Origin of the sequence: Stenotrophomonas sp. WED208, from assembly GCF_040984485.1 — a bacterium.
In the GTDB taxonomy this organism is placed as follows: Bacteria; Pseudomonadota; Gammaproteobacteria; order Xanthomonadales; family Xanthomonadaceae; genus Stenotrophomonas; species Stenotrophomonas riyadhensis.
In genome coordinates this window covers 3445245-3500536 of the sequence record NZ_JAZARB010000001.1, presented here as the reverse complement: position 1 = coordinate 3500536, position 55292 = coordinate 3445245, and the positions used below count along the sequence as shown (strand labels likewise).

The window sequence follows — 55292 nt, the reverse complement described above, 5'->3', positions numbered from 1 at the left end:
CTGGATGTACTGCGTCGCGTGCCGGGTGGCTATGGCGTGGTGATCAACCCGGGTACTTCGCTGGGCTTTGAGATCTCGCCCAGCGGCATCGGCGAGATCCTGAAGGACTTCGCCCAACGCTGAGCGGCCACCGCGCTATATTTGTAGTGTCGAGCCACGCTCGACTGCCTTTCGCGCAGTGCCAGATCAGTCGAGCATGGCTCGACTCTACAGAACGCTTCCCCATCGAGGCATTGCCATGGAATTCAGGGTACTACCCGCCGATGCACCGGAACGGCAGCAGTTGGCCCGGTGGTACCACGCCGAATGGGGCCGCGACGCTGGCCTGTCGCTGGAACAGGAACTTCAGCGGCTGAACCCGCCACAGGATGCCGAAGGCTTTCCGCACCTGATCGCTGCCTTCGATGACGGTCAGGTGGTCGGTGCGGTGCAGCTCAAGCGCCGGGAGATGCAGGCCTTCCCGCAGTACGAGCACTGGCTGGGCAGCGTGTTCGTGGCCGATAGTCATCGCGGGCGTGGGCTGGCTGGCGGCCTGGTCGAGCAGGCAGCGGCGCAGGCGGTGCGGATGGGTGTGTCCGACCTGTATCTGCAGACCGAGGCCCTGGATGGTGGGCTGTACGCGCGGCTGGGCTGGAAGCCGCTGCAGGAAGCCGACAACCGCAGCTATCGCGTGCTGGTGATGGTGCGCAGGCTGGCCGCATGAACACGCTCGCACCGCGCCATTCCCGCTCTGCGCTGATCTTCCTGATCGCGGCCATCGTCGTCGCGCTGGTGTCCATGCCCGTGCTGCGCGCGATAGGCATGGTGCTGTGGCCGGTGTTCGCCATTGCCTGGCTGATCAACCTGGGCGCGGCCTGGCATCTGGCGCAGTGGGCACGTCAGCAGGGCCGTGCAGCGTGGGTATACGGATTGCCGGCAGCGCTCGGTACCGTCGCCTCGATCGTGGTCTATGTGCTGCTGGCGTTGCTGGGACCGAAAGCCCCGGTGCACTGAATCTTCGCGGCTGTCGTGGACAATGTGCCGAGCATGGCTCGGCACTACAGTAAGGCCAAGCCAAACAGCAAGGCCGAGCCAAGCCCGCAGGTGTTGCGTGGAGCGCCGACGGACAGGCCGGCGCCCCGTTGCCTCACATCGTCACCTTGCGCCGGTTGTCATCGCTCACCCGGTCGATCAGCTTGTTGTACGGGTCGAAGCCCGCTTCATCCGGCTTTTCATCCACGGTTACCGTGATCTTCGGCGCGGCGCTGGTGATGTGGTGGCGCTGCAGGTACAGCGCCTTCTGGTCGCGCTCCTTGCCCGACGGCCCGTTGGCGAACACGCCGATCTCGACCCAGTCATCCATCGTGCCGTCGCTCTCCTTGCCCTTGCCGTCGGCGTACTGCTTGGCGGCGTGCAGGTCCAGGGTCACCTCGTAGCGGCCGTCATCACGCTTGCGGGCGCTGGCGGCCATCACCCGGTTGTCGTAGAAGCTGATTTTCTCGAACAGGTCGGTGACCAACTGCTGGCGGTCGGCCGGGGTCTCCGCCCGGATGTAGTCCAGCAGTTCGCGTGAGGTGGTGTACGGCGGTTGCTGATAGCCCTTGTCCTGCAGGAAGCGCTTCAACGCGCGGTTCAGCGCCTGCTCGCCGATTTCCTCGCGCAGCCGGTAGAACACCAGCGAACCCTTCTGGTAGTGGATGTACTGCTGGTTCTCCACGCGCTCCAGCGGCTGCTCCTCGATGGCCTCGCCACCGCGTCCAGACAGGTAGCCATCCAGCTCGCGCTTGAGGAACTGGCGCATGTGCTGGCGGCCGTACTCCTGCTCCATCACCATCAGCGCAGAGTACTGCGACAACGATTCGGACAGCACCGTCGCGCCCTGCACGTTGGCACCGATCACCTGGTGCGCCCACCACTGGTGCGCGATCTCGTGCGCGGTCACGTAGAACACGTAGTCCACCTTGTCCGGATCGCGCAGGTCGGCGATGAAGCCGATGGCCTCGGAGTAGGGGATGGTGTTGGCGAACGACTGCGCGAAACGCGCATAGCCCGGGAACTCGATGATGCGTACCTGGCGGTGCTGGTAAGGCGTGAAGTTGGCTTCATAGTAGGCCAGCGACTTCTGCACCGCTTCGATCATCCGGTCCACGTTGTAGCCGTGCGCCGGGTCGAAGTAGACCTCCACAGGGATGTCCTTGTACTTCGCCCTGCGCACCTCCCAGCGTGCCGACAGGTAGGCGTAGAAGTTCAGCATCGGCCGGTCCATGGCGTAGCTGAAGCAGCGGCGGCCATTCACCGTGGTCTCCTTCTGCAGGTAGCCCGGCGCCAACGCCACCTGGTCCGGTGCGGTGCAGACCGTGGTGCGGAAATCGAGCCAGTCGGCGTCGTTGGAAATGTAGGTGTTGGCGCGCGCGGCTTCGTCTTCCAGCTTGGGCATGCGCCGCGGCTCGCCGAGGCCGCGCTTGCGGCGTTCGTTGCGGTCGCTGATCTCGGCACCCTCGTTGTAGCCGAAGGAGGGCAGCACGCGGCTGTTGAAGAAGGTGCCGTTGTCGACGATGTTGCTTGGTGCCTGGCCGGCGGTGATGCCGTTGGGTTTCTGCACCACCCGGAAGTGGACGTTGCGGCTTTCACCCGGTTGCAGTGGCGTGGCCAGGCGGTAGATGCGGTAGCCAAGGTCGGCGTCGTGCATCGACAAGGTCTGCCCACCCAGGTCAACCGCGACCAGCTGCTTGTCGTCGCCCATCGAGACATGCACGTCCTGGATCGGCACGGCATGCGTGTTGCGCACCGTCCAGTTCGCATCGATCACCATCGACTGCGATTCGGGGAACAGGTCCACGCGGTTGTCCACCGCCACGATGCGAGGCTGCGGCAGAGTGCGGTACTTCGACAGTTCACGCTCGTAGCGCGCCTTCAGGTCCAGCTGTTGGTCGGGCGAGATGAACTCGTTGCGGATGTTGGTGCTCCAGTACAGCCAGCCGCCCACGCCGATGAAGGCCAAGGCCGCTACGCCAGCGAAGACGCCGGTCGGACCGCGCAGGCGGCGGCCGGCCAGGGCCAGGCGCTGGCGCAGCCCTTGGCTGACGCCGCGCACCCAGAATGCCGACGCCAGGCACATCAACGTCAGCAGGAACAACGCCCAGTAGCCCTGGAACGCCAGCTGACCGGTCAGGAAGTGGCCGTAGCCGTTCATGTCCGAATAGGGCGCGTTGGGCCAGCTGCCGAAGTTGTACAGGTTCTGCGTGTAGTCGAGCAGGCCGAGCACACCCTGGCCGATCATCACCACGATCAGCAGCGCGTAGCCGACGAACTTGTTGTTGGTGAGTACCTGCAGCACAAGCGCCAGGCCGCCCATCAGGATGTAGACCACTGAATCCAGCGCCAGGCTGCGCAGGTACAGCAGCGGCTCAAGATGCGTGTAGCCCTTGGCCAGCTGCACGCCCATCGCCGCCATCGCACCGGCGGTCTGGAAGCAGACGATCACCGCCAGCAGCGCGGTGAACTTGGCCAGCAGCGGTACCCAGTTCGGCACCGGCATGGCGTCCGTCACTTCGTTGATGCGCGCGCTGCGTTCCTTCCAGACCAGCTCGCCGGCGAAGAACAGCACGATGATCACCAGCAGCCAGCTGAAGGCGCCCTGCAGGCCCATGATCATCTGCGAGGTGACCGGCCAGATCGAGGTGCCGTACAGCGTCTGCCGGAACAGCGCGCTGGGCAGGAAGTTGGCCAGGCCCAGTACCAGCAGCACGATGAACGGCACGCTGCGCAGAACGCCGCGTGTATCGAAGCGGACCTGGCGCAGGAACTGCTGCCACGCCGTGGTGGCAGTGAACGCCGGCACCACGCGCGGCAGCTGTGCGCGGGTGGGGCGGACTGCCACCGCATCAGCAACCGGAAGCACCTGCCTGCGGCCCCAGCGGCGGCGGCCACTGCCGCTGCGCTCGGTACGGAACAGCGCGAAGGTGGCGGCGAACAGCACCGCCGCTACGCCGAGCCACAGGGTGCGGTTGGCCAGCAGATAGCCGGCCAGCTCAGGAATTCCACTGTTGCGCTCAGCGGTGGACCAGTAGCGGATCGTGCGGCTGAGTGCGCGCATGCCCAGCGGCTCGCTCAGCACTGCGATCCACGTGTTGTCGATGTCGCGCAGCAGGGCTGCACTGACGCCATACAGCACGAGGTAGGCCACCAGGCCGATGTAGACCCACAGGATCGAACGGGTCAGCGCCGCCAGCAGTGACAGCAGTGCCGTGGTGAACAACAGATTGGGAATGACGATGACCGCGAACGTCCAGGCATAGCCCTGCCAGCTGATCGGGCCCATGCGTTCGGGGTCGACCCACGGCATGAACGGCGCCAGCCACAGGCCGAACGCAATCACGACGTAGACCAGCACGCCGGCCGCCAGGGCGGCGGCGATGCGTCCGGCCAGGTAGTCGCGGCGCTTCACCGGGCTGGCGAAGATCAGTTCGGCGGTGCCGAGCTCGAAGTCACGCAGCAGCGCATTGCTGACAAACAGCGCAGTGACCAGCATGCCGAGCAGGGTGAAGATGCCCAGCATCTGCGCGATCACGGTGGGCGCGTTGCCGTGCACGTTGCCGCTGCCGCCACCGATCTGCACGGCGTCGCTGGAGGCGGCGGCGAAGGCGAGCAGGGCGAACAGCCCGGCCAGCAGCCACAGCAGCGGGGAACGCAGCTGCTCGCGCAGCTCGAATCGGAAGAAGTCGAGGATCATGGCGTGCTCCGCTCAGGCTGCCGCGCGGGCACGGGCCTGCAGGCGCAGGCGCTGGAAGTACACGTCTTCGAGGTCGGGCGCCACGGCCGCAAAGCCGTCACCGGGGTCGTTGGCGCTGTGCACGTGGATCACCGGGCGGCCACCGACCAGGCGGGTCGACAGCACCACGTAGCGCGCTTCGTGGTCGGCCAGTTCCGAAGGATCGACCTGCTTGCGCCAGACCTGGTGCTGCAGGGCGTCGATGGCCTCGGCAGGGCGGCCGGTCAGCAGTACCTGGCCCTTGTTCATGATTGCCATCGTCGGGCACAGGTCGGTCACGTCCTCGACGATATGGGTGGACAGGATCACTGCCACGTTCTCGCCGATCGCCGCCAGCAGGTTGAGGAAACGGTTGCGCTCTTCCGGGTCGAGGCCGGCGGTGGGTTCATCGACGATCACCAGCCGCGGGTCCCCCAGCAGCGCCTGGGCGATGCCGAAGCGCTGGCGCATGCCGCCGGAGTACGTGCCCAGCTTGCGCTTGCGCGCGTCCCACAGATTCACCTGCTGCAGCAGCCCATCGACCACCTCGCGGCGCTGGGCGCGCTGGGTCAGGCCCTTGAGCACCGCGAAATGTTCCAGCAGGTCCAGCGCGCTGACTTTCGGGTACACGCCGAAATCCTGCGGCAGGTAGCCCAGCCGGCGGCGCACCGCGTCCTTGTCGCGCAGCACGTCGATCGACGCTTCGCCCGGAATGCTGAGCGTGGCCGTGCCGCTGTCGGCTTCCTGCAGGGTGGACAGCGTGCGCATCAGCGACGACTTGCCGGCGCCGTTCGGGCCGAGCAGGCCGAACATGCCGCGCGGGATGTCCAGGGTGACGTTGTTGAGGGCATGCACGCCGTTGGCGTACGTCTTGGACAGCGAATCGATCTTCAGCATGCGACGTACACCTTTCCATGGGCGATGTCTGCGCGTTATCCGCGCATCAGCGTCCGTGCGCATCCGCCGTTGGTCATGGGGGGAGAATCCGGCCGTCGTGCGTTGGCAGGGGCGCCGGCCCTGCGGTGCCTACCCGCGCAGCGACGATTCCCGCACCACCAGCTTCACCGGGATGCTCTGGCTCTCCACCGGCTGCCGGCCGATCAGTGCCAGCAGGCGCTCCACCAGCAGCTGGCCGGCCTGCTTGGTGTCCTGCTGCACCGTTGTCAGCGCCGGGGACACAGAGGCTGCCAGTGGAATGTCGTCGAACCCGGTCACCGCGACGTCCTGTGGCACCTGCAGGCCGGCCTCGCGCAGGGCCCGCATCGCGCCGATGGCGATCAGGTCGCTGGCCGCGCAGATGGCGTCGATCGGCGCGTTGCGAGCCAGCAGGGCCTGGCAGGCTTCCTGGCCCGACGCCTCGGTAGTGATCGCATCGTGCTGCAGCGCCGGCTCCGCAGCCAGGCCGTGTTCCTGCAGGGCCGCGACATGGCCGCGGTAGCGCTCCTGGAACTCGGGGTAGTGGCTGGAGGCATGACCGAGGAAGGCAATGCGGCGGCAGCCCTGCTGCAGCAGGTGGGTGGTGATGTCGTGCCCGCCCTGGAAGTTGTCACTGCCGATCGACACGCCGGGCTGGCCGGGCAGGGCGGCGCCCCAGCGCACGAAGTGCGTGCCCTGTTCGACCAGCCGCTGCAGGCGGTCGCGCGATTCGTGGTAGTCGCCGTAGCCGAGCAGGATGATGCCATCGGCCTTGTTGCTGTCCTCGTAATCGGCCTGCCAGTCGGTGGACAGCTGCTGGAACGAGACCAGCAGGTCCTGCCCGTGCAGCGCGCAGGCGCGGGTGATCGAGCCCAGCATCGAATGGAAGAATGGGTTGATCAGCGAGTCGTCGTTGGTCGGGTCCTCGAAGAACAGCAGGGCCAGCGTGCCGGCATTGCGCAGGCGCAGGCTGGAGGCGTTCTTGTCGACCTTGTAGTTCAGCTCGCGGGCGATGCGCAGGATGCGCTCACGGGTCTCGGCGTTGACCATCGGGCTGCCCCGCAGGGCCCGCGACACGGTCGGCTGGGAGACCCCGGCCAGGTGGGCGATGTCCAGGGAGGTGGCTTTGCCTTTGATGGTCATGGGCACGCGGGAGGGGGCAGGGTGGAAGGTGCCTGGGCATGATGCCATGCGGTGGCTGCTGGCCGTCCTGGCCGTCACTGCTTGTGGCCACGGTCGCGGTCGTGCGACGGTCAACACCATAGCCTGATGGAGCCAAGCGGTGACCTTTCGCCTGTACCCGGGTGTCCCCGACGATTTCGAGGCGCGGATCCGCATCCTTGCGCCAGAGGAGGGTGGGCGTCGCAGCCCGGCCCGGAACGGTATCCGCTGGGACTTCGCCTACGCCGATGACGCCGGGACACCCGAGCTGTTCATGATCTGGCCCGACTTCCGGCACGCTGAGGGCGACAGCTGGGCGACCGAGCTGCCGCTGCCGGTGGGAGAGTCCCTGTTGGCCGGCCTGACCGTGGTCAATGAGGTGCTGAGGGCGGGGCTGCACCGGGAGCGTATCCGGCCGGGCGTGCGCTTCCACTGCCATGAAGGGCCCAAGGTGGTGGCGGTGGGGGAGGTTACGCGGGTCACCGGCCTGCTGCTGGATCGCCCCCTGCTTCGTTGAGGCCGGTTCCGACCCGTATCGGCCGGATTCCCGACGGGCCGGGGGCGAAGGGAATGGTAAGATGCCTCGTTCCGATATCCCCCATTCGCAACCGTGGGAGGTCCAGCGTATCGGCACCCCGTCGGGTGTGCTATCACTGGTCCAGCCCCGGACAACGGAAGAATCCATCTATGGCGCGCGGCATCAACAAAGTCATCCTGGTCGGCAACCTCGGCAACGACCCGGACGTGAAGTACACCCAGAGCGGCATGGCGATCACCCGCATCAGCCTGGCCACCACCAGCGTCCGCAAGGACAAGGATGGCAACCAGCAGGAACGTACCGAATGGCACCGCGTGGTGTTCTTCGGCAAGCTCGGCGAGATCGCCGGCGAGTACCTGCGCAAGGGCAGCTCGGTCTACGTCGAAGGCAGCCTGCGCTACGACAAGTACACCGGCCAAGACGGCGTGGAGAAGTACTCCACCGACATCGTTGCCGATGAAATGCAGATGCTGGGCGGCCGTGGTGAAGGCGGCGGTGGCGGCAACTACGGCGGCGATCGCCCGCAGCGCCAGCAGGCGCCGCGCCAGGAGTACGGCGGCGGTGGCGGTGGCCAGCGCGGCGGCCAGGGCGGTGGCTATGGCAACCAGGGCGGCAACCAGGGCGGCGGTTACGGCAACCAGGGGGGCAACCAGCGCCCGCAGCCGCAGCAGGCGCCGCCGATGGACGACTTCGCTGACGACGATATTCCGTTCTAAGACATACGTAAGTAAAAACAGTTGAAATAAACTAAGGAGGAGCCCTGTCTATGGGGCTCCTCTTTTTTATGCTCTAGAAGTGGCAACAAAAGCGCGTAACGACCCACTGAGTTCCTGCTTTGGTGTTGCTTCCCGCGAAGAAGACACTGATGAGTGAAGTGATTGGAAGGTAGATCAAGCGTTGGACGGACTGGCGCAATCCGGCGCTGGGCCTTGAGGCGCATTGTTTGCACAACGGCTGAGTGTTCTGCCACAGTGACTACACACGAGCTGCGCGCAGCGATGCCCTGAAGTAAGAGCGCATCACCTCGCATTGCCCACAGCAGAACGGGATGGCTGAACCGTTGATACCGTCGCTGAAAGGGCAGTGCGTGCAGGCGGCACCTGTTAGAGAGCCCCGTACTTGCCTTGTGCGTGATTGCTGGATGGATCGTCTTCCACTGCCTGCAGCGCCCACGTCAGGCGCTGTAGGTAATGAGCCCGGATGCGATCTATTCCCCTACACTAATCGCAGGACCTGAGCACAAACTGGTTGGACCTTAGATATGCTCCGGCGGATTTGGTAGCTCGAATCCGGCGACTTGGCTGTCAGATTGAGGCCACTCAAGCATGGTCCTAACCTGAACTACTTCCGAGGTACCGTAGCGCGCCAATTGGGCAGGCAAGTTTTCGAGCAAATATTGATGCACGCGACGCAGAATTTGTGCATCAAACGTAAGCACCCCCAACGGGATAGGGAACCCACGGTCCTCCGTTACGGGTGCGTGTACGACCACCGCGGCAACCTTCCCCGGAATCAGTAAAATCTCAAGCGAACCTGGAATCGCTCCTGTATTTGGCCTGCTGTACAGTGGTAGTGAAGTCTTTGTCAGCCGCCATTGAGGCTTTCCTTCTTCGATCAATATGGCGGTGCGCTCATGTTTTCGGCCGGTTCCATCGACTTCCACGTCTTCTTTGGAAAGAACTTCCAATAGATCAGTTAGCGACCGCGCCGAACCCCAGGTGGCTTGCTTTGGGACAACCCAGAGGAAGGATTCAATTTCGCTCGCAGCGTGACCTTTGGAGTACCCAATAGCAGCCCTAATTCTTTCGATGTTCTCGGTCTGGTAAATCGCCCCCACCATGCCCACGGTCGGCCTGTCGCTGCGCAACTCGCCAGCCCGGCCTGCCAGTTCCTTGAAGTAGCGAAGCGAGGAAAATCCGGAACGATTTGAATAGTCCTTGAGATAGTCGGGAGCAATCCTTGTTAGGATCTCAAGAGCGTTGCTGTCTTCTGGAGTTTTGTGTGTCCGAAGACTCTCTAGATACTCTGCCACACCATGTACGACGCGATCTCGATCGGCCAATTCATGTCCGGTTCTCCACCCTTCGAGAAAAGCTTCAGGCTCCCCAGGGCGGCGTAGGGATGCCATCGCCACGAATGGAACCAGTGCAGAAAATCGATCGCCAGCAACCACATCATCTACGGAGTAAAGGGAACGCTTTAGCTGATCTGCTGCATCCCTGTCTCTACGGCTGGAAATTTCTCCGAAGAATCGGCGAAAAGACTCGGGAACATGCTTGGATGCATTGGCCACAAGGCTAGGGTCTCGAATCGCAAGCTCAGGCAAAGCCCTCTCGAACTCAGACTGAGATTCGCGCTCACAGGGGGCGAGTGCAAGTAAATCAAAACCTACTCTCTCCGACTTCTTGAGTACGTCGTAAATCTGCGGCTTTTCGCTCTCTTTAAACAGTCCTAGGCCAGCATCTGTCAACCAAATGCGTCCCTCTGACCGAGAGATGTAGGCTCTAGTCTCAGCATCTCGAACTACATAGGCCATTTCGTCGCTATCGAAGCCGAAGAACGTCGCTGCCGTCTCCTCTGGCATGCCGTCAGCTGAGTGGAGGAGTCGAAGAAGAAACTCGGTTGTGAGAGAGACGTCGCCAACCTCCGCTACCTTGTGTTGCACAAGAAACTGCCTAGCTGGTAGCTGTAGGTCAAAAATTCCTACCGGAACTCTGACATCTGCTGGCTCAGTATCTTCGCCGCCAGCTCTGTTGCGGAGCGAAAGAACGCGTCGAGATCCGCTCATGCATCACCTTCCTTTCGTGTGTCGTTGCCAGCGGCTCTAGAATTCGTCTTCTGCGATGACTTTGGCGCGGTCAAGAGCTCTGCTGCATCAAGAAGCTTCGCGTCCCCCCCCTTGACCTCTTCGTCAAAGCCTGCAGATACGACGCCGAGAGGTGATCCTTCTCGCCAAGCAGCTTTAGCGCCGACGATGACGAGTCGATCCATAGCTCTGCTCAGGGCCACATTAATTCGATTCTTTTTGGCCATGAATCCGGGCTTGATCGTTGGCGCCCCGCGATCCTTTACTCCATCTGCGTTGTTTCGCACAAGAGAAACCAAAACTATCAAATTTTCCTTCCCCTGATAGCTGTCAATTGTGTCTACTTTGACAGTGCGACGGAAGGCTTCAGGCAGGCTCTCCAATTGCAGCTTCTTCCGAACCAGCTCTAGTTGGGCAGCATACGCGCATATCACACCGATTGCCTGTAGCTCCGACGGCTGCGTATTGATCCAATTCAAGAACGGCTCGTGCTCCGACCATCGCTTCAGAAGCGAAACGATCAGATCTGCCTCAGCCGCATTCTGTAAACTGCCGCGCTTGCTACCGCCCCTCTGGTGGGCGCTTTCTCCCATCGCGTCAGTGCACACCCATACGAGCGGAAGAGCCAGCTCAGCCGGAAGAGCATCAAGGGGAATCTTCGATTGCATCCGCTCGTGCTGGAGGGCTCGGTCGTAGAAGGCGTTGGAGACAAGCCTGCCGATAGGAGGAAGCATTCGATACTGCTTTCTAAGTGTATGCCCTGCTCGCTTGCCGTACGGGGACTCGAATGCACGCTCAAAGTCGCTCTTGACGATCTCGGACGAGCCTACGCTCAACTCCCGCGCAACTGCATCTACAACGTCTGGATTATGCTGAGGCTGGAGCTGCGCGTGGTCTCCCACAAGTACAATCCATTTTCCTGACTGTATTGGAACAGCAAGTTCGCTCGGTGTGCAGCGAGCTGCTTCATCGACCACGACTAGGTCAAACGCAGTCTTGGTCAGCCCCAATGAAGAGCGGCCCAATCCGACGCAGGTCCCAGATACAACTTGCCGGGTGCCGGCCAGGAAAGTCTCATAGCTTCGCTGCCAAGTAGAGACTGTTCCGACGATGTCCCTTCCAAGTTCAGCCACGTGCCTAAGTCGCTCGACTTTGTGTGCATGAGAGCTTGGAAGGGTTGAGAAGAACAGTGACGTCACAACTTCAGAAATTTCAGAAGGGCTTGTTTCCGTAAGGTTGCAATCGATATTTCGATCGAGAAGGCACTGCTGCACGGTATCCTTAAGGGAATTTATTCTCAAGGCGTCACCATTCGAATCAGCTAGTTCGGAAATTCGCTCCAGAATAGGTCGAATTGTGTCCTCAAAGAAGAGTATCGAATCGGAATCTGTCTGGCTTAGGCCAAGAAATGACGCAACCGCGCCAATTCGCCGTTCCCTTGTGGCAATAAATTCGTCTTTGTAGGAACGTTCGACCGCTGCTGCGTGATACACCCGCAAAGGCTCGGAGACTTGGCCTTCAGCGCCAACTCTAATCATGCTCAGTGCGTCTCGATCCTTTCCGAAGAGGTTAAGAACCGCTTCTGCAGCATTGTTAACCGCCTCGTGTGACTGGCTTGCGACAAGCACGTTCTTTGCCAAGCCGTGAGTTAGGGCGTAGTGCACGAGCGCGCCGATGAATCGCGTTTTTCCGGTTCCTGGCGGGCCCTGCAGCAGGCCGAGTGGGCGATGTGCAACAATTCCCCTAAATGCACTCACCTGTGTGGAGTTTAGTTTATATCGCTCAATCAGTAGTTTTTCGTCTATCTCAATCGGAGTGTCATTCGGTAGCTTTCCCGTAGCTGGGTAGAAGGCATCTGCCAGTTGTGGAGCGACAGCGTTTTTCGAAAGAATCCGAGTTGTGGCTTCCTCGCGGCGCTGCCAGCTAGTGTTTTCCATGCGGCTTTGGAACCGGAGGCGGTCGCCGTCTCTAACGATAGGACCTCGAGAGCCATCGACGTAGCCGTGAATCGCCAAGGCATCCGGGGACGTCTTTTGGACGTCAACGGTGCCAATTTTTCTCCACCCACCCTTGCTGTCGAGTCGCTCAACTGCGACGACGTCTTTTCGGTCAAAATCAAGATCGCCTATCGAGAGTTGGATAGGGACTACATGAAGACCGACTTGCGTGCGATAGGTGCTGTCGCCTAGCGCAAGAACCTCGGATTTTAGTTCTCCCTCGATATGAATGGATCGCTCCCACAGAAGCGGTACATCGACGCGATCCTCTCTGTCAGTATCCTCAGCCTGTTCGCGTTCAACAAGCTCGTCTTCCTTTGCCTCTATACTTGCGACTTGTGACAGCTCCGACTCGCCTTCATCTACCTTCGGGTCGGGAACTGCCAGTGCGACTGCTACCTCAGGTAACTGTAGAATCGCAGTAATTGCCTCAAATTGCGGAGGCCCACCCTCAACGACTATGTTTGCTTTAAGAGAGCAGATCCTTTGGCGACTCAGTCGAGATGCCTGGGCCTGCTCCAGCTGGTTACGGAATACCTTTACTGGGGCTCCATTTAGGCCAAGCTCAACTGAAAGCTCTTCGACTGCTCCGATAATTCGTAGCCGCTTTTCGTTCTTTACAATAAAAAACTGTCCTTCGTCGGAGAGCATCGGACCCGGTTCGGTACGTGGAATTGAAATTACGAAAGTGGGAGCGGGACTGTCAGTTGGCGATCTCAGAGAGAGCTCGAGAGCTTCACGGAGGGGCAGCAGTGTCCCGTTGGCGGGTGGGCCAATGCGGCACTCATTGATAGCAGTTTCGATTCGAACAGCAGCGTCGGGGTGAATGCCCGCTTTGGCGATAAGTTCCTCGGTAATCTTCGTGACCGCGTATCGATCCCGCTCAAATCGCCCGCCTGAGGCGGGTGAATAGGCGCGAGATACACGAGAGCCGTCCTGACCGGACGAATAATCGACAACGTCAATGAGGACCGGCACCAAGCCGCCTTCTTGCTCGGTGACGACAATGTTGTCCGGCTTGATGTCGCCATGAGCAATCGTTCGTCCATGCAGATTCTCGACGACGTCCACAAGCTTGATACTTAGGTCGATAACGTTCGTGGCTTCGTGCTCGGCGTTCTCTAGCGTAGTTTCCGATAAGGTTGTTCCTGGCACGTACTCTTGAATCACGACGATGGAGTCGCCAGTCCAGTGAACGTTCAGAAGTCGCGCACAACCCTGCGGGGGGGCCTCAACCAACTGCTGCGCATGCTCTAAGAACGCCAAGATTCGAGTGCGCTCGCTCTGAATATTTCCGAGTGCCGACGAGTGCCACATCTTAACCAGTCGTGGACCTTCTTCGGTGTCCGCCCGCCAGATGGTTGCTCGCTCGTCATCCCTGACCTCCTCGGTTTCAGGATAGGCCTTGAAGACATCTCTTTGCGATCTTAAAGTCCGGAATCGCTCCAGTCCTTCGATGACAGATCTATCATTCGTAGTCGCAATGAACGCCGCGTTGAACTCAGCCAGCATCTCTCCCGCGTCGGAAAATCTACGGGACTGATCTATGTCGAGACATTTCTCGAACCAAGGATGTAAGTTCGGGAACTCAACGTTGACGTCAAGTTCATCACTCCATTCAGGTGGCTCGCCCCGTGGAGGCTGTCCAAACAGAAGTGTGTGGACTACACATCCTAGAAGGAAGCAATCTTTTCGGAGAGAATCAACGCTTCCACCCAGAATGTCTTCCGGTGCTTTTGTTGTCGAAAGGAACTGAAAACGCGACTCGCCGAGGGTCTGGACCTCGGGCAGGGAGGCGGCCATCAGATGGGAAAGCTTAACTGTACTAGGGGGCTCTACCCAGACGCTGTGCATTCCCAAGTCTAGGTGTGCAGCGTTCAGTGCATGCATCGGAGTGACGGACGAGAGTACCTGTCGAGCCAGAATTATGCGTTCGCCTGGAGTTGCGTTGGATAGTTCCCCTTGGAGTTCGCTCACGCGTTTCATGCGCCTTCGGCGCTCGAAGACTTCCCAGTACGAGACGCCTCGCTCGGGATCTTCAGTCTTTGGTTTGAATACTGACTCCCCACACTGAGGACTTCGGTCATCAAGCCAAGCGATGACCTTTCTTTCGCGTCCGGCGATCTCTGACCGACCAGCTTCTGTCTGGAATCTGATGTCTGCTTTCGTGAAGTCCCAGCGCCGCAAAAGTCCGAACGAATTGTCAATGCCGGACTCTTCTACGTCGAATTCCGCGTAGACCTCGTCGTGATGCTTAAAGGTCGGCGCGTCTCTTCGTGCTACGAAACCGCCATAGTTTCTCTTCCCCAGTTGGAAGATCCCGTTGCCCACATTGAAGAAACGCCGAAAGCGCTGTAGCCATGTCTCGCTCGTGAAGTCTTCAAAGTATACCCGTCCGAAAGCTTTGACCCGATCATCCTTGTTTCTAATTATTTTAATGAAGTCGTCGATGTAAAATACGGATGCCGATTCGCTTTCTGCGATTTGGGAGCGATCCTTCGTGCTGGTCAGTACGATGGCCGAATTAATCATTGGTGTCGGGAGTGTCTCCGTTAGACCTTCCTTCTTTGCCTGCTCCGCCAGTGACTTCTTCAGGATGGGATAGAGTTCCCGGGTGATCTCCGCGATCTTCCCTACTGGAGATCTGCCGTTGTTGCGCTTTCCATTAAACCAGTCCCCGTCGTTGCTGATGATCGGACCTTTCCAGTCCTTGAGATCGACGAGAATTATTCGGTCCTCAACAATTAGGACTACGTCAATTTCCCGAATGCCCTTGCTGGGTAGCGAGATGTCAAGATTGGTAAATATGTGCCAATCATCTGGAAGGGCCTTAAATTTGTCTAGCCCAGGCACCTCGCGAACGTGAATTCCGCGCCCATTGTTAACAATTTTCATTCGTCATCCCCTGTTTCTGTTCCATCAGTCCACGCTCTGGAGCGCAAAAGGCGATTTGAAAGTCCCCTGCCCAGATCATCGTCCATACCGATCGTCTGGCGGGTCGGGAGGGGCGGGAGGACTTCTCCCATTGATCATACGCGAGGTGTTACTTCTGGACAGCGCCTGCAACAGCTGCAATCAGATAGCTTTCGTACATGCCTCAGCGTCCGGTGCGTCTGGAAGCGCGTAGGCTGTGAGGCGCTTGTTGCTCTACAGTGCAGCGGCCGAGGTGCCTGCGGCTCGACTTCGTCCTGGTGCCCCAACGCATGCCCGCTGGAGTCATTCGGAAGTTGGCAAGATGTGCTGCGAAGAGACGCCGGTATCTATTGGTCCCTGCGGCTATTTTTCTGCAAGTACCGTCAAGCCCGTGAATCAAAGTAACAGATCGATGCCAAGATAATTTCCGAGGTTTCGAATCGTTACGGCGCAGTCTGGAGTCTTTTGTCGCAAATCTATGCGCTCATCACCGTTCTGACGCATGACTGACGACATCTGCAGATGTCAATCCAGAAGGTGCCCACCTTCGTGGGGACTCTATTGCTCGTGCCTCTGGCCAAGAGAGTTGTGCCCCGCAGCATCAGTTTTCGTGCACCGCGACTTGCAAACAGACAATTTCCTCCCCTATGGTGCAATCGATTGCATTGATGTGAATCGTTGCGTTTGATACCGGTTGGGAGGCCGGCAGGTGGATGTCCATCCATTCGATCAGACCGGCTCCGGCGACGGGCCTCACGCGGCGCGATGCGTTGCGCATGGCGGTTGCTGGAGGCGTAGCTCTGGGTACTGCGGGAGCGTTGCCTGCATTCGCCGCCACCGCAGCGCTCAAGGGCAACCTGAAGCACTCCGTGGCCCGTTGGACCTTCCCGCAACTGTCGGTCGCCCAGCTCTGCGCGACGGTGAAGGACATTGGTTTTGCCGCGATCGACCTGGTCGGTCCGGAGGACTGGCCGACGCTGAAAGTCCATGGCGTGTACAGCTCGATGTGCAACGGCGCAGAGCTGGGCCTGACCAAGGGCTTTGCCGGCCGCGAATTCCACGACCAGCTGGTGGAGCGCTACACGCAGCACATCGACCTGGTGGCTGACGCCGGCTACCGCAACCTGATCTGCTTCTCCGGTAATCGCAACGGCATGGACCCCGCCGAAGGGATGGCCAATGCCGAGGCCGGCCTCAAGCGCATCCTCGGGCATGCCGAGAAGCGCGGCGTCGTACTGGTGATGGAGCTGCTGAACTCCAAGGTCGACCATCGCGACTACCTGTGCGACCACTCCGCATGGGGTGTGGAGCTGTGCCAGCGGCTCGGCTCGGACAACTTCGGTCTGCTCTACGACATCTACCACATGCAGATCATGGAGGGCGACATCATCGCCACCATCGGCAAGCATCACGCCTGCTTCAAGCATTACCACACCGCAGGCGTGCCTGGCCGGAACGAGATTGGAGACCAGCAGGAGCTCCACTATCCGGCCATCTGTCGCGCGATCCGCGACACCGGTTTCAAGGGGTATCTGGCGCAGGAGTTCACGCCTGCAGCGCCCGATCCCGTTGCCTCATTGCGCGAGGCGATCCGCCTCTGCGACGTCTGAAACGATATCCACCCAGGTGAGAAACCCATGGCAGATAATCACTACGACGCCATTGTTGTTGGCTCGGGAATCAGTGGCGGTTGGGCGGCGAAGGAGCTGACCGAAAAGGGCCTTAAGGTCCTGATGCTGGAGCGCGGGCGCAACATCGAGCACGTCAAGGACTACGTCAATGCGATGAAGGAAGCGTGGGACTTCCCGCACCGCAACCGGCCAACGCAGGCGATGAAGGCCGAGTTCCCGGTGCTGATGCGCGACTACGGACTGGCCGAGAACCTGGAAGGGATGTGGGCCAACGAACAGGACTCGCCCTACATCGAGACCAAACGTTTCGACTGGTTCCGTGGCTACCACGTGGGCGGCCGCTCGCTGCTGTGGGGACGGCAGAGCTATCGCTTCTCCGACCTGGACTTCGAGGCGAACCTCAAGGACGGCATCGCTGCTGACTGGCCGATCCGCTACGCCGACATCGCGCCGTGGTACGACCATGTAGAGAAGTTCGCCGGCATCGCCGGCACGCGCGAAGGACTGGACGTGTTGCCGGATGGTGAGTTCCTGCCGCCGATCCCGTTGAACATCGTCGAGAAGGACGTAGCTGCACGGATAAAAAAGGCGTTCGGCGGTACCCGGCACATGATCCACTCGCGCACCGCCAACATCACCAAGCCGATGCCCGAGCAGGGGCGCGTCAACTGCCAGTACCGCAACAAGTGCATCCTTGGCTGCCCCTTCGGTGCCTACTTCTCGACCCAGGCGGCGACGCTGCCGGCGGCGATGAAGACCGGCAACCTGACCTTGCGGCCGTTCTCGATCGTCAAGGAAGTGCTCTACGACAAGGACCGCAAGCGTGCCCGCGGCGTGGAGGTCATCGACGCCGAGACCGGCCAGACCTACCAGTACACCGCCAAGGTGATCTTCCTCAACGCGTCGTCCTTCAACTCGACCTGGCTGCTGATGAACTCGGCCACCGATGTGTGGGAGGGCGGGCTGGGGTCATCGTCGGGCGAGCTCGGGCACAACGTGATGGACCATCATTTCGGAGCGGGCGCCTCCGGCCGGGTCGAGGGCTATGAAGACAAGTACTACTTCGGCCGTCGTCCCTGCGGCTTCTACATTCCGCGTTTCCGCAACGTCGCGGCCGACAAGCGCGGCTACCTGCGCGGGTTCGGCTACCAGGGCGGCGCCAGCCGCACCGGCTGGTCGCGCGAGATCGCCGAGCTGAACATCGGTGCCGACCTGAAGGAGGCGCTGACCGTGCCCGGTGACTGGCGCATCGGCATGACCGGGTTCGGTGAAATGCTGCCGCACCACGACAACACGATCCGCCTGGACCGCGACCGCAAGGACAAGTGGGGGCTGCCGGTGCTGGCGATGGACGTTGCCATGCGCGCCAACGAACTGGCGATGCGCAAGGACATGGCCGCCGATGCCGCCGAGATGCTGGAGGCGGCCGGCGTCAAGGACGTGAAGATGCACGACAACGACTACGCCCCGGGCAAGGGCATCCACGAAATGGGGACCGCGCGCATGGGACGTGATCGGAAGAGCTCGGTGCTGAACCAGCACAACCAGGTCTGGGATGCACCCAACGTCTATGTGACCGACGGGGCCTGCATGACCTCCAGCGCCTGCGTGAATCCTTCGTTGACCTACATGGCGCTGACCGCGCGCGCGGCCGACCATGCGGTGCGCGAACTGAAAGCGGGGAACCTGTGATGGATCGCCGCGAGCTGTTGAGGATGATCGTCGCCGCCACCGGTGCGGCCATGGTTGGGTTGCCTGCGCTTGTGCAGGGGCAGGCACCGGCGGGCGCCACCAAGATTCATTTCTCCGATGCCGACGTCGCCACGCTGGACGAGATCGCCGAGACCATCCTGCCGCGGACCCGGACGCCAGGGGCGAAGGATGCTGGCGCCGGCCTGTTCATGGCGACGTTCGTCAGTGACTGCTATACCGCCCGGCAGCAGGCGACGTTCCGCGCAGGGCTGGCCGACATCGACAAACGCGCCGGCGGCCGCTTCGCGTCGCTCACGCCGGAAGCCCGAACCGAATTGCTGCGCACGCTGGACGCCGAAGCCAAGGCACGCCATGCCGATGTGACCGAAACCGGTACGCCTGAAGAGGGCGAGGCGATGCCGCATTACTTCACGATGCTCAAGCAGCTGGCCATCTTCGGCTTCTTCACCTCCAAGGTCGGCGCCACCGGAGTGCTGCAGTACGTTGCGGTACCGGGGCGCTACGACGGCGATCTCGCCTATGTTCCCGGCACGCCCGCCTGGGGGACCAGCTGATGGAGCGCAACAGAATGATCAAGCCGCTGCTGATCGCGGCCACCGTGCTGGCCGCCGCACCCGTGTTCGCGCAGAACGGTGCCGACGCCGCGCGCGACCCGAAGAAGACCGAGGTGTGGACGCCGGTGCCTGCGACCGTGGCTACGCCGCCAGGCAAGGCCCCGTCCGATGCAATCGTGCTGTTCGATGGCAAGGATGTCTCCGCGTGGGAGTCGGAGCAGGGCGGACGCGTGCCCTGGAAGGTTGCCGATGGCGCCATGACCGTCGTGCCCGGCAGCAAGGGCATCCGCACCAGGCAACGCTTCTGCGACGTCCAGCTGCATGTCGAGTGGCGCACGCCCACCGACACGAAGGGCTTCGACGGACAGAACCGCGGCAACAGCGGCATCTTCCTGCAGGAGCTGTACGAGCTGCAGGTGCTCGACAGCTACAACAACCCGACCTATGCCAATGGCCAGGCGGGCTCGATCTACAAGCAGGCCATGCCGTTGGTGAACGCCTCGCGCGCACCGGGACAGTGGCAGGCCTACGACATCCTCTGGAAGGCGCCACGTTTCTCGCAGGGCGGCGGGCTTGTCTCGCCCGCGCGCATCACGGTGCTGCACAACGGCGTGCTGGTGCAGGACGACACCGTGCTGGCAGGCAGGACCGAGTACATCGGCGCGCCTTCGTACGCGCCGCATGCGTGTGCGCCGCTCTATCTGCAGGAACATGACGCCAGGGTCAGCTACCGCAACATCTGGGTGCGCGAGCTGTAGTGGCACGTGGCCGGCGTGGTCGCCGGCCGCTCACTTCGCCAGGTAGCTGGCGATGTCATCGATTTCCTGTTGCGACAGCTGGGAGAAGGGCGGCATCAATCCGCCGCCCTTGCTGATCTTCTCCTTGATCTGCGCGGGTGCCATGCGCTTGCCGATATCGGTGAGTGCCGGGAACGCGCCCGGCATGCCCGCACGATCAGCACCGTGGCAGGCCACGCAGTTCGCGGTGTAGAGCTTTGCACCCGCAGCCGGGTCGTCCTTGCACCAAGCGGCTGTCGCAACGCTCATGCCGCCCAGGGCCACCGCCATTGCCAGGATCATTTTCATGTGGGGCTCCTTGATGCGTCAGCGCCGCGCACGGGCGGGCACGCGGGTGGTCAGGTGTTCACGCAGGTAGTCCGCACCGGTCTGGATGACCTTGGCCGGATCGCGCGGCTGGTCGTGCTCGATGATGTACCAGTGCACGCCGGCGGCTGCCGCAGCAGGCAGGATCGCGTTCCAGTCCAGCACGCCCTGGCCCACCGCAGCGAATCCGCCTTCGTCTTCGGCCTGGCCCTTGGGCGCATTGTCCTTGGCGTGCACCGCGAATACGTGGCCGCGGAACTTTGCCAGCATCACCGCCGGGTCCAGGCCCGCACGCGCGACCCAGGCCAGGTCCAGCTCGGTCTGCAGGTCGGGACCGGCGGCGGCGAACAGCAGCTCCAGTCCGGTCCTGCCGTCGAAGTCGGCCAGTTCGAAGTCGTGATTGTGATAGGCCAGGCGCATGCCCTTGCCACGCACCTGTTTTGCGATGCGGCCCAGTTCCTGGCCCAGGGCGGTCCAGCCGGCGGCATCGCTCGGGCGATCCTTCTTGTCCAGGTACGGCACCACCAGCATCGTGTTGCCGATCGACCGGTTGAAGGTCACCACCCCGTCCAGATTGCTGCGCAGCTCGGCCAGCGGCACATGCGATGAAACCGCCCTGATCGAATACCGGTCCAGCAGCTGCTTGAGTTCGGCCGCGCTGGTGTTCTGCGTGCCGACCGTTTCCACCGCATGGACGCCTGCGTCGTGGACGATCTTCAGCTGCTGCTCGAGCGAGCCGGCATCGCGCAGGGTGTACATCTGCACCGCGATCGGTTGCTGCGTGCTGGCGGCTTCGACTGCGAAAGCGGGCAGGGCAGCGAGCAGCAGGACGAGGCTTGCAGTTCCATGGACAAGGGCTTTCATCAACAGATCCTCCCGGGTTTCAACCGATGGCAGTCCAGGCACGCGACCTGGCCGATGCAATGACACGATCGACGATCTGCGCCGAGCGCACGCCGTCCTCGAAGGTGGGCAGGCCCTGCGGCCGCTCGCCCTCGATGGCGCGATAGCTGTCGGCGACGAATGCTTCGAAGCACTGGGCGTAGCCCTGCGCGTGGCCGGCCGGCAACACCGACAGCCGGCGCTGTTCGGCACTGCCGGCGCCCGGCCCGCGCACGAAGACCTCCTCGCGCTGGTCGGGCAGGCCGATCCACAGCCGCTCGGCATCCTCCTGGTTGAAGGCCACGCTGGCCTTTGCGCCATCGATCTCGAACCAGAGGCGATTGTGGCGTCCGGCCGAGACCTGGCTGACCGTCAGAGATGCCAGCGTACCGGCACCGGTCCTGAACATCGCCGCAGCCACGTCCTCGCTCGTTACCTCCTGCATTGCGCTGGCTGCGGTTGGCGTGCTGAAGCTCTGTCCGCTGACGGCGCCGCGCTCGGCGATGACCGTAGAGAACGCCGCGCTGACCTCGACGAAGCGTTCGCCGCTGACCCATTCCACCAGGTCGCACCAGTGCGAGCCGATGTCGGCGAACACGCGCGACGTGCCGCCCAATGCCGGGTCCACGCGCCAGTTGTTGCTGGCCGGGTCCAGCAGCCAGTCCTGCAGGTAGCTGCCGTGGATCAGGTGCAGCGGCCCCAGATCGCCGTGGGCGATGCGTGCGCGCGCTTCGCGGATCACCGGGTGGTAGCGGTAGACGAAGGGTACCGTGGCGACGAGTCCGTTCGACGTGGCCAGCGCCGCCAGCGCTTGCGCATCGTCCAGCGTGGTCGCCAGCGGCTTCTCGCAGATCACGTGCTTGCCGGCTTCCAGCGCGGCCTGCGCCATCGCGCGGTGCAGATGGTTGGGCGTGCACACGTGCACGACCTGCACCTGCGGATCGGCGATCACCGCCTCGATATCCCGGTAGGCGCGCGGGACATTCCACAGCTGCGCCATCTCACGCGCGCGCTGCGCTGACGAAGCGGCGACGCCGCGTACCTCGGCACCGGCGAGCAAGGCCGCGCGGCGGTGCACGGCGCCGATCATGCCGGTGCCGACGATGGCGATTCCAAGCGTTGGCATCGGCTCGAATCCTCAGGGTGTGGAAGATGCGGCGGCCACGGCGGGCCGGTCGCGGAACAGCAGCAGGAAGGCGATCAGCACGACCAGCGCGACAGCGGCCGGGAACAGCCAGATCTGCTGCCAGTCGCGTCCGGCGGCCGTGGTGAAGTGCTCCACCACCGCGCCGGACAGGAAGGTGCCGATCAGCATGCCCACGCCGTACGTGGCCAGGGTGATGAAGCCCTGCGCGCTGCTGCGCACGGCGGGGCCGGCATGGGCATCGGTGTAGATCTGGCCGGTGACGAAGAAGAAGTCGTAGCAGATGCCGTGCAGCACGATGCCGATCACCAGCAGCGAGAAGCCGCTGCCCGCATCGCCGAAGGCGAACAGGACGTAGCGCACCACCCAGGCCGCCATGCCGACCGCCAGCATGGTCTTCACCCCCAGCCGCACGAACAGGAACGGCATGGCCAGCATCAGCAGCACCTCGGAAACCTGGCCCAGCGACTGCAGGCCCGCGGCGCCGCGCACGCCCAGGTCGTTGAGATACGGATTGGTGAAGTTGTAGTAGAACGACAGCGGGATACAGATGGCGATGGAGGCCAGGAAGAACACCAGGTAAGCGCGCGACTTCAGCAGCCGCAGCGAGTCCAGCCCGAGGATCTGTCCCAGCCCAGCATCGCGCTGCTGTGCCAGTGGCGGCGTGTGCGGCAGGGTGAACGCATACAGGCCGAGCACCAGCGATGCCAGCGCGGCCATGCGGAAGGTCAGTTCAAGCCGATGGGCCTGCTCCCACCCCAGCCAGCCGATCAGCACGCCTGCGACGATCCAGCCGATGCTGCCGGCCACGCGTACCAGCGGGAACTGTTTCTCGGGCGACTGCATGTGCCGCATCGCTACGCTGTTGGCCAGTGCCAGCGTCGGCATGAACAGCAGCATGTAGCCCATCACGCAGGCCGAGAACACGCTGATGCTGGTGGCGGTGGAAGCCAGCCACATCAGTACCGCGCCGGCCAGGTGCAGCACCGCGAGGATGCGCTGCGCGGCGAAGTAGCGATCGGCGATCAGGCCGACCAGGAACGGCGCCACGATCGCGCCGATCGACTGGCTGAGGAAAGCGGTGGCGACCTGGCTGGCGCTGGCCTGCAGCGGGCCCTGTACCAGGTACGTCCCGAGGGTCACGAACCACGCTCCCCAGATGAAGAACTGCAGAAACATCATCGCGCCCAAGCGCGACATGGCGTGCGACATGGCTTGCCCTCCCGGGGCGGTAATGGCTCAGATTCCCAGCATGCGGTGCAGTGATGCGGCGTCCGTGCCGCTGTCGGCGAAGTCATCGAAGGCGCGCTCGGTCACCCGGATGATGTGGTCGCGGATGAAGGCGGCACCTTCGCGTGCGCCGTCCTCCGGGTGCTTCAGGCAGCACTCCCATTCCAGTACCGCCCATCCGGGGAAGTCGTACTGGGCGAACTTGGAGAAGATCGCCTTGAAGTCGATCTGGCCGTCACCGGGCGAACGGAACCGGCCCGGACGATCGATCCAGTCCTGGTAGCCGCCATACACGCCGCTGCTCGCGCTGGCGCGATACTCCGCGTCCTTGACGTGGAAGATGCCGATGCGCGCGTGGTAGCGGTCGATGAACCCCAGGTAGTCCATCTGCTGCAGCAGCAGGTGGCTGGGGTCGTACAGGATCTTGGCGCGGGGGTGATGGTCCACCACGTCGAGGAAGCGCTCGAAGGTCGCGCCGTCGTGCAGGTCCTCGCCGGGGTGGATTTCAAAGCACAGGTCCACGCCGCAGGCATCGAAGGCATCGAGGATCGGACGCCAGCGACGGCCGAGTTCGGCGAAGGCTGCCTCCACCAGCCCCGGTGGGCGCTGCGGCCAGGGATAGAAATAGGGCCAGGCCAATGCGCCGGAGAACGTGGCATGCGCGGTCAGCCCCAGGCGCTGGCTGGCTTTGGCGGCCAACAGAAGCTGCTCGACTGCCCAAGCCTGGCGGGCGGCCGGGTCGCCGCGCTTGTCCGCCGGCGCGAAACCGTCGAACAGGCTGTCGTAGGCCGGATGGACCGCCACCAGCTGCCCCTGCAGATGGGTGGACAGCTCGGTGATCTGCAGGCCATGACCGGCCAGCATGCCGGCGATGTCGTCGCAGTACGCCTGGCTGCGCGCGGCCTCGGCCAGATCGAACAGGTGGGGCGCGCTGGTGGGGACTTGTACGCCAGAATAGCCCAGGCCCGCGGCCCACCCGGCCAGCGTGTCCAGCCGATCAAAAGGAGTCGTGTCGCCGATGAACTGCGCCAGGAACAGCGCTGGACCCTTGAGCGTCTTCAACGTGATTCGCCCTCGATGCAATCGATTGCATTATCCTAGCAGGGGCTCACGCAGGACCTGTTGTGCACTGCACAGCAGACAGGAGAACTAACGCCATGGCCACCATCTACGACATCGCAAAGCACGTCGGCGTCTCCGCAGGCACCGTGTCGCGGGCGCTTTCGCGACCGGACAAAGTGCTGCCCGCCACCCGCGCGCGCATCGAGCAGGCCGCTGCCGCGCTGGGGTATGTGCCCAACACGGTGGCCCGCACGCTGAAGACCCAGCGCAGCGGCAAGATCCTGGTCACCGTCCCGGACATCGCCAATCCGTTCTTCGCGCAGATCCTGCAGGGTGCGGAGGACGCCGCACAGGCGGTCGGCTACGCAGTGCTGCTGGGCGATACCCAGCATCAACCCGATCGCGAGGAGCGCTATGCGCAGATGCTCCGGCGCAACGAGGCCGACGGCATGATCGTGCTGGGGCACCGGCTGCCGCCGACGGCGCGCGAGATCGTCGAGCAGCGCGGTGCCGCCGCGCCGGTGATCAACGGCTGCGAGTTCGACCCCGCGCTGGGCATTCCCAGCGTCCATATCGATAACGCCGCGGCCGCGCGCGTGGTCATGGAACATCTGTATGCGCTGGGACACGAGCGGATCGCCGTGGTCGGCGGACCGCCGGACAATCCGCTGCACCAGCAACGGCTGGAAGGGGCACGGGCGGCCGGCAAGGTGCGTGGCCGCCTGCGCCAGCTGAGCATCGTGCCGGGGGATTTTTCCGTGGAATCCGGCCATGCGGCTGCCATGGCGCTGCTGGACGGCAGGTCCGCACCAACGGCGATCTTCTGCTTCAGCGACCAGATGGCGCTGGGTGCGCTGGCGGCCTGCCGCGATCTGGGCATCCGCGTGCCGGAGGACCTGTCCATCGTCGGCTTCGATGATCTGGCATCTTCCCGCTACCTCACGCCGCCATTGACCACCATCCGGCAACCGATGCGGGAGATCGGTGAGCGGGCGGTCCATCTGCTGCTCGCCATCATCGAACATGTCGACATGCCGCTGCAGCAGACGCTGGATTTCAGCCTGATGCTGCGGGGTTCAACGGCGCCACCCAGACGTGGGTGAGGCAGGGTCGCCGCCGTGAATCCTTGATCCCGAATTGACGCAGAGCTGTCAGACTCACCACAGGCCGCCCGGCAAGGGCGTGCGATCGCGCAAGGGGGTCGGCAATGCCGTTCTTGACGGACTCGGCGGAAGTCGCGGTCGAAGGCATCGGCGCGGCACGTCGCATCGGCTGGATGCGCTTCGTCGGCAATGGCCTGGGCGCGATTTCCATCGCCTCGATCATTCTCGAACGCCAGGACGGTGTGTTGGCCTGGGCGTTGCTGCTGCTCAATGCGTTGGCATGGCCGGCGCTCGCGTTGGTGCTGACCCAGCGCGCCCGCCAGCCCGCACAGGCACAGTTCCGCTGCATGGTCGCCGACTCCTTCTTCGGCGGCGGCTGGATCGCCTTCATGGCGCTGAGCGCGGTTCCCAGTGCGCTGTTCGCCGCATTGCTGGTCGCCGACAAGATCGCTGCCGGCGGCGTGCGCCTGGCGATGCGGGCCACGTTGGCACTGCTGCTGGGTTTCGCGATCACCTGGTGGGCGCTCGGCTTCCCTTACCAACCCGTTTCCTCGCAGCGCACGATCGTGCTCAGCGTGCCGTTCCTGTTCGTCTACGGCATCGGGCTGAGCATCCTCAGCTGGCAGCTGGCGCGCCGGGTCAAATCGCAGAACCGGCAGCTGCAGCGGCTGAGCCGGATGGATCCGCTGGTGGAGCTGGCCAACCGCGGCTTCCTGATCCTTCGCGCGCAGCAGGTGCTGGACAGGGCGCAGGGGCAGGGGGGCCTGGCCTGCCTGCTGATGCTTGATGTGGATGATTTCAAGCACATCAATGATTCACACGGCCACCGCGCCGGGGATGAGGTGTTGCGCCAGATCGCTGCCACATTGCGCGAATTCGCGCGCCCCGGCGATACGCCTGCGAGGCTGGGCGGCGATGAGTTCGTCGTGCTGCTGCGCGACTGTGCGCCCAGTGACGCGATGCATGTGGCCGAACGGGTCCGCCTGCACCTGCTGGAAGCCGCGCGACAGGCGACGCCGGGTATCGAGTTCAGCGTCAGCATCGGCATTGCGGCAACGCCGGGCCAGGGCAGTGTGGAAGACTGGCTGGCCACGGCAGACAAGGCTCTCTATCACGCCAAGCGGCAAGGCAAGAACACCGCCAGCTGGGGGGACTGACGCGCAGCCGTGCGTGGCATGCGCACGTGGCGGCTGTCAGAGCGCCCGTTCCCAGACCTGGCCGAGCAGGTCATGGCCAAAGCTGTGGTGGGGGGCTTCCTGTACAAGCTGGAAACCGGCACGTTCGTACAGGCGCCGGGCATCGGCCAGCACGCTGTTGGTCCAGAGCGTCATCCGCGTGTAGCCGGCGGACACCGCAAACGCGATGCACTCCTCGACCAGGCGGGCACCGATGCCCATGCCGCGTGCGGTGGCATCCACATAGAGCAGGCGCAGCTTGGCGGTGGTGTCGTCCTGCCGGACCACGAACACCGAGCCGACCATGTCGCCGTCCTTCTCGGCAATCCAGCAGCGTTCGCGCGCCGGGTCCAGCTCGCGCAGGTACTTGGCGACGATTTCCGATACCAGTGCTTCGTACTCCGCGTTCCAGCCGAATTCGCGGGCGTACAGCGCGGCCTGCCGCGAGACCACCAGCCCCATGTCGCCCGGCCGCGGGTCACGCAGCAGGTACGAGGGCGAGCTGTCGCCCAGCACGCTTTCGATCTGGCCCATGGCCGCAAGCAGTTTCACCTGCGCCATGTCGGGCAGCGCCGCCAGCAGATCGATCATCTCCTGCCGCGAGGTCTCTTCCAGCGGCGCGAACACGCTCTGCCCCAGCGCCGTCAGGGTCAGAACGACCACGCGCGCGTCCTCGGCCGAGCGCTCCTTTCGGAGGTAGCCCTGCCGCTCGAACCTGGCGGTTACCCGGCTCACGTAGCCAGCGTCCAGGCCCAGCTCGCGGCACAGGTCCGAGGGCGACAGCGGTGCATGGTGGGCCAGTTCGTACAGGATGCGGACTTCGGTGAGGGACAGGCCGCTGCGCAGCAGTGATTCCTGCAGCACGCCGATCTGCCGCGTGTAGAAGCGGTTGAAGCGCCGCACCGCGTCGGCGCGTTCGGAAAGGGTGCCCGTCGACATGGCAGGTCCATATATTTGACTTGGGCAAATAATTGCTTGCCAAAGTCAAATAATCAAGCGCCGGGCCGATCTTTGCTGGCGGGGTCGTCAGGACATGGCTGCGCTTGCCCGGTGCCACCTGCGCAGCGAAGGAGCGCGGCTGCCAGTGCGGGATGCTGGCTGCGCACGGCCAGCTGCAGCGTTGTGGTCGGCATCCCCAGCTGCAGCGCCACGAAGGCGAGGCCGGGCCGGTGCAGGTTCTGCATCGAGGCCGGCACGATGGCGATGCCCAATCCGGCGGCGGCGAGATTGATGGCGGAGGCGACCTGCGGCGCTTCCTGCTGGATGGTGGGCGTGAAGCCCTGGCTGCGGCAGGCCGCGACCACGTCTGCACTCAGGCCATAGCCTGATTTCCGCGAGAAAAGAATGAAGCGCTCGTCGCGCAGCTCGGCCAACGCGATGCTCCCGCGGCCGGCCAACGGGTGGTCGGCGGGGAGTACCGCCACCAGGGGCTCGGCACTGAGCTGCTGGATCACCAGTTCGCCAGGATGCGAGTACGGTGGACGCATGATCGCCGCGTCCAGTTCGCCGTCATCCAACCGCCGGACCAGCGATTCACTGCCATCTTCGACCAGCTGCAGCTGCACGGCGGGATGCGCCTGCTTGAACCTGCGCAGCAGTGTGGTCACTGCTTCATTGAACGAGGCCGATTCGGTCAGGCCCAAGGTCAGGATGCCGGCCTCACCATGCGCGGCGCGCAACGCATCCTCCTTGGCGCGGTCGACACGGGCGAGGATGTCGACTGCCGCTGACCAGAACACGCGGCCCGCATCGCTGAGCACGACGCCGCGCCCCTGGCGATGGAACAGCGGCGTACCGATCTCCTCCTCCAATGCACGGATCTGCTGCCCCAGCGGCGGCTGGGCAATGTGCAGCGCCTCGGCTGCCCGGGTGAAGCTCTGCAGCTGGGCAGTCATGACGAAGTAGCGCAGGTGCCGCAGTTCCATTGGAACCTCAAACGTTCTGGTGCTGTACGAACACGGTATTGGACGGTCGCCGGTGGCGGCAACATCATCGGTATCCCACGACAGAAGTCCAACGACAAGGGAGACCCCATGAAAAAGACACGTCGGCTGCGCGATCTGCTCCGCCAGGGCAGCGTGATTGCGCCGGGCGCATTCGATGGATTGTCAGCACGCCTGGTGGAGCTGGCCGGCTTCGATGCGGTCTATGCCAGCGGCGGGGCCATCGCGCGTTCGGCCGGTGTGCCGGACATCGGCCTGCTCGGCCTCAGCGAAGTGCTGGCACAGGTTGAGCGGATCGTCGATGCCTGCGACCTGCCGGTGATCGCCGACGCTGACACCGGCTTCGGCGGCACGGCGAATGTTGAACGCACGGTGCGCGCATTTGAAAGAGCAGGCGTCGCCGCCCTGCATATCGAGGACCAGGCCTTCCCCAAGCGCTGTGGTCACCTGGATGACAAGATGCTGATCGACGCGGGTGAGATGTGCACCAAGATCCGCGTCGCCTGCCAGTCGCGGATCGATCCGGAACTGATGATCGTCGCGCGTACCGACGCCATCGCCTGCGAGGGCCTGGGGGCGGCGATCGCCCGCGCTCGGGCGTATGTCGAGGCGGGCGCGGACATGATCTTCGTCGAGGCACCGGAAACACTGGAGCAGATCGAGGTGATCTCGCAGCAGGTTCCCGGCCCGAAGCTGATCAACATGTTCCACAGCGGGAAGACACCGCTGGTGCCGGCGCAACGGCTTGCCGAACTCGACTACCGGCTGGTGATCATCCCCTCGGACCTGCAGCGGGCCGCGATCCGGGCCATGCAGCGCACGCTGCAGGAGATTGCCGCGACCGGCGACAGTGGGCGCATTGCCGGCGAGCTGGCCAGCTTCGGCGAACGTGAAACGATCGTGCGCACGGCGCGGTACCTGGCGCTGGACCGGGCCTGATCCGGGCAGTGAACCCGTTGCGGCCGGTGCCGTAGCGTAATGGCCATTCAGGCTGCACGCGGAATCGTCCTGGCAATCCTCTACCATGGGCCACCCTGCCCGGACGTGCCGCCCATGCAAGACGCCCTCGTTGCCCAGCCCAAGCCCCCTGTTCCGAGGATCGCGGCCTGGCTGATGATGCTGCTGGGCATGTGGCTGGCGCTGAAACTGGGCCTGGTGGTGACCCTGCTGTCCGGCCTGCTGGTGTTCCAGCTGACCCACCTGCTGGCCTCCACCGTGGAAGGCAGGTTGCCGCCGGGCAGAGCACGGGCCATCGCGGTGATCGTGCTGTCGGCGGTGATCATCAGCGCGCTGGTGCTGGCCGGGATCGGCGTGGCCTCGTTCTTCCGCAACGAGACCGGCGGCCCGGACGCGTTGCTGGCGCGGCTGATGGACATCCTCAATTCGTCCCGGCACCAGGTGCCCGCGCTGCTGCAGCCCTACATTCCCGAGGACATGCCGGCACTGCGCACGGCGCTGAACGACTGGGCCGCCGAGCATCAGCGCCAGCTGGGCGTGGCCGGTACCTCGGTGGTGCAGGTGGGTGTACGCGTACTGATCGGTATGGTGCTGGGCGCGATGATCGCGCTGTATGACGAACTGCCGCTGCCGAAGATGGGGCCACTGGCGCAGGAGCTGATCGGGCGTACCAGCCGCCTGGCCACCGCGTTCCGCCAGGTGGTGTTCGCGCAGGTGAAGATCTCGCTGCTCAACACCGTGTTCACCGCCATCTTCCTGCTGGGCGTGCTGCCGTTGTTCGGCGTGCACCTGCCGCTGTCCAAGACCCTGGTGCTGATCACCTTCATCGCCGGCCTGCTGCCGGTGGTGGGCAACATCATTTCCAACACCATCATCACCATCGTTGCGCTGTCGGTCTCGTTCTACGTAGCCGTTGCGGCGCTGCTGTACCTGATCGTGATCCACAAGCTGGAGTACTTCCTCAACGCGCGCATTGTCGGTGGCGAGATCCAGGCGCGTGCCTGGGAGCTGCTGCTGGCGATGCTGGTGATGGAGGCGGCGTTCGGCCTGCCGGGCCTGGTTGCCGCGCCGGTGTTCTACGCCTACGTGAAGCGCGAGCTGGTGGACCAGCGCTGGATCTGACGCGGCGCGATGTGACGCAATTGCCACGGTGAGGTCGCCGCGTCCATCTTGTCGGCGCGTTCGCAATGGTTGGGGTATATGCAGGGGCGGGGTGCACGTGGCGCTGGCTTGGCACTGCCGGAACCGCTCAGTACAGTTGTCCGCACGTCAGGGGAAATTTGAATGGCCGGCAAGGCATCACCCATCGGGTTGCGGACCTGGGTCTGGATCCTGGCGGGGCTGTTCGTGGTCTGTACGCTGCCGTTGATGGCCATCGCCCTGATCCAGGGCACGCTGCGCTATTCCGCCGCCGAGGACAACCTGGTCAGCCTGCGTCAGCTGCGGCAGACCTTCGATCTCGCCAACCTGGTCTCTGCCGAGCGCGGCCCGGCCAACAGCCTGCTCGGTGCCGACCCGGCCGATGCCGGCGAGCATGCACGGCTTGGCATGCAGCTGGCCGTGGCGCGCAGGCGTGTGGACACCGCGCTGCAGCAGCTGGACACCGTGTTCAAGGCCGATCCGGGCGTGGTGGATGAGCATGGAATGCTGGCCGATGCACAACGTCGCCTGCAATCGGCACGTGCAGGCGTGGACCGGGTGGCGGCGCAGCCGCGTGACGCGCGGCGCGTCGAAGACGTTGAACGCGCGATCAGCAGCATGTTCGCCGTGGTCGATCGCCTGCACCTGCTGACCTCGGCGCAGATCAACGTACTGGTCCGAGCGGACCGCGAAGCGGCGATTCCAGCCATGCAGGGCCAGGTGCTGATCGACCTGCGCGAGCACGGGGGGCGTCTGGCATCCAACGTGATGGCACCGGTGGCGGTACCGGGGGCCTGGCGCAACGAGCAGGTGCGCGCGGCGCTGCAGACCGAGGGTCGCCTGCTGGAGCTGTGGCGGTTGGCCGGCAGCCACGAGTCGGTGTTCCGCAGTGATCCGACGCTGTCCTGGCATTGGGACATGGCGCGACGGCAGTTCTTCGGTGAGTCGCTGCCGATGATCGAACAACTGATCGAAGACGGACGGCGTGGCCTGCCGCCGCCGTGGACCGCTGCCGAGTTCACCCGGCGCTACGTGCCGACCCTGCAGTCGCTGGAAGCGCTTCGCGACGGTTACCTGAGTGTGTCCATCGCCCGGTTCGAACGCACCCGCAACCGCGAGGCGACACGGCTGGCGGTGCTGGTGGCGACGGCACTGGGGACTCTGGTGGTGCTGGGCGTGGCGCTGCGCATCGCGCACCTGCAGATCCTGCGGCCTCTGCTGCAGGCACAACGGCAGGTGATCCAGATCGCCTCTGAAGCGCCGGGACCGGAGCAGCACGTCACCCATCCGCTGGCCGAGATGCAGCGCCTGTTCGATGCCATCGAGGTGCTGCGCGAGAAGTCGCGCGAGCGTTCGGCGCTGACCAGCGAGCTGCGCCAGCTGGCCGGTACCGACGAGCTGACCGGTCTTCTGAACCGGCGTGCGCTGGACGAGGTGGTACAGCAGCGGCATGCCGAGGGCGGCGCCAGTGCGGTGGTGATCCTGTTGGACGTTGACCGTTTCAAATCGATCAATGATGGCCATGGCCATGATGCCGGCGACGAAGTGCTGGTGCAGGTGGCACAGCTGCTGCAGCGCCACCTCCGTCGCAGCGACAGCATTGCCCGCTACGGTGGCGAGGAGTTCCTGGTGCTGTTGGCCGACGGCGACCTGGCGGGTGGCCGCCAGCTGGCCGAATCGCTGCGGCTTGCATTGCAGCAGCTGGATATCGTGGTGGCCGGCGGCACCGCGTTGCGGGTGACCGCCAGCTTCGGCGTGGCCGAGGGTGGCACCGATGCGCTGGGCTGGCGGACCTTGATGCGTGCTGCCGACACTGCCATGTACCAGGCCAAGGCACAGGGCCGCGACCGCGTGCGGGTGGCAGGCGGAGGCCGCATCACGCGCTGACCCGCGATGTTCATCACCGGCGCACGTGGCGCCCCCTAGACTGGGTGTCCGACCGCTGCTGGAGTCCGCCATGACCGTGCGTCCCATTGCCACCGCCGTGCTGCTCGTTGGGCTGCTTGCCGGCTGCGCTACCCCCGCATCAAAGACCGTCGCCGACCCGCCGCGTCATCCTTCCGTTGCGGCCGGCATGAGTCCGGTGCCTGCCTTCACCGGTGGCGGGGCGGGTTGGAGCATCGAGATCGCTTCCACCGGCCAGGGCAACCACGATGCCAGCCTCAGCGCTGACGGCCGCACCCACAAGGGCAGTCTGCGCTATCTCGGCCAGCCGGCCGATGCGCCGAGTTCGCTGATCGTGCTCAACGGCGAGCTTGGCAGGCAGCCGGCCATTGTCGAGATCAAGCGCGAGTCGTGCCGCAATGCCGAGGGTGTGGACACCATGGCCAGTGTGCAGGTGACGATGGAAGGACAACCGCAGCGTCGTGGCTGCGGCCACCTGGCCGTGTACTGAGTCGCTGCCCAACATGCTCGAGATTCCTACCCTGCACACCGCACGCTTGCGGCTGCGCCCGCAGCAGCTGGATGACTTCAGCGTCTACGCGGCGTTCCTGGCGTCGCCGCGCGCGCTGGGCATGGGCGGACCGTTTGGCGAGGTGGCCGCATGGGGCCAGTTCTGCCACGACCTCGCCAGCTGGCATCTGTTCGGCCATGGCGCATTGATCATCGAGCGCGCCGACACGGGGGCCTGTATCGGCCAGGTCGGGATCAACCATGGCCCACTGTTTCCGGAGAAGGAACTGGGCTGGCTGCTGTATGACGGCCACGAAGGGCAGGGCTTCGCCACCGAAGCGGCCGGTGCATTGCGCGACTGGGCCTTCGTGGTGGCGCAGCTGCCGACCCTGGTCAGTTACATGGCGCCGGACAACCAGGCGTCGCAGGCAGTTGCACAGCGGCTGGGCGGCGTGCTCGATGCACAGGCGGTTCGCAGTGACGCGGAGGATCTGGTGTACCGCTACCAGGCATGACGCCTAGCGGCGGGTGGCCGGGGCCTGCACTGCGCGGCCAAGTGCCTTGGCGACGCCTTCGCGCTTCTCGATCAGGAATTCCATCAGGGCGCGCACCCGCGGTGGCATCTGCTCGCGCGAAGGCACGTACAGGTAGAAGCCGGGGAACGGTGCCGACCACTCCGGCATCAGGCGGACCAGACGCCCGTCCGCCAGCATTGGCTGCAATGACAGATCGATGTGCTGCATCACGCCGAGTCCCTGCAGCGCGGCGCGGATCATCCCTTCATCGTCGTTGGTGACATAGCGTCCGCGCGGTTCCACTTCAAAGTCATGGCCGGGCTGGCCCGGCGTGCTGAATTCCCAGGCATAGACCCCGCCGCTGCCGGTCTGCCGGTAGCCCAGGCACTCATGGGCGGCCAGTTCAGCGGGCGTGGTGGGCGTGCCATGCTGGGCCAGGTAGGCCGGCGAGGCGACGACGACCATTTCCAGCATCGGCGTGACCGGCATGGCGATCATGCCTTCGGCCAACCGCTCGCCAAGGCGGATGCCGGCGTCGCAGCCGTCGGCAATGATGCTGGACAGGCCGTCGTCCATCACCAGCTCGATGCGCAGCTCGGGGTAGCGCGCGAAGAACTCCGGCAGATGCGGTTCGATCAGCGTCTTGGCGGTCAGGCGCGCGGTGTTGATGCGCAGCAGGCCTGAAGGTACATCGTGGCTGGCGCGCAGGTTGTGCACGGCTGCCTCGATGGTGCCCAGTGACGGCCGCAGTGCGTCGAACAGGCGCTGGCCTTCTTCGGTCAGCGACATCTCACGGGTGGTCCGGTGCAGCAGGCGCACGCCCAGTTGCCTTTCCAGGGTCTTCAGGTTCTGCGACAGCGCTGGACGCGAGATACCCAGCTCTTCGGCGGCCCGGGTGAAGCTGCGGTGGTGGGCAATGTGGGCGAAGCCAGCCAGGTGCGGCAGCAGGGCGGGGCTGAATGGGGTGGCTGGATTCATCGGGAAAGCCCCTGCTGACTGGTAATTCCAGCTTACTACTGTGGTCAGCATTGTCGGCTTTTTCCGGTCCAATGCCAGGCCTATCGTGTTGGCAACGGCGACACCCGGTCGCCCCTTCGCCGCGCAGAGGAAACGCTCATGGAAACCGTCAGCATCCAGAATCCGGACATGGCCTGGCAGATTGCCGCCGACCTGTATTTCCCGCCGGGCTTCGATCGCCAGCGCAGCTATCCGGCCATCATCAGCATGCACCCGATCGGCAGCTGCAAGGAGCAGACCTCGGGCAACATCTATGGTGAGGCCCTGGCTCGCGAGGGCTACGTGGTGATCGCCTATGACGCCAGCTTCCAGGGCGCCAGCGGCGGCGAGCCGCGGCGGATCGAAGACCCGACCCAGCGCGTGGAGGATGTACGCCGGGTGGTCGACTATCTGGTCACCCTGCCGTACGTGGACGCCGAACGCATCGGCGTACTGGGCATCTGTGGCGGTGGTGGCTACGCGATCAACGCCACCATGACCGAGCGCCGCATCAAGGCGGTCACCAGCATCACCGGAGTCAACTTCGGCCGGCTCAGTCGTGAGGGCTTTGGCGGTTTCGATCCGATCGGCACGCTGGAGGCCATCGCTGCCCAGCGCACCGCCGAGATGCGCGGCGGTGAGGCCCGTGTGGACCTGTTCCTGCCGGCTTCGGTGGAACAGGGGCGCGCTGCCGGCATCACCGATATCGACGTGCTGGAGGCCACGGACTATTACCGCACGCGCGGGCCGCAGCCCAATGGCGTGGTCAGTGCGTTGTTTTCGCATCGCGGTGCAGCGGTGGGCTGGGATGCCTTCCATCTGGCCGAAGTCCTGCTGACCCAGCCGCTGCTGGTGGTGATCGGCGACAAGCCGGGCGGCTTCGGCGCCTACCGCGATGGTCTGGAGATCCATGGCCGTGCGGCGTCGAAGCACAAGCAGTTGAAGGTCGTGGAAGGCTGGTCGCACTACGATCTGTATGACAAGCCGGAGCCGGTGCATCAGGCGCTGTCGGCCATCATTCCCTTCTTTAGGCAGCACATCTGACGTCCTTCGAGGAGATTCTCCATGAGCACGATCACTTTCAGCAGCCGTAACGGCCAGGACATCACGCTGGCAGCGGTGCTTGAGCTGCCGCCGGGCTTTGACGAGCACCAGCAATACCCCGCGGTGGTTGTTGCGCATCCGGGAGGCGGCGTGAAGGAACAGACGGCCGGCCTGTATGCACGCAAGCTTGCCGCGCAGGGACTCGTGGCCATCGCCTTCGATGCCTCCTACCAGGGCGAAAGCACCGGCATGCCGCGGCAGCTGGAGAACCCGTACATCCGCACCGAGGACATTAGCGCGGTGATCGATTACCTGACCACGCTGCCATATGTCGACAACGCGCGTATCGGAGGCATGGGCATCTGCGCGGGCGGAGGCTACACCGCCAACGCTGCGATCAATGATCGTCGCCTGAAAGCGATCGCCACGGTCAGCGCGGTCAACATTGGTTCGATGTTCCGCAATGGGTGGGACAACTCGCTGACTGATGCAGCAGCGATTCCCGCATTGCAGGGTGGCTCTGATGCACGAACGGCAGAGGCCGGCGGTGCCGATACCGTGAGGATTCCGTTGGCCCCGATGCGCCGCGAGGATGCGCCCAACCAGGAGCTGGAAGAGGCGTGGGAGTACTATCACACGTCGCGTTGCGCGCACCCCAATGCTCCGGGTTTCGCCACCGCACGCAGCCTCAACCAGATCATCACCTACGACGCCTACAACAAGGCCGAGGCCTTCCTGACCCAGCCGCTGCTGTGCATCGCCGGCAGCATGGCCGGCAGCAAGTGGATGAGTGACGATCTGTTCGCGCGTGCGGCCAGCCAGGACAAGCGCTTCCACATCGTGGAGGGGGCCAATCACATGTCGTTGTATGACGTGCCACAGTTCGTGGACGAAGCGGTGGCGCAGCTGGTGCCGTTCTTCAACGACGTACTGTAAGTCCCGATGGTGCCGGCCACCGGCCGGTGTCATCCATGTGTACGCTGCACGGCCCAGTCATCGAGATCGGCCAGTTCCGGCGCCAGCGCATGTTCCACCGCCCGGCGCAGCAGCGCCGGTGCAACGTAGTGCCGGTGCGTGGCATCGATCAGCGCCATGTAGATGCGGCCGAACGCGTTGCGGGTCTGCACGCGCGAACCGAGGCTGATCTCGACACCTCCATCCGCACGCAGCTGCACGCGCACGCTGCTGCGGAAACGCAGGTGGCGATCGTCGGCGCCGAGCAGCACTTCGGCGCAGTTGTCCTCGGCATCGATGTGCGCATCCAGCACCGGATAGCGGCCGGCGAACAACCGGCTGCGATCGGTGGACAGCAGCGACGATACCGGGCAGCCCAACGGTGAGGTGCGCAGCCGCAGCGGCGCCACCAGACGGTTGCGCAGCGCCATCAGGTGGCCCACGCCGATGGGCGGATTGCGCAGGAAGCCTTCCAGTACATCGGCCAGCAGTATCGACGCGGAACGATGGGTGACCTGGGTGTTGTCCAGGCGCAGGGTGGTCAGATCCCGGTAGTGGCTGTGCGGCAGGGCCGCCGGCAGCAGGCCGTCGTTGGTGGCGGCCTGCGAGTGGACGGGATAGGCCGGCGTTGCGCGTTCGACGAAGCCGCGCAAGCGCCGCAATGAAATCCTGCGCAGCGGCCCCAACAGGGCGCGGGTACGTGCACACAGGTGGGCGCACAGGCTGGGAGGTGCTGCCTGCAGCGACAGCTGCAGCAGGGGCGCGGCCGCGAGGCTTGCGGCCGTGGGCCAGTGTGGTTCGGGCAGTACGTCGGTCAGGCTGGGAATATCGGCGGCATTGCGTTGCACCTGCGCGCGGGCCTGCGCGCTCATCGCACCGGCCAGTTCATTGCTGTGGCAGGACAACGCGAACAGCGCCGGATGTGCGCGATGGTTCGATGCGAACTGGTGCCACGTCCCGCCACCGAAGCGCACCGTGAACAGGCAATCCGGTGGGATACGGATGCGCCGCAGGGTGCGGGCGAAGGCGCCGGGATCGTTCGCCAGCTGCGCATCGGACGCGGTGGCGAAGCGCAGTTCGGCGCCCGCACTGCCGGCGATGGCAGTGAACATGCGCGGCCCGGCATGGCGATGGAAGGGATGGCCGCCGGCGCCGACAGTGAAGCTGTACAGCGACGAGGCGTCGCCGTGCTGCAGGTGCATGCCGCCGAGCCGTGCCGAAGGCTCGTCCAGCGCGTCGATGAAGGCCGGGTGGTGGCGCTGGCGCTGGCTGGCGTCGGCAACCAGCGCATCGCCGGCGCCAATGCCGAGCTGTGCGATCAGCGTGACTTCGGTCGGACTGCCACCCCGCTGTGCGGGAAGCTGTACGCCTGGAAACGAACGGCGGTCGCGGGTCGAACCAGGCATCGTCATGCTCCTTGGCAGGAAGGATCAGCGGGCAGGGGACTTGCGGCGGGCACGGGCTTCGCGCTTGAGCGGGCCACCGACTGGACAGACTTCGGCTGCCCAGGAAAACAGCGTGTTGGCCAGGCGGTCAGGCACCTGCCGGAAGTACACGAACTGGCCGCGCTTTTCGCGCTCGATCAGCCCGGCTTCCTCAAGGATGCGCAGGTGGCTGGACAGCGCGGGCTTGCTGAAGTCGAAGCGCTCGGCCAGCTCACCCGCACTGAGTTCACCGGCGCTGAGATAGGCCAGGATCTGGCGGCGGGCAGTGGAGGCGAGGGCTTCGAAGATGCGGTCCATGGCGAGGCAATTAGCTAATTCGTTAATTAATGGTCTTCCTGTGCAGGGCGGCTGTCAAGCGCCCGTTGCCTGCCGTGCTCGCGATTCAGCCTTTCACGCCGCATGTGGTATATCGTTTATCGATAAATCCACCCCGGGGCGGCGATGCTGCCTCAATGCCGGAGGCCGCTTGACCGCTCGTCCCGCCCGCGCCAGACCCGCGCGAGGCTTGTTCACCCTGGCCCAGGCCGCCGTACAGGCCGTCCGGGCGATGTGCTGGCTGGGCATCCTGGCCGCACTGCTGGCCGTGCCACTGGTCGCCCACGACCGCCGCTGGCTGCTCGACAGCGTGCACGACACCGCTGCCGCCGCCGCACATGGCAATGATCTGTTCCTGCATTTCTGCCTGGGCCTGGGCGCGATCGTCGCGTTGCTGGTGCTGTGCCTGCTGTTCCTGCGCCACCTGCTGCGGCTGCTGAGGTCGGCGGCGCGCGAGCGGCCGTTCACCCACGCCAATGCACAGCGGCTGCAACGCATGGCGTGGCTGATGCTGGCAATGGAGCTGCTGTCGATCCTGATCGGCGCCTACGCGGCCTGGATGGGCCCGGACTTCACCTGGATGGAGGTGGGCGGCGGCATGTCGATCACCGGCCTGGTCGCGGTGCTGATGCTGTTCGTACTGGCCCGCGTGTTCGCGGTGGGTGCAGCGATGCGCGATGATCTTGATGGTGTCATCTGATGGCGATCGTCATCACCCTGGACCGCATGCTGCAGGAGCGGGGCATGACCCTGTCCGAGCTGGCCGGGCGTATCGACATCACCCTGGCCAATCTCTCGATCCTGAAGACCGGCAAGGCGCGCGCCATCCGCTTTTCCACGCTTGATGCAATCTGCCGCGAGCTGCAATGCACACCGGGTGACCTGCTGGGGCATGACCCGACACAGGCGCAGGACGCTGACTGAGTGTTTCCCCTTCTCCCTTACCTACTGACGAAACGGACCTGAAATGGAATGGTTGGCTGACCCCTCGATATGGATGGGCCTTGCAACCCTGGTCGTGCTGGAGATCGTTCTCGGCATCGACAACCTGGTGTTCATCGCGATCCTGGCTGACAAACTGCCGCCGCACCAGCGCGACCGCGCGCGGGTGATCGGCCTGGCGCTGGCACTGCTGATGCGGCTGGTGCTGCTGGCGGCGCTGGCCTGGATCATGAAGTTGACCGAGCCGCTGGTCACCTTGTTCGACCACAGCTTCTCCGGGCGTGACCTGATCCTGCTGGGTGGTGGCCTGTTCCTGCTGTTCAAGGGCACCATGGAGCTGCACGAGCGTCTGGAAGGCCGCGAGCACCACGAAGATGGCAAGAAGGTCTACGCCAGCTTCGCGATGGTGGTGGCACAGATCGTGGTGCTCGACGCGGTGTTCTCGCTGGACTCGGTGATCACCGCAGTCGGTATGGTCGACAACCTGGGCGTGATGTACGCCGCGGTGACCATCGCGATGGCGCTGATGCTGGTGGCCAGCAAGCCGCTGACCCGCTTCGTCAACAAGCATCCCACGGTGGTGGTGCTGTGCCTGGGCTTCCTGCTGATGATCGGCTTCAGCCTGGTGGCCGAAGGCCTGGGCTACAAGATTCCGAAGGGCTATCTGTACGCGGCCATTGCCTTCTCGATCCTGGTTGAAGCCTTCAACCAGTGGGTGCGCTTCAATCGTGAGCGCAACGAGCGCCGCCAGCCGTTCCGCCAGCGCACCGCCGATGCCGTGCTGAGGATGCTCGGCGCGCGGCCGGCCAACGGCCATCACGACGAAGAGGCCAGCGAGCAGGTGGATGCTGAAGAGCGGTTGCAACCGGCCGAGCACGAGATGATCCGCAGCGTACTGGGCCTGGCTGATCGCCCGGTGTCGAGCGTGATGACCGTGCGTGCCGACGTGCAGTGGATCGACCTGGCACGTGGGCAGGAGGACGTGGTGGCGCGCCTGGTGGCATCGCCGCATACCCGCCTGCTGGTCGGCGACGGTGATCTGGACAGCCTGCGTGGCGTGGTGCAGAGCCGGGACGTGTTGGCTGACCTGCTGCAGGGCAAGCCGCTGCAGCTGGAAGGCAACCTGCGCGAACCGCAATACGTCCTGTCCAGTGCCAGTGCGCTGCAGGCGCTGGAGCTGATCCGCCAGCATCCGGTGCCGCTGGCGGTGGCGGTGGACGAATACGGCAGCGTGGAGGGCCTGGTGACTGCCAACGATCTGCTGGCGGCCATTGCCGGTGACCTGGTCGATACCCAGGACGAGCGCTATGGCGTGGTCGCACAGGGCGAGGATCAGTGGGAGGCCGATGGTGCGCTGACGCTGGATGACCTGCAGCGATTGGCGGGTGTGTCGCTGCCACGCAGTGCCGACTACATGACCATCTCCGGGCTGGTGCTGGAGCAGCTGGGCCGTCTGCCGGACATCGGCGATGCGGTGGAAATTGCCGACGTGCGCATTACGGTACTGGCGATGGAGAAGCGCCGCATCGCCCGCCTGCGGGTGGAACGCCTGGGCCACCCGTAGAGTCAGCCTGCTCGACTGCTTCCTGAGCAGCCGAGCGCAGGCTCGGCTCTACACAACACTGCCGGCAACCGTCACCATGGCAGGCCCGTTTTCTTTCCAGGATGGTTGCAGTGCTGAGTACGATCGGTTTGTTGATGGGCCTGTACGTGGCCTGGCGCCTGTTCTGGCCGCTGCGCATGCCCGCCGCATTGAAGGTCGTGCTGTCGCTGCTGCTGGTGGGCGTTGCCGTGCAGCTGCGCATCGTCGCCACGTTCTGGGGCACGACGGCGTCGCCCGAGATACCGAAGCTGGCCATCGCCACGCTGGCCACCGGCTCCACCGCGGTGTTGCTGCTGGCGCTGGTGATGCTGGTGCTGGACGCCGGCCTGCTGCTGTCGCGCCTGTTGCGCTGGCCGCGTACTGTATCGGTCCTGCGCGCGCCGAAGCTGCGGCCGACGGCAGGTCTGCTGGCCCTGCTCGTGAGTGGTTATGGTGTCAGCCAGGGCATGGCCGTACCCAAGCCCCGGCAGATCGAGGTGAGCATTGCCGGGCTGCCGGCCGCGTTCGACGGCTATCGCGTGCTGCAGTTGACCGACATTCATGCCAGCCGCCTGCTGACCGGCGACTGGGTACGCAGGGTGGTGGACGAGAGCAATGCACTGAAGCCGGACCTGATCGTGATCACCGGCGACCTGATCGATGGCAGCGTCGAGGCCCGACGCGACGACGCGCGTCCTCTGGCCGATCTGCAGGCACCGGATGGTGTCATCGCCATCACTGGCAACCACGAGTACTACGCGCAGTACCAGGCGTGGATGCAGGCGTTCCGCGCGCTGCACATGCAGGTGCTGGAGAACAGCCACCTGCAGGTGCGGCGCGGCGATGCGGCGCTGACCATCGCCGGTGTCACCGATCCGGTGGCGGCACGCTATGGCCTGCCGTTGCCGGATCTGGAGACCGCGCTGGCCGGTGCCGATCCCGCCGCGCCGGTGATCCTGCTCGATCACCGCCCGCGCAATGCGCGCGAGGCGGCCGCGCGTGGCGTGAAGCTGCAATTGTCCGGACATACCCACGGCGGGCAGATCATCGGCATGGACCAGCTGGTGAAGCGTGCCAACGGTGGCTATGTCTCCGGCCGCTACGAGGTGGATGGCATGACCCTGTACGTGAGCAATGGTGCAGGCCTGTGGGCCGGATTCCCGGCACGCATCGGCGTGCGTTCGGAAATCACCCTGATCACCCTGCGCCGCGCCCCGTGACCCCTGACAAACCACATGGAAGGAACCATGACCCATCCCCGCGCACCGATGGAGCGCCTGATCCGCGCCAATGCCGATGAGATCAACCGGCTCCGCCAGCTGATCCGCGATACCGCTGGCGCGCGCTGGCGTGGCCCGGAAGAAATGCAGCGGCATGCGGCAGCCTGCGCGGAATACAACCAGCGCTATGAACAGCTTGCTTTCCCGGGTGGCTACGCCAACGCGCTGAAGCAACTTGCCGAACGCGATCCAGATACGGTGGATGTCGTGCTGACCTTCCTTGAGGTGCGCCCGTACTTCTTCCGTTCCGGATACATGTGGAAGACGCTGCTGAAGCGTGTGCAACGGGTATCCATGGGAACGAAGCAACACGCACGGCTGCAGAAGATCCTCGATGCCTACGCTGCCTATCGCGCCACACGTGACGGCTGATGGGGACGGCATGATGGGGTCAGATCCCTTCACCTTTGGCAAAGGGATCTGACCCCGGCCTGTCAGGCCGCCCGCAGCGGCGGCCGCCCATGCGCACTTCGACGCAGCGCTTGTGCCCGCTTGGCGATCCAGCGCACCACGAAGGCGGTGAACAGCAGCGCCGACGGCACCGCATACCAGAAGTTGCCCGGCACGCGCTTGAAGTACGAGTAGGTGAACACCGCCGCGATGATCCACATGCCGGTCAGGTGCAGGCGACGCCAGGCCGTGGGTCCCATGCGCCGGGCGAGCCCCCGGTGCGAGGTGATGGCCAGCGCCAGGATGGCGATGTAGCCCACCGTGCCCGGGAGGTTGGCCAGCGCTGAGCGTGCTGGCCAGAACGCCGGGTTGAGGATGCCGAAACTGGTGATGGCGACTGCGTGCAGCAGGTGCGAGAACGCGAAGGACAGGCCGATGATGCGCCGTTCGCGCAGCAGGAAACGAGTGAACGGACCGGGCAGCAGGGTGGCGAAGGAGGATGCCGTGAATGCCGCCAGGAACAGTAGGAACGATGTGCGGGCGGTGAGCCGGATCGCCGCGCGGCTGCCTTCGGCTGCATCGGGATACAGGGTGAAGGCGGTCAGTGCGAACGCGATCAGGACCACGCCGATGGCTACGAACAGGCGCCAGCCGTGCAGGAAGGACGTGTTGGATACAGTCATGGTCAGGCCTCGAAGAATGGAGAGTGGGTAGTGCCGGCCGCTGGCCGGCATTCCCGGGGATCGGTCGACGCAACCAGAACGCTTGCCGTGCAGAGTTCGCGCAGCAAGGGAATGCAGGCCGCACGCAATGCGTCCGTTGCCACGTCATGTGTTTCGGACAGCGCCTGCAGTGCTTCATCCACAGGCGCGCCGTCGTCACCGAAGACCGAAAGCAGCGCGTAGGCCAGCGGTGACAGTTCCTCGGTCTGCAGGCTGAAATCGGCGAGGCGCTGTATCACCAGCAGCGTAGGAGCTGCATCCAGCATCGGTTCCAGCATCTCGTCCACATGTACCGGCCACCGGTAGCCAAGCACCCGCACCAGCGGCGAAACCGCCAGCACGTCACTGTCCACCGGAACGCGGTGCAGCGAACGCCCGGCGGCGCGCGCTTCAATGTGCAGCGACTGCTGCGTGCTCTCGTAGTGCGCCAGTTCCGCTGCCCAGGCCGGCAGCGCCAACGCATCCTGCATCGTCAGCCAGGCCGCGAATTCGCCAGCGATCTGTGGGAAAAACGGGGTACGGCAGGTATGGCTGGCGTAGTAGTGCTCCACGGTGTCGCGCCAGCGCGGCATGCCCAACTGGTGTTGCAGGCGTGGCAGGGTGCCAGCCAGCAGGGTGTCCAGGCTGTCGATGCACAGGCGGCGGTACACCGCCAGCCGGCGCGCCTCGATGCCATCGGGGGCGGCCATTGATGGGTCGCGCACATGGTCGGCCCAACGCCGTTGCAGGGTGGCCAGCGACTCAGCCATGGGCCACCTCGGGCCAATGTGCCTCGGCCTGTGCCTGGCGGATCTGCGCGACCTCGGCCAGCAACTCGGCCAGTGGCGGGAAGTTGAAGTCGCGTTCGAGCAGAGTGGGACGCACGCCCACCCGCGCATAGGCCTCGCGCAACAGAGCCCAGACCACGCCTTTCACCGGCGCACCGTGGGTGTCGATCTTGAAGCCATCGTCTTCATCGAAGTGGCCCGCCACATGCAGCGAGGCGACCCGCTGGGCCGGCACGCGGGCCAGGAATTCGAACGCGTCGTAGCCGTTGTTGCAGGCATTGACGAAGACGTTGTTGACGTCCAGCAGCAGGTCGCAGTCCGCCTCGGCGAGCACGGCGTTGATGAAATCGATCTCGCTCATTTCGGCACCGGCAACGGCGTAGTAGGAAATGTTCTCCACGGCGATGCGTCGGCCCAGCATGTCCTGCACCTGGGCGATGCGGCCGGCGACGTGATGCACGGCCTCGGCGGTGAACGGCAGCGGCAGCAGGTCGTAGACGTGGCCACCGGCAGCGCAGTAGCTCAGGTGTTCGCTGTACAGCTGCACCTGGTGCAGGTCGAGGAAGGCACGCGTCTGGGCCAGCAGGGGGCGGTCCAGCGGATCAGGACCGCCCAGCGACAGCGACAGGCCATGGCAGGTCAGGGGGTGGCGTTCGCTCAACCTGCGCAGCGCTGCACCGTGTGCACCGCCGACGCCGATCCAGTTGTCGGGCGAAACTTCGAGGAAGTCGATGGCACCGGCCGGCATGGCCAGCAGTTCGTCGATCAGGCCACGGCGCAGGCCAAGACCGGCGGCATTGGAAGGCAGGGGCAGGCTCATGACGGATGCTCCAGGGAGAGGGCGCCGCCTCGGAGGCGGCGCCGGTTGAACGTCGATCAATCGGCGACGCGGGAGAACAGGCCCTTCGGCATCGGCTTGCCGTTGGCGGTGTAGACGCTGCGCAGGTAGTCGTGCGCTTCCTGCTCGCTGATGTAGCCGTCGTGGTCGGTGTCGATGCGGTCGAACTCGGCGGCACGCTTGGCGGCCACGGCGTTGAACTCGGCACGCGAGACCCGGCCATCGTGGTCGCGGTCGGTGCGGGCAAACGAGGCGTCGCCGCACTTGCCTTCGCCACACTGGCCCTCGGCCACCTTGGCCTTGCCGGCGGGCTTGCCGGTGGCGGTCTTGTTGGCCCCGCACTTGCCTTCACCGCACTTGCCTTCGGCGGCAGCGCTCATGGTCACGGCACTGATCGCCAGTGGCTGGATCGCTGCGGCCTGGCCGGCCAGCAGCAGGCCACCGGCGAGGGCGATGCCGATGGCACCGATGCGCGGCAGGCGGGAGGAAGGGGTGGTCTTGGTCGAGACGGACATGGTGGTGACTCCTTGGGAAAGCACGCGGGGCGTGCGGGATGGACGCCGCTTGAAGGCGACGGAAACGAAGGGAAGAAGCGCGGTGAAGGGGCGAAGCGGATCAGGCGTTGCGTCGACAGCGCAGTACGTAACCCACCAGCAGCACACCGCCGAGCAGGGCGCCGCCGAAGCCGATGCCGGGCAGCAGTGCGGCAACCGGCAGCAGCAGGGCGATGAGGCTGACGCCCCAACCCAAGCCGTCATTGCCAACGGGGGCGTGCTGCGAGCCGGCCAGCAGACGGTCGACGCTGAGTGCGCCACCGCCGTTGAGGATCAGTGGCAGCAGCATGGCCAGGAACAGCAGCGGCAGCTTGAAGTTGCCGTAGCCCTGGTCGGTGATTGCATAGCCCTGCCAGAGTTCGCCCAGGCCGTTCCATTGGTCGGGCCAGTGCACGGCGGCGATGGCGACCACGGTCAGTACCCAGAACACATAAGCCACCGAGCGCGTGGCCAGGCCGAGCAGCAGCATCACTGCGCCCACCAGTTCCAGCCAGGTGGCCAGCTGCCAGTTCAGTGATGCGGGCAGGGTGGAGAACGGGAACGGGAAACGGCCTTCCAGGTCGGCGAACCAGTTCTGGCCGCCCAGCTTTTCGCGGCCGGATTCAAAGAATTCCCAGGCCAGCAGGGTGCGCAGCGCCAATGGCGAGAGCCAGCGGCCGACGGCGTCCAGGCGGGGGGTGTACACGGAAGAGGCGGTGCTGATCATGGTGGTGTCCTGCGGGCCAGTGGTCGATGGAGGCCATTTCAGGCGGCGCAGGTATCGGCAACGTGTGCCGTTGCCCGGGGTTTTGTCAGCGACTGTGGCCGCGGCCGGGGTTTCGTACAGTCAGATACAAAGACGATGTGTCGAGGCACATCGGGGCGTTGCGCGCCCGCGTGCGGGCAGCGATATCCACCCGGTAGCGTCCGGCCGGGCCCGGCGGCCGAATGTATCCCACTGTAGAAACCCGCCTGCGCCCTACAGTCCGGTACAACTCCGTGCCGTGGAGAAACAGCGCCGATACACCGGCAGGCGGAAATGGCCACTCCCAACACCGGAGTGCCTCCCATGATCCGTACCTCGTTGCTTGCTGCCGCTCTCGCCCTTGCCGGCGCCGCAGCCCCCGCCTTCGCTGCCCAGGCCGATACCGCTGCACCGCCCACCGTCATCCTGGTGCACGGCGCGTTCGCCGATGGCTCCAGCTGGAGCAAGGTCATCAGCACGTTGCATGGCTGGAAGCTGCCTGCGGTGGCCGTGCAGAATCCGCTCACCTCGCTGGCCGACGATGTTGCCGCCACCCGTCGTGCGATTGCCGCTGCACCCGGCAAGGTGGTGCTGGTCGGCCACAGCTGGGGCGGTACGGTCATCACCGAGGCGGGCAATGACCCGAAGGTGCAGGCGCTGGTGTACGTGGCGGCCTTCGCACCGGATGCAGGGCAGTCTTCGGCGCAGCAAGGCGAAGGTTTTCCGGTCGGTCCGGGCCTGGCCCGCCTGCAGGAGAGGGATGGCTACCTGACATTGCCGGCCGATGCGATCGCCCAGGACTTCGCGCCGGACGTGATGAAGAAGTCGGCTGCGCTGCTGTACAGCACCCAGGTCCCGCTTAAGGCCAGCGCGCTGGGCGAGGTGGTGAACGTTGCGGCGTGGCGCAGCAAGCCGAGTTGGTACGTGCTCAGCCGTGACGATCGCATGCTGTCGCCGCAGCTGCAGGCCGCCACCGCAAAGCGCATTGGCGCGCAGCTGCAATCGATCGGCAGCAGCCATGTGTCGCTGCTTTCGCATCCTGCGCAGGTGGCCGACAGCATCCTGGAAGCGGCAGGCGTGAAGCCCGCCGAACTGCCGCTGGCCGAGCAGGGGGGCTGAGCGATGGCCACACTGCGAGGGTATGCACTGCCCCTGCTACTGGGCCTGCTGGGTGGAGCGGCGTTGTTGCTGGCATGGCCCGGCGCGGATGCTGGCGCGCAGCCGCTCGACGCAGCGCCGGTGGCGGGGTTCGACGGTGGCGGGCCATGGCACAACAGCTCCCCGCTCACACTGAAGCAGTTGCGGGGGCAGGTGGTGCTGGTCGAGTTCTGGACCTACACCTGCAGCAACTGCCTCAACGCGGCGCCGTATGTCCACCAGTGGCATGCACGGTACGCGTCGCAGGGCCTGAAGGTGATCGGCGTGCATACGCCGGAGTTCGCCTATGAAGGGCTGCCCGGCAACGTGCGCAGGGCCATCGCACGGTTGGATATCACCTGGCCGGTGGTGCAGGACAACCAGTACCGGATCTGGAACGCCTGGGGCAACCGCTTCTGGCCCGCGCTGTACCTGCTCGACCGGCAGGGGCGGGTGGTCTACCGCCATTACGGTGAGGGCGACTACGCACGTACCGAAAACGAGATCCAGCGCCTGCTGGCCAACCCCTGAGCCGCGCTACCATGGCTGCGCCGCGCGGCGCTGTCCCCCTGCCTTCATCGAGAACGCAATGAACCCTGTACCGCACATCCTTGTCGTCGACGATGACAGTGAGATCCGCCAGATGCTGGCCGACTACCTGCAACGCAACGGCCTGCGCGTGAGCCAGGCCGACGGTGGCCGGGCCATGCGTGCACTGATGGATACCCATGCGGTGGACCTGGTGGTGCTGGACGTGATGATGCCGGGCGAGGACGGCCTGAGCCTGTGCCGCAACCTGCGCGCCGGCAAGCATCGGGCGGTGCCGGTGGTGCTGCTGACCGCACGCGACGACGAGACCGACCGCATCATCGGCCTGGAAATGGGCGCCGACGACTACGTGACCAAGCCCTTTTCCTCGCGCGAACTGCTGGCACGCATCAACGCGGTGATCCGTCGCACCCGGATGCTGCCGCCGAACCTGCAGGTGAGCGAAGCCGGTCGCCAACTGGCCTTCGGTGCCTGGCGCCTGGATACCACCGCGCGCCATCTGCTGGATGCGCAGGACACCGCGTATCCGCTCAGTGGTGCCGAGTTCCGCCTGTTGCGCGTGTTCCTCGATCACGCCAATCGGGTGCTCAGCCGTGACCAGCTGCTCAGCCTCACCCAGGGCCGCGATGCCGAACTGTTCGACCGCTCGATCGATCTGCTGGTCAGCCGCGTGCGGCAGCGCCTGGGTGACGACGCACGCGAGCCGACCTACATCAAGACCGTGCGCAGCGAAGGCTATGTGTTCAGCGTGCCGGTGCAGTTGCTGGGGCCGGACGAATGAACACCGGCGCACGCCGTCCACGCTGGCCGCGCACGCTGTCGGCGCGGCTGCTGCTGGTGCTGCTGGGTGGATTGGCGCTGGCCCACGCACTGTCATTCGGTTTGCTGTTCTTCGAACGCTACCAGTCCACCCGCAGCATGATGCTGCGCAACCTCGATGAAGACGTGGCCGTGAGTGTCGCGCTGCTGGAGCACCTGCCCGCGGACCAGCGTGCTGCCTGGGTGCCGCGGCTGGAGCGGCGCACCTACCGTTACCTGCTGCGCCCGGCTGCGGCTGGGCCGGGACTGCAGACCGATCGTGCACGCCAGGTCACCGCGATCATCGACGACAGCCTGCAGCACCGCTATCCGTTGCAGGCGCGCCAGGTGGCTCGCCTGCCGGAGCGGTTCGAGGTGGAACTACACCTGCATGACGGCACACCGTTGACCATTGAAGTCACTCCGTCGGGCCTGCCGCTGGCGCGCTGGTTGCCCGCCGTGCTGCTGGTGCAGTTGGCGTTGCTGCTGGTGTGCGCATGGCTGGCGGTGCGCCTGGCCATGCGCCCGCTGCAGCAGCTGTCGCATGCGGTGGAACAGCTGCAGCCGGGCAAGGACGGGCCGGCACTGCCTGAAGATGGCCCTGTGGAAGTAGGCGGTGCGGCTGCCGCACTCAACGCACTGCAGGCACGCATTCGTGGCCATGTCAGCGAGCGCCTGCAGATCCTCGCAGCGATCTCGCACGATCTGCAGACTCCCATCACGCGCATGAAGCTTCGGGTGGAGACGCTGCCTGAAGACAGCACCCAGCAGCGACTGCTTACCGACCTCGACCACCTTGGGCAACTGGTGCGTGAAGGCGTGGCCTATGCGCGCAGCAGCCACGTCGCCAGTGGCGCGCCAGTGTCGATGGACCTGGGTGCGTTCCTGGCCAGCGTGGTCGGCGACTACGAGGACATGGGCAAGCAGGTCAGTGGCGGTGCACCCGCTGGACTGATCGTGCAGACCTGGCCGCAGCCGCTGCGACGGGTGGTCGGCAATCTGGTCGACAACGCAGTGCGCTACGCCGGCGCCGCCGAGATCGGGGCGGGCCGCGATGAGGCTGGCAGGGTATGGATCAGCATTTCCGACCGTGGCCCGGGCATTCCCGAGAACCAGCTGCAGGCGGTGCTGGCGCCGTTCCATCGGCTGGAAAGCTCGCGCAACCGCGATACCGGCGGCACCGGCCTGGGCCTGGCCATCGCGGTACAGCTGGCGCAGTCGCTGGGCGGCTCACTGCGGCTGCACAACCGCGAGGGCGGCGGCTTGCGGGCGGAGCTGCAGCTGCCAGGGTAATTGGCGGGGTCGGATCCCTTTGCGGGAGCAAAGGGCTCTGACCCCGATGTGGGATCTGCGACGTTCCTGCATGGCACCGGGATCGGCGATCATCTCCAGCGAGTGTTGAAACCAGGGAGCACCACGCAATGCAGGGACGCCGTTCTTCAATCTGGCACGCACGCCGTGTCGCGCTGCTTATCAGCGCAGGGTTGCTGGTGGCCTGCCAGCGCTCGCCGGAGGTATCGGCCGAACACGCGCCTGCAGACCCACCGGCGGTGATGCCAACGGCCGCCATCGATCTCTCCGCGCTGCTGGATGCCCTACCGACCTGCGCGCTGGACGGCTGGTACATCGATCAGCAAACCGCTCGCCCGGCCCACCCCTGGTTGGCTGCGAACGCACCGAAGCCCTGCAAGGAGGACGAGGAGAACGAGATCGCCACGTTCTGCGTGCAGGGCCAGTGGAAGGGGCTGCCGGTGGAAGAGGTGATCCTGCCGACGATGACGTTCGTCTCGTTCCGTGGGGCCAGGATCGGCCTGCCGCTGGAGAAGGCACGTCCCATCGTCCGCCAGCGTTTCGGCCAGGAGTTCCCGGGTGGTGCGGCCTACGAGGAGGGCCGTGAACCGAAGCTGCTGGCCGACCCGGAGGACGCGCAGCGTTCGTGGTTGCTGTGCAGCACCCCGGAACTGGGCCACGACGTGGACAGCGAAGGGAGCATCAGCTATTCCGGCATGAACCTGCCCTACGACCACGACGGTTGCAGCTACCGCTACAGCCCGGTCGACTTCTGCGATGCGCGGCACCGCGCCGCCATCGAAGGTGCCCTCCAGCACCAGAAACCCAATTTCAACCAGCACTATCTGCTGGTGCAGGTTGATGATCGTCCCGAGTACTTCCAGCGCACGCTGGTGCTGGTCGATACCCGCACGGGCAGGGCGACGCCATTGCCGTTCGATGCCTTCACCGGGCCGGCGGGGAAGGGCGGTGATGCCACCGGCTACGGGACCCTGGAAACGGGCGTGGACCAGCAACAGTTCTGCCTCGATGGCGCGTTGCTGGTCTACCGCGTGTTCGAGGAAGGCCGTTTCTGCTTCGGCTTTGACGGCGAGCGTTTCACCGGCCATGAAACCCAGTACATGCAGGCAGCCGAGTCTCCATAGAGGGGCCAGGAGAGAGTGCGTGCCGCTGGTCGCCGCCTGCCGTCACCGGTCGGCGTTGACCGTCACTGGTCGCGGTCATCGCTCCAACGCCCAGCGTGGCGGCCAAGAATGGCGCACTCCCTGAAGGAATCGCCGCCATGTCCCTGCCTGCCGTTGCCATCACCGAAGCGCGCGCGGCGCTCGGCGACCGGATGTCCAAAGTGCGCCGCCAGCGCCTGCTGCGTATAGGCGCTCTAGCCTGGCTGGGCTGTGCCGCACTTGGTCAGCTGCTGTTCGCCGTCTACATCGTGGGCTTCTACGGACGCAGCACGCTGGCAGGCCATCCGCAGCGCTGGAACGAGGTGATGCCGCATGGCTACGTCGCCGGCGCGACGGGCTTCAATGCGGTGCTGGCGCTGCACCTGCTGCTGGCGGCGGGCATCGTACTGGGCGGATGGCTGCAGCTGTGGCCGGGGCTGCGGCGCTGGGCACCGGCCGTGCATCGCTGGAACGGCCGCATCTACCTGTCCGCGGCGGTACTGCTGGCGCTGGGTGGCCTGACGATGGTGTGGATACGCGGTGGCGCCGCCGGCGATACCGCCCAGCATCTCGGCACTTCGCTCAGTGCGGTACTGATCCTGTGGTTCGCGGGGGCAGCGTGGTGGCATGCGCGGCGGCAACGCATCGGCGAGCACCGCACGTGGGCACTGCGCCTGTTCCTCGCGGTGGGCGGCGTGTGGTTCTTCCGCATCGGCCTGATGCTGTGGCTGCTGCTCAACCAGGGGCCGGCAGGGTTCGATCCGGAGACCTTCACCGGCCCCGCGCTGACGACACTGGCCTTCGCCCAGACCCTGCTGCCACTGACAGTGCTGGAACTGTACCTGCGTGCGCAACGCCAGCCCGGTGCGCTGCGCAGCTGGCTGGTCGGCGCGGCTCTGCTGGTTGCAGCGCTGGCAACCCTGGCCGGCAGCCTCGCTGCGGCGGCGCTGATGTGGTGGCCTCCGCTTGCGGCCGGGTGATGTGGGGGCACGGCAAAGCGCTATGCTGCCGTCCATGCCCGATGTGCTGCCGCCACCGCCGGTTTCGCTGCTGCGCCGAACCCTGTGGTGCGCAGGCATCTCGCTGGCGCTCGGCGCGCTGCTGGTCATCGACTGGCATCCTTGGTGGACGGTGCTGCCGCGTGCACTGGCATTGGGCATGGCGGCAATGCTGGTGTTCACCGCGCTGGAGCGCTGGCCGGCATCGCTGCCGGATGGGTTGTCGCGGTGGGTTCTGCAGATCCTCGCGGTGGCGGCAGTGATTCCGTTGGGGACGTTGGCGATCTATCTGGCGGCCACCGAGGCGGGGGCGCCGCCGTTCTGGCAGGACGCCGATCGCTGGACCGGCTTCCTGACCCTCACGGTGCTCGGCCTGCTGGTGGCGCCATGGGTGGCATTGGCCGCATTGGTGCGGCACAAGGATGCATTGGCCAGGCACCAGGCGCTGGCCTTCGCGCTGGAGCGCAGCGAGCTGGAGCGGCAGGCGCTGGAGGCGCGCGTGCAGCTGCTGCAACGGCAGGTCGCACCGCATTTCCTGTTCAACACGCTGGCCAACCTGCAGGCGCTGGTGGACAGCGGTTCACCGCAGGCTTCGGTGGTGATGCGCCATCTGGTGGCCTACCTGCGCGGCAGCGTGCCGCGCCTGCAGCAGCCCCTGGTACGGATGGAAGACGAGATCGCGCTGGTGGGTGCCTATCTGGAACTGATGCACATGCGCATGCCGGATCGCCTGCGTTTCCGGCTGGATGTTGCGGACGAAACGCGCGCGCTGGGCTGCCCGGGCCTGTCCGTGCTGACCCTGGTGGAGAATGCGATCCGCCATGGCATCGATCCCTGCGAAGAGGGCGGCGAAGTGGTGGTGCAGGTGCGGCGCGACGATGCGTGCTGCGAAGTCTGCGTCAGTGATGATGGCCGTGGCTTGTCCGATACCGCACCGGGTCTGGGTACCGGCCTGCAGGCGCTGCGCCAGCGTCTGCAGCTGCTGTATGGCGATGCGGCCTCGCTCCAGCTGCAGGCGGGTCCGCAACGCGGTGTCATCGTACGCCTACAGTTGCCGGCCCGGGAGTGGGTGGCATGATCGCCACCGCGCTGATTGCCGATGACGAGCCGCTGCTGCGGCAGGCACTGGCGGCGCAGCTGGCGCAGGCGTGGCCGCAGCTGCAGGTGGTGGCGCAGGCGCGCAATGGGCGCGAGGCCCTGCAGGCGTTCGAGACGCTGCAGCCGCAGGTCTGCTTCCTCGATATCCACATGCCGGGCCTGTCCGGCATCGACGTTGCAGCACGCATCGCGCGGCGTGCGCAGGTGGTGTTCGTCACTGCCTACGATGCGTATGCCGTGCAGGCCTTCGCGCAGGGCGCGCTGGATTACCTGGTAAAGCCGGTGGATGCCGAGCGCCTGCGCGATACGGTGCAACGCCTGCAGCAGCGCCTGCAGCAGCCACCGCCTCTGCAGGACCTGCAACGCCAACTGCAGCAGCTGGCCGAGCGCCTGTCGCTGCCGGCGCCGACACCGCTGCGCTGGCTGCACGCGCAGGTCGGCAACGTACTGCGGGTGATTCCCTGCAGCGCGGTGGACTTCCTGCGCGCCGACAGCAAGTACACGCAGGTCGGCTGGCGCGACGACGATGGCCGCCCCGGTGAGGCCGTGATCGCGCTGCCGTTGAAGGACCTGGTGCAGCAGCTCGACCCGGACAGCTTCGTGCAGGTGCATCGCTCAGCGGTGGTCAACCGGCATGCGGTGAAGCTGCTGGTGCGCGGTGACAACGAGACCGCTCAACTGCACCTGCGCGGGCGCGATGAGGTGCTGCCGGTCAGCCGCCGCTATCTGGGTGCGTTCCGCGCCATGTAGGCGCGGTCCTGACCCGCGTTTCACCCCGGCCATGCCACCCTGCTTCGAACCTGCGCAACCGGGATCGAGGCTGTTGAAGGCGAATACGCAATGACCGCGGCGCGGCAGCGCTCGATGTGGGTGGCGGGCCTGTCCACGGTGGTGGAGTGGTACGACTTCACCCTGTACCTGTACTTCGCCACGGTCTTGTCGCGCGTGTTCTTCGGCGGTGGCGAGCAGGCGCTGCTGGTCACCCTGGCCGGCTTCGCGGTGTCCTACCTGATGCGCCCGCTGGGCGCACTGTGCTTCGGCCACCTGGGTGACCGGCTGGGCCGGCGCTGGATGTTGCTCGCGTCGATGGCCTTGATGGCAGCGGCGATGCTGGCCACTGCATTGCTGCCGACAGCGGCCACGGCGGGCACTACGGCGGGCGTGCTGCTGTTGGTACTGCGCTGCGTGATGGCGTTTTCGGTGGGCGGCGAGTACACCGGTGTGGTGGCGTATCTGCTGGAAAGCGCGCCGGTGCGGCGACGTGGCCTGGTGACCTCGCTCGCTTCGGCAGCCAGTGAAGTGGGCGCGCTGCTGGCGGTAGCGATCTCCGCGCTGACCGTGGCGCTGCTGCCCATCGCGCAGCTGGACAGCTGGGGCTGGCGCATTCCGTTCTTCGTCGGTGCCGCGCTGGCACTGGTGATCCTGGTCGCGCGCTCGGGCATGCACGAGTCGCCGGAGTTCGAGCGGCAGCGCCGCGAGGGTAGCATTCCGGCTACACCGCTTCGCCACGTACTGCGCAACCATCCGCTGGCGGTGGCACGCACCTTCGCGATCTCGGCGCTGGGCTCGATCACTTATTACGTGGGCATCACCTATGTGCCGGCATTCCTGCATGCGCAGGGCCATGACGAGGGTGACGCACTATGGCTGTCGACGATTGCGGCGGTGGCGGTCATCGCGATCACGCCGCTGTGTGGTGCCTTGTCCGACCGCGTCGGACGACGGCCGATGCTGCTGGGCCTGACGGTGCTGGCAGCGCTGTTGCCGCTGTCCCTGTTCGCCTGGATGGCACAGGCGCCGCCGCTGGGCATCGCGCTGGCCGCGGTGCTGCTGGCCTGCGTGGCCGGTGGGGTAAGTGCCGTTGCTGCGCCGGCCACGGCCGAACAGTTCCCGGGTGAGGGGCGGGTGAGCGGGCTGGCACTGGGGGTGACCATGGCCACCGCCTTTTTCGGCGGCGCAACACCCTGGCTGGCGCAATGGTGGGTGGAACGCAGCGGCTGGGCAGCGGCACCGGGCGCGATGATCGCGCTGGTGGCGGTGCTGGTGCTGCCGGTGCTGTGGACCCTGCCCGAGACGGTCCCGGGCAGGGCCAAGCGCTAGC

52 protein-coding genes (1 of these 52 only partly in view) are annotated in these 55292 nt (G+C 65.0%); 32 read left to right on the top strand and 20 right to left on the bottom strand.

The genetic code is table 11. The annotated features are described in order from the left end of the window. From VPH47_RS15820 to VPH47_RS15810, 3 genes are all read left to right on the top strand, one after another. Window positions 1-123, top strand: the end of a protein-coding gene (locus tag VPH47_RS15820) for an SseB family protein (protein ID WP_368851225.1). The gene continues 264 nt to the left of window position 1, outside the view; 123 of the gene's 387 nt are visible here — the last part of the coding sequence; its start codon lies off the left edge, out of view; its stop codon occupies window positions 121-123. Window positions 124-238: 115 nt separating this feature from the next. Further along, window positions 239-703, top strand: a complete 465-nt coding sequence (locus VPH47_RS15815; RefSeq protein ID WP_180854121.1) for a GNAT family N-acetyltransferase — start codon at window positions 239-241, stop codon at window positions 701-703. Continuing rightward, window positions 700-993: a hypothetical protein gene (locus tag VPH47_RS15810; protein WP_368851224.1), complete on the top strand. Its 294-nt coding sequence runs from the start codon at window positions 700-702 to the stop codon at window positions 991-993. Before VPH47_RS15815 ends, VPH47_RS15810 begins: the two co-directional genes overlap by 4 nt. 133 nt (window positions 994-1126) lie before the next feature. Here the strand turns inward: VPH47_RS15810 and VPH47_RS15805 are convergent, their stop codons facing one another. The 3 genes from VPH47_RS15805 to VPH47_RS15795 all read right to left on the bottom strand — a co-directional run bounded on the left by VPH47_RS15805 (window position 1127) and on the right by VPH47_RS15795 (window position 6787). After that, on the bottom strand, window positions 1127-4711 hold the full coding sequence (locus tag VPH47_RS15805) for an ABC transporter permease/M1 family aminopeptidase (RefSeq protein ID WP_368851223.1): 3585 nt from the start codon (window positions 4709-4711) through the stop codon (window positions 1127-1129). A gap of 12 nt (window positions 4712-4723) precedes the next feature. After that, window positions 4724-5626, bottom strand: coding sequence for an ABC transporter ATP-binding protein (locus tag VPH47_RS15800; RefSeq protein WP_110711511.1), 903 nt, complete (start codon window positions 5624-5626; stop codon window positions 4724-4726). A 129-nt stretch (window positions 5627-5755) separates the two neighbouring features. After that, window positions 5756-6787 carry a LacI family DNA-binding transcriptional regulator gene (locus tag VPH47_RS15795; protein ID WP_153856432.1) on the bottom strand — a complete coding sequence of 344 codons (1032 nt, stop codon included), beginning with the start codon at window positions 6785-6787 and terminating at the stop codon, window positions 5756-5758. 139 nt (window positions 6788-6926) lie between these two features. On the opposite strand from VPH47_RS15795, the gene VPH47_RS15790 reads away from it, so the two are divergent. Both VPH47_RS15790 and VPH47_RS15785 read left to right on the top strand, forming a co-directional pair. After that, the gene (locus VPH47_RS15790) at window positions 6927-7322 is read left to right on the top strand and encodes a hypothetical protein (protein WP_110711515.1); all 396 of its coding nucleotides are present in this window, start codon (window positions 6927-6929) and stop codon (window positions 7320-7322) included. Window positions 7323-7492: 170 nt separating this feature from the next. Beyond that, window positions 7493-8059 (top strand): single-stranded DNA-binding protein, encoded by a 567-nt coding sequence (locus VPH47_RS15785; protein ID WP_057502651.1) that lies wholly within the window; start codon window positions 7493-7495, stop codon window positions 8057-8059. 539 nt (window positions 8060-8598) lie between these two features. Here VPH47_RS15785 and VPH47_RS15780 read toward each other — a convergent pair. Beyond that, on the bottom strand, window positions 8599-10131 hold the full coding sequence (locus tag VPH47_RS15780; RefSeq protein WP_368851222.1) for a hypothetical protein: 1533 nt from the start codon (window positions 10129-10131) through the stop codon (window positions 8599-8601). Continuing rightward, a complete protein-coding gene (locus VPH47_RS15775) occupies window positions 10128-15041 on the bottom strand; it encodes an AAA domain-containing protein (protein ID WP_368851221.1) in 4914 nt (1637 codons plus the stop codon). The genes VPH47_RS15780 and VPH47_RS15775 overlap by 4 nt, the downstream gene beginning before the upstream one ends. Before the next feature lie 731 nt (window positions 15042-15772). Here VPH47_RS15775 and VPH47_RS15770 point away from each other — a divergent pair. From VPH47_RS15770 to VPH47_RS15755, 4 genes are read left to right on the top strand one after another with little or no spacing between them, the layout of a single operon-like run. Beyond that, window positions 15773-16669 carry a hydroxypyruvate isomerase family protein gene (locus VPH47_RS15770; RefSeq protein ID WP_368851220.1) on the top strand — a complete coding sequence of 299 codons (897 nt, stop codon included), beginning with the start codon at window positions 15773-15775 and terminating at the stop codon, window positions 16667-16669. 27 nt (window positions 16670-16696) lie between these two features. Continuing rightward, window positions 16697-18382 (top strand): GMC oxidoreductase, encoded by a 1686-nt coding sequence (locus VPH47_RS15765; RefSeq protein ID WP_368851219.1) that lies wholly within the window; start codon window positions 16697-16699, stop codon window positions 18380-18382. Further along, window positions 18382-18957 (top strand): gluconate 2-dehydrogenase subunit 3 family protein, encoded by a 576-nt coding sequence (locus tag VPH47_RS15760; RefSeq protein WP_368851217.1) that lies wholly within the window; start codon window positions 18382-18384, stop codon window positions 18955-18957. The genes VPH47_RS15765 and VPH47_RS15760 overlap by 1 nt, the downstream gene beginning before the upstream one ends. A 14-nt stretch (window positions 18958-18971) precedes the next feature. Then, window positions 18972-19715 (top strand): DUF1080 domain-containing protein, encoded by a 744-nt coding sequence (locus VPH47_RS15755; RefSeq protein ID WP_248859597.1) that lies wholly within the window; start codon window positions 18972-18974, stop codon window positions 19713-19715. A 30-nt stretch (window positions 19716-19745) separates the two neighbouring features. Here VPH47_RS15755 and VPH47_RS15750 read toward each other — a convergent pair whose 3' ends face one another. Genes VPH47_RS15750 through VPH47_RS15730 form a run of 5 tightly spaced genes read right to left on the bottom strand, consistent with a single transcriptional unit; the run spans window position 19746 to window position 24378 of the window. After that, complete coding sequence (locus tag VPH47_RS15750) at window positions 19746-20042, bottom strand: cytochrome c (RefSeq protein ID WP_049398853.1); 297 nt, start codon at window positions 20040-20042, stop codon at window positions 19746-19748. Between the two features lie 18 nt (window positions 20043-20060). After that, entirely contained in the window at window positions 20061-20924 is an 864-nt protein-coding gene (locus VPH47_RS15745) for a sugar phosphate isomerase/epimerase family protein (RefSeq protein ID WP_368851216.1), read from the bottom strand. Between the two features lie 19 nt (window positions 20925-20943). After that, complete coding sequence (locus tag VPH47_RS15740; protein ID WP_368851215.1) at window positions 20944-22068, bottom strand: Gfo/Idh/MocA family protein; 1125 nt, start codon at window positions 22066-22068, stop codon at window positions 20944-20946. A gap of 12 nt (window positions 22069-22080) precedes the next feature. Next, on the bottom strand, window positions 22081-23298 hold the full coding sequence (locus VPH47_RS15735; RefSeq protein WP_368851213.1) for a nucleoside permease: 1218 nt from the start codon (window positions 23296-23298) through the stop codon (window positions 22081-22083). 27 nt (window positions 23299-23325) lie between these two features. Further along, window positions 23326-24378: a sugar phosphate isomerase/epimerase gene (locus VPH47_RS15730; RefSeq protein WP_110711530.1), complete on the bottom strand. Its 1053-nt coding sequence runs from the start codon at window positions 24376-24378 to the stop codon at window positions 23326-23328. A 95-nt stretch (window positions 24379-24473) separates the two neighbouring features. Between VPH47_RS15730 and VPH47_RS15725 the strand changes: the two genes are divergently transcribed. Further along, entirely contained in the window at window positions 24474-25481 is a 1008-nt protein-coding gene (locus VPH47_RS15725; protein ID WP_153856423.1) for a LacI family DNA-binding transcriptional regulator, read from the top strand. Between the two features lie 104 nt (window positions 25482-25585). Further along, complete coding sequence (locus VPH47_RS15720) at window positions 25586-26638, top strand: diguanylate cyclase (protein ID WP_368851212.1); 1053 nt, start codon at window positions 25586-25588, stop codon at window positions 26636-26638. A 36-nt stretch (window positions 26639-26674) separates the two neighbouring features. Here VPH47_RS15720 and VPH47_RS15715 read toward each other — a convergent pair whose 3' ends face one another. Further along, window positions 26675-27595: a GNAT family N-acetyltransferase gene (locus tag VPH47_RS15715; RefSeq protein ID WP_368851211.1), complete on the bottom strand. Its 921-nt coding sequence runs from the start codon at window positions 27593-27595 to the stop codon at window positions 26675-26677. A 53-nt stretch (window positions 27596-27648) separates the two neighbouring features. Continuing rightward, the gene (locus VPH47_RS15710) at window positions 27649-28581 is read right to left on the bottom strand and encodes a LysR family transcriptional regulator (protein ID WP_228756438.1); all 933 of its coding nucleotides are present in this window, start codon (window positions 28579-28581) and stop codon (window positions 27649-27651) included. On the opposite strand from VPH47_RS15710, the gene VPH47_RS15705 reads away from it, so the two are divergent. The 5 genes from VPH47_RS15705 (at window position 28567) to VPH47_RS15685 (ending at window position 33605) form a co-directional block, all read left to right on the top strand. Next, window positions 28567-29538 (top strand): oxaloacetate decarboxylase, encoded by a 972-nt coding sequence (locus VPH47_RS15705; protein WP_248859607.1) that lies wholly within the window; start codon window positions 28567-28569, stop codon window positions 29536-29538. The genes VPH47_RS15710 and VPH47_RS15705 overlap by 15 nt on opposite strands. 114 nt (window positions 29539-29652) lie before the next feature. Further along, window positions 29653-30678 (top strand): AI-2E family transporter, encoded by a 1026-nt coding sequence (locus tag VPH47_RS15700; protein ID WP_153856420.1) that lies wholly within the window; start codon window positions 29653-29655, stop codon window positions 30676-30678. A 162-nt stretch (window positions 30679-30840) separates the two neighbouring features. Next, window positions 30841-32583: a diguanylate cyclase gene (locus tag VPH47_RS15695; protein ID WP_153856419.1), complete on the top strand. Its 1743-nt coding sequence runs from the start codon at window positions 30841-30843 to the stop codon at window positions 32581-32583. 70 nt (window positions 32584-32653) lie between these two features. Continuing rightward, window positions 32654-33091, top strand: coding sequence for a hypothetical protein (locus VPH47_RS15690; RefSeq protein ID WP_197610186.1), 438 nt, complete (start codon window positions 32654-32656; stop codon window positions 33089-33091). A 13-nt stretch (window positions 33092-33104) separates the two neighbouring features. Beyond that, window positions 33105-33605: a GNAT family N-acetyltransferase gene (locus VPH47_RS15685; RefSeq protein WP_368851210.1), complete on the top strand. Its 501-nt coding sequence runs from the start codon at window positions 33105-33107 to the stop codon at window positions 33603-33605. 3 nt (window positions 33606-33608) lie between these two features. Here the strand turns inward: VPH47_RS15685 and VPH47_RS15680 are convergent, their stop codons facing one another. After that, complete coding sequence (locus VPH47_RS15680; protein ID WP_368851209.1) at window positions 33609-34583, bottom strand: LysR family transcriptional regulator; 975 nt, start codon at window positions 34581-34583, stop codon at window positions 33609-33611. Window positions 34584-34721: 138 nt separating this feature from the next. Here VPH47_RS15680 and VPH47_RS15675 point away from each other — a divergent pair, with 138 nt between their 5' ends. After that, window positions 34722-35645, top strand: coding sequence for an alpha/beta hydrolase (locus VPH47_RS15675; RefSeq protein ID WP_110711545.1), 924 nt, complete (start codon window positions 34722-34724; stop codon window positions 35643-35645). 21 nt (window positions 35646-35666) lie between these two features. After that, entirely contained in the window at window positions 35667-36581 is a 915-nt protein-coding gene (locus tag VPH47_RS15670) for an alpha/beta hydrolase (RefSeq protein WP_197610192.1), read from the top strand. Window positions 36582-36610: 29 nt separating this feature from the next. Here VPH47_RS15670 and VPH47_RS15665 read toward each other — a convergent pair whose 3' ends face one another. Continuing rightward, complete coding sequence (locus VPH47_RS15665; RefSeq protein WP_368851208.1) at window positions 36611-38005, bottom strand: DUF2867 domain-containing protein; 1395 nt, start codon at window positions 38003-38005, stop codon at window positions 36611-36613. A 24-nt stretch (window positions 38006-38029) separates the two neighbouring features. Then, on the bottom strand, window positions 38030-38341 hold the full coding sequence (locus VPH47_RS15660) for a metalloregulator ArsR/SmtB family transcription factor (protein WP_004147836.1): 312 nt from the start codon (window positions 38339-38341) through the stop codon (window positions 38030-38032). 250 nt (window positions 38342-38591) lie between these two features. Between VPH47_RS15660 and VPH47_RS15655 the strand changes: the two genes are divergently transcribed. The 5 genes from VPH47_RS15655 (at window position 38592) to VPH47_RS15635 (ending at window position 42535) form a co-directional block, all read left to right on the top strand. Then, on the top strand, window positions 38592-39059 hold the full coding sequence (locus tag VPH47_RS15655; protein WP_110714278.1) for a DUF2975 domain-containing protein: 468 nt from the start codon (window positions 38592-38594) through the stop codon (window positions 39057-39059). Continuing rightward, a complete protein-coding gene (locus VPH47_RS15650; protein WP_010483459.1) occupies window positions 39059-39283 on the top strand; it encodes a helix-turn-helix transcriptional regulator in 225 nt (74 codons plus the stop codon). The genes VPH47_RS15655 and VPH47_RS15650 overlap by 1 nt, the downstream gene beginning before the upstream one ends. Before the next feature lie 43 nt (window positions 39284-39326). Continuing rightward, window positions 39327-40865 carry a TerC family protein gene (locus tag VPH47_RS15645; protein WP_368851207.1) on the top strand — a complete coding sequence of 513 codons (1539 nt, stop codon included), beginning with the start codon at window positions 39327-39329 and terminating at the stop codon, window positions 40863-40865. A 101-nt stretch (window positions 40866-40966) separates the two neighbouring features. Further along, on the top strand, window positions 40967-42103 hold the full coding sequence (locus VPH47_RS15640) for a metallophosphoesterase (RefSeq protein ID WP_110711553.1): 1137 nt from the start codon (window positions 40967-40969) through the stop codon (window positions 42101-42103). A gap of 27 nt (window positions 42104-42130) precedes the next feature. Continuing rightward, window positions 42131-42535 (top strand): hypothetical protein, encoded by a 405-nt coding sequence (locus tag VPH47_RS15635; protein WP_368851206.1) that lies wholly within the window; start codon window positions 42131-42133, stop codon window positions 42533-42535. A 62-nt stretch (window positions 42536-42597) separates the two neighbouring features. On the opposite strand, the gene VPH47_RS15630 is transcribed toward VPH47_RS15635, so the two are convergent. The 5 genes from VPH47_RS15630 to VPH47_RS15610 all read right to left on the bottom strand — a co-directional run bounded on the left by VPH47_RS15630 (window position 42598) and on the right by VPH47_RS15610 (window position 46140). Next, entirely contained in the window at window positions 42598-43236 is a 639-nt protein-coding gene (locus VPH47_RS15630) for a ferric reductase-like transmembrane domain-containing protein (RefSeq protein WP_368851205.1), read from the bottom strand. Window positions 43237-43238: 2 nt separating this feature from the next. Next, on the bottom strand, window positions 43239-44024 hold the full coding sequence (locus VPH47_RS15625; RefSeq protein WP_368851204.1) for a DUF2063 domain-containing protein: 786 nt from the start codon (window positions 44022-44024) through the stop codon (window positions 43239-43241). Continuing rightward, a complete protein-coding gene (locus VPH47_RS15620) occupies window positions 44017-44862 on the bottom strand; it encodes a DUF692 domain-containing protein (protein ID WP_368851203.1) in 846 nt (281 codons plus the stop codon). Before VPH47_RS15620 ends, VPH47_RS15625 begins: the two co-directional genes overlap by 8 nt. Before the next feature lie 56 nt (window positions 44863-44918). After that, window positions 44919-45395, bottom strand: coding sequence for an EF-hand domain-containing protein (locus VPH47_RS15615; protein ID WP_368851202.1), 477 nt, complete (start codon window positions 45393-45395; stop codon window positions 44919-44921). Window positions 45396-45495: 100 nt separating this feature from the next. Then, on the bottom strand, window positions 45496-46140 hold the full coding sequence (locus tag VPH47_RS15610) for a DoxX family protein (RefSeq protein ID WP_368851201.1): 645 nt from the start codon (window positions 46138-46140) through the stop codon (window positions 45496-45498). 342 nt (window positions 46141-46482) lie between these two features. Here VPH47_RS15610 and VPH47_RS15605 point away from each other — a divergent pair, with 342 nt between their 5' ends. The 9 genes from VPH47_RS15605 (at window position 46483) to VPH47_RS15565 (ending at window position 55291) form a co-directional block, all read left to right on the top strand. Then, window positions 46483-47277: an alpha/beta hydrolase gene (locus tag VPH47_RS15605; RefSeq protein ID WP_368851200.1), complete on the top strand. Its 795-nt coding sequence runs from the start codon at window positions 46483-46485 to the stop codon at window positions 47275-47277. A gap of 3 nt (window positions 47278-47280) precedes the next feature. Beyond that, a complete protein-coding gene (locus VPH47_RS15600; RefSeq protein ID WP_368851199.1) occupies window positions 47281-47826 on the top strand; it encodes a redoxin family protein in 546 nt (181 codons plus the stop codon). A 58-nt stretch (window positions 47827-47884) separates the two neighbouring features. Then, window positions 47885-48625 (top strand): response regulator, encoded by a 741-nt coding sequence (locus VPH47_RS15595; RefSeq protein ID WP_049443785.1) that lies wholly within the window; start codon window positions 47885-47887, stop codon window positions 48623-48625. Continuing rightward, window positions 48622-49935, top strand: a complete 1314-nt coding sequence (locus tag VPH47_RS15590; RefSeq protein WP_368851198.1) for a sensor histidine kinase — start codon at window positions 48622-48624, stop codon at window positions 49933-49935. Before VPH47_RS15595 ends, VPH47_RS15590 begins: the two co-directional genes overlap by 4 nt. A gap of 128 nt (window positions 49936-50063) precedes the next feature. After that, the gene (locus VPH47_RS15585; protein WP_368851197.1) at window positions 50064-51077 is read left to right on the top strand and encodes a hypothetical protein; all 1014 of its coding nucleotides are present in this window, start codon (window positions 50064-50066) and stop codon (window positions 51075-51077) included. 137 nt (window positions 51078-51214) lie between these two features. Then, window positions 51215-52075, top strand: coding sequence for a DUF2306 domain-containing protein (locus VPH47_RS15580; protein WP_368851196.1), 861 nt, complete (start codon window positions 51215-51217; stop codon window positions 52073-52075). 34 nt (window positions 52076-52109) lie between these two features. Further along, window positions 52110-53171 (top strand): sensor histidine kinase, encoded by a 1062-nt coding sequence (locus VPH47_RS15575; RefSeq protein ID WP_368851195.1) that lies wholly within the window; start codon window positions 52110-52112, stop codon window positions 53169-53171. Continuing rightward, a complete protein-coding gene (locus VPH47_RS15570; RefSeq protein WP_197610209.1) occupies window positions 53168-53941 on the top strand; it encodes a LytTR family DNA-binding domain-containing protein in 774 nt (257 codons plus the stop codon). Before VPH47_RS15575 ends, VPH47_RS15570 begins: the two co-directional genes overlap by 4 nt. Before the next feature lie 90 nt (window positions 53942-54031). Next, window positions 54032-55291: an MFS transporter gene (locus tag VPH47_RS15565; protein WP_180847413.1), complete on the top strand. Its 1260-nt coding sequence runs from the start codon at window positions 54032-54034 to the stop codon at window positions 55289-55291. Window position 55292 lies beyond the last annotated feature (1 nt).

What these genes read in the sequence shown, in the direction of transcription:
- VPH47_RS15815 (WP_180854121.1), top strand. Translation starts at nt 239, where the DNA reads ATGGAATTCAGGGTACTACCCGCCGATGCACCGGAACGGCAGCAGTTG.
- VPH47_RS15810 (WP_368851224.1), top strand. Translation starts at nt 700, where the DNA reads ATGAACACGCTCGCACCGCGCCATTCCCGCTCTGCGCTGATCTTCCTG.
- VPH47_RS15805 (WP_368851223.1), bottom strand. Translation starts at nt 4,711, where the DNA reads ATGATCCTCGACTTCTTCCGATTCGAGCTGCGCGAGCAGCTGCGTTCC.
- VPH47_RS15800 (WP_110711511.1), bottom strand. Translation starts at nt 5,626, where the DNA reads ATGCTGAAGATCGATTCGCTGTCCAAGACGTACGCCAACGGCGTGCAT.
- VPH47_RS15795 (WP_153856432.1), bottom strand. Translation starts at nt 6,787, where the DNA reads ATGACCATCAAAGGCAAAGCCACCTCCCTGGACATCGCCCACCTGGCC.
- VPH47_RS15785 (WP_057502651.1), top strand. Translation starts at nt 7,493, where the DNA reads ATGGCGCGCGGCATCAACAAAGTCATCCTGGTCGGCAACCTCGGCAAC.
- VPH47_RS15780 (WP_368851222.1), bottom strand. Translation starts at nt 10,131, where the DNA reads ATGAGCGGATCTCGACGCGTTCTTTCGCTCCGCAACAGAGCTGGCGGC.
- VPH47_RS15775 (WP_368851221.1), bottom strand. Translation starts at nt 15,041, where the DNA reads ATGAAAATTGTTAACAATGGGCGCGGAATTCACGTTCGCGAGGTGCCT.
- VPH47_RS15770 (WP_368851220.1), top strand. Translation starts at nt 15,773, where the DNA reads ATGTCCATCCATTCGATCAGACCGGCTCCGGCGACGGGCCTCACGCGG.
- VPH47_RS15765 (WP_368851219.1), top strand. Translation starts at nt 16,697, where the DNA reads ATGGCAGATAATCACTACGACGCCATTGTTGTTGGCTCGGGAATCAGT.
- VPH47_RS15760 (WP_368851217.1), top strand. Translation starts at nt 18,382, where the DNA reads ATGGATCGCCGCGAGCTGTTGAGGATGATCGTCGCCGCCACCGGTGCG.
- VPH47_RS15755 (WP_248859597.1), top strand. Translation starts at nt 18,972, where the DNA reads ATGATCAAGCCGCTGCTGATCGCGGCCACCGTGCTGGCCGCCGCACCC.
- VPH47_RS15750 (WP_049398853.1), bottom strand. Translation starts at nt 20,042, where the DNA reads ATGAAAATGATCCTGGCAATGGCGGTGGCCCTGGGCGGCATGAGCGTT.
- VPH47_RS15745 (WP_368851216.1), bottom strand. Translation starts at nt 20,924, where the DNA reads ATGAAAGCCCTTGTCCATGGAACTGCAAGCCTCGTCCTGCTGCTCGCT.
- VPH47_RS15740 (WP_368851215.1), bottom strand. Translation starts at nt 22,068, where the DNA reads ATGCCAACGCTTGGAATCGCCATCGTCGGCACCGGCATGATCGGCGCC.
- VPH47_RS15735 (WP_368851213.1), bottom strand. Translation starts at nt 23,298, where the DNA reads ATGTCGCACGCCATGTCGCGCTTGGGCGCGATGATGTTTCTGCAGTTC.
- VPH47_RS15725 (WP_153856423.1), top strand. Translation starts at nt 24,474, where the DNA reads ATGGCCACCATCTACGACATCGCAAAGCACGTCGGCGTCTCCGCAGGC.
- VPH47_RS15720 (WP_368851212.1), top strand. Translation starts at nt 25,586, where the DNA reads ATGCCGTTCTTGACGGACTCGGCGGAAGTCGCGGTCGAAGGCATCGGC.
- VPH47_RS15715 (WP_368851211.1), bottom strand. Translation starts at nt 27,595, where the DNA reads ATGTCGACGGGCACCCTTTCCGAACGCGCCGACGCGGTGCGGCGCTTC.
- VPH47_RS15710 (WP_228756438.1), bottom strand. Translation starts at nt 28,581, where the DNA reads ATGGAACTGCGGCACCTGCGCTACTTCGTCATGACTGCCCAGCTGCAG.
- VPH47_RS15700 (WP_153856420.1), top strand. Translation starts at nt 29,653, where the DNA reads ATGCAAGACGCCCTCGTTGCCCAGCCCAAGCCCCCTGTTCCGAGGATC.
- VPH47_RS15695 (WP_153856419.1), top strand. Translation starts at nt 30,841, where the DNA reads ATGGCCGGCAAGGCATCACCCATCGGGTTGCGGACCTGGGTCTGGATC.
- VPH47_RS15690 (WP_197610186.1), top strand. Translation starts at nt 32,654, where the DNA reads ATGACCGTGCGTCCCATTGCCACCGCCGTGCTGCTCGTTGGGCTGCTT.
- VPH47_RS15685 (WP_368851210.1), top strand. Translation starts at nt 33,105, where the DNA reads ATGCTCGAGATTCCTACCCTGCACACCGCACGCTTGCGGCTGCGCCCG.
- VPH47_RS15680 (WP_368851209.1), bottom strand. Translation starts at nt 34,583, where the DNA reads ATGAATCCAGCCACCCCATTCAGCCCCGCCCTGCTGCCGCACCTGGCT.
- VPH47_RS15675 (WP_110711545.1), top strand. Translation starts at nt 34,722, where the DNA reads ATGGAAACCGTCAGCATCCAGAATCCGGACATGGCCTGGCAGATTGCC.
- VPH47_RS15670 (WP_197610192.1), top strand. Translation starts at nt 35,667, where the DNA reads ATGAGCACGATCACTTTCAGCAGCCGTAACGGCCAGGACATCACGCTG.
- VPH47_RS15665 (WP_368851208.1), bottom strand. Translation starts at nt 38,005, where the DNA reads ATGCCTGGTTCGACCCGCGACCGCCGTTCGTTTCCAGGCGTACAGCTT.
- VPH47_RS15660 (WP_004147836.1), bottom strand. Translation starts at nt 38,341, where the DNA reads ATGGACCGCATCTTCGAAGCCCTCGCCTCCACTGCCCGCCGCCAGATC.
- VPH47_RS15655 (WP_110714278.1), top strand. Translation starts at nt 38,592, where the DNA reads ATGTGCTGGCTGGGCATCCTGGCCGCACTGCTGGCCGTGCCACTGGTC.
- VPH47_RS15650 (WP_010483459.1), top strand. Translation starts at nt 39,059, where the DNA reads ATGGCGATCGTCATCACCCTGGACCGCATGCTGCAGGAGCGGGGCATG.
- VPH47_RS15645 (WP_368851207.1), top strand. Translation starts at nt 39,327, where the DNA reads ATGGAATGGTTGGCTGACCCCTCGATATGGATGGGCCTTGCAACCCTG.
- VPH47_RS15640 (WP_110711553.1), top strand. Translation starts at nt 40,967, where the DNA reads ATGGTTGCAGTGCTGAGTACGATCGGTTTGTTGATGGGCCTGTACGTG.
- VPH47_RS15635 (WP_368851206.1), top strand. Translation starts at nt 42,131, where the DNA reads ATGACCCATCCCCGCGCACCGATGGAGCGCCTGATCCGCGCCAATGCC.
- VPH47_RS15630 (WP_368851205.1), bottom strand. Translation starts at nt 43,236, where the DNA reads ATGACTGTATCCAACACGTCCTTCCTGCACGGCTGGCGCCTGTTCGTA.
- VPH47_RS15625 (WP_368851204.1), bottom strand. Translation starts at nt 44,024, where the DNA reads ATGGCTGAGTCGCTGGCCACCCTGCAACGGCGTTGGGCCGACCATGTG.
- VPH47_RS15620 (WP_368851203.1), bottom strand. Translation starts at nt 44,862, where the DNA reads ATGAGCCTGCCCCTGCCTTCCAATGCCGCCGGTCTTGGCCTGCGCCGT.
- VPH47_RS15615 (WP_368851202.1), bottom strand. Translation starts at nt 45,395, where the DNA reads ATGTCCGTCTCGACCAAGACCACCCCTTCCTCCCGCCTGCCGCGCATC.
- VPH47_RS15610 (WP_368851201.1), bottom strand. Translation starts at nt 46,140, where the DNA reads ATGATCAGCACCGCCTCTTCCGTGTACACCCCCCGCCTGGACGCCGTC.
- VPH47_RS15605 (WP_368851200.1), top strand. Translation starts at nt 46,483, where the DNA reads ATGATCCGTACCTCGTTGCTTGCTGCCGCTCTCGCCCTTGCCGGCGCC.
- VPH47_RS15600 (WP_368851199.1), top strand. Translation starts at nt 47,281, where the DNA reads ATGGCCACACTGCGAGGGTATGCACTGCCCCTGCTACTGGGCCTGCTG.
- VPH47_RS15595 (WP_049443785.1), top strand. Translation starts at nt 47,885, where the DNA reads ATGAACCCTGTACCGCACATCCTTGTCGTCGACGATGACAGTGAGATC.
- VPH47_RS15590 (WP_368851198.1), top strand. Translation starts at nt 48,622, where the DNA reads ATGAACACCGGCGCACGCCGTCCACGCTGGCCGCGCACGCTGTCGGCG.
- VPH47_RS15585 (WP_368851197.1), top strand. Translation starts at nt 50,064, where the DNA reads ATGCAGGGACGCCGTTCTTCAATCTGGCACGCACGCCGTGTCGCGCTG.
- VPH47_RS15580 (WP_368851196.1), top strand. Translation starts at nt 51,215, where the DNA reads ATGTCCCTGCCTGCCGTTGCCATCACCGAAGCGCGCGCGGCGCTCGGC.
- VPH47_RS15575 (WP_368851195.1), top strand. Translation starts at nt 52,110, where the DNA reads ATGCCCGATGTGCTGCCGCCACCGCCGGTTTCGCTGCTGCGCCGAACC.
- VPH47_RS15570 (WP_197610209.1), top strand. Translation starts at nt 53,168, where the DNA reads ATGATCGCCACCGCGCTGATTGCCGATGACGAGCCGCTGCTGCGGCAG.
- VPH47_RS15565 (WP_180847413.1), top strand. Translation starts at nt 54,032, where the DNA reads ATGACCGCGGCGCGGCAGCGCTCGATGTGGGTGGCGGGCCTGTCCACG.